Raw genomic sequence first — 57,671 nt, forward strand, 5'->3', positions numbered from 1 at the left:
AAACGCCTCTTTCATCAGTAGGACGCTTGCCATATGAGAAAATTTCTGATGTATTAAGAACAAAATTGGCTTGAATTGGATTGCCATTGCAAACGGTACGGCCCACCACGAATACCGGACATGGAACTTTAAACGTCCGTTTTTCGGGTTTTTGCCCCAAAGTAAATGGACCAATATCCGCTACTTTTCGAATCAAACCAGGGCCCTGATATAGTAGTACAGGCAATACCCGGTTATCTGGCACACGGCGTATTACTACTCCATTTTCGTCTGAACTAGCCCATGCCTGCCCAATGGTCATGAATACTTTTCTTACCGGATAACCTGTACAAGGAATTCCCCCAGTAGTAATTGGTTCTCCCGGATTTTCAGGGTCTATAGGAGTCCGTTCTACTTTACCTTCACCACTACCAGTTCCATCAGTTTCTATGACAAACTCAACTTCTACTCCAGTTCCAGGTACATCACAGTTCCAATCAGTGAAGTGTTTCACTTTGCCAATGTAGCGGCTACCTTCTCGTGCTGCTTCACCTTCTTCCATCCATAACCCTTTCTGTTCATCAAAGTACCACAATGGTATGGTAGATGGCGCATCTGATGTCTGTTTAGATGAGATAGCCACTGTAAGGGTAGCTTCTTTCCCGTTTGCAAGTTGCAGGTCATTGCCATTACTGTCGCGTAGGAGTACACGCAGTATACCATATGAATATAGCATACTACCACTTTCATCTGTGCGTTGGGCTGCTAAATCGCCTCCTGGTACAATGGCTGGAAATGCCTCATCTGTTGGATCTAAATGGCGTAGTGTGACATTTACTTGCCCGGAGTATAAGCTACCATCTGCTTTTACAATACCATTTGCCGGAATTTGCACGGAAGATCCGTTAGGTAAATTAGCGGTACCACCTGTATTAGCATCTAACTGATGAGTAGCTGTGGCACCCATTAATACCATTTGCACAAAAGCTTCGCCATTCGCTTTGGGTATAAGGGCTGTAGAACCAGTAAAATAGCCTTGTTTGGTACATTTTAAATAACACCGGTTAGCCGGTACTTGTATGTTAGATAATGTAAACTCTCCTGCAGCATCTGTGGTGATAGTTTTACCATACACCTCCACTTGCGCACCAGACACTGGCCGCTGATTTTCATCAAGAACTAAACCCGATAAAGTGGTACTGATTTTAGGACCATCATCAGAAATATACTGGCTATCTGTTGATGAATTAAAAGACGGCACATGTGTATCGTCTTTTTTACAATGTGAAAGGAATAATCCAGTAGAAATCAATGAGGCGATTACAAATGGACGGGAGAAAGAAAAGTACTTTTGAAACATACAATACAGGTAAATCAATAATATTAATGAGTTAGAGTAACTTTCTGTAGAAAAAATAGTCACAGAGAGGTACTCGGAAGCTTAGTAAAAAGAATAGCTAGAAAGTAACCTACTAACTCAAAATAATACTACGATTTAGTGCATCTACGAACGTTGATAAATGGATAATAACAAAAAAATTAAACTACTAATTTGATTGCCTACTAGTTATAAATTTCTATTCTCCTCTTCATCCGGAAGAATATCAATATCCTGAATCAATACTTTTTTTGAAATTGCTTGTCCGGTAAGTGTGGCGGCAAGGCCTCCCAGTGCTGTTTCCTTGTATCGGCTTTCCATACTTTGTCCAATTTCTCCCAAAGCCATTACACATTCATCAACCGGGATTACCGGATTAACACCTGCCAACGCAATTTGAGCCGATGAATAGGCAATAGCTGCCCCACTGGCATTCCGCACAATACAGGGAACTTCCACCAAGCCAGCTACCGGATCGCATACCAACCCCAGCATGCATTGAATAGTAATAGCTACGGCTGCAAAAACCTCCTCAATACTTCCACCCAGACAATATACTACAGCCCCGGAACCCATCGCCGCCGCACTGCCAGTTTCGGCCTGGCAACCACCCACTGCACCGGCAAGTGAAGCATTCTGCTCTATTATTAGCGCTATTCCGGCTGCTACCAGCAAACCCTCTAAAATAGTTTGATCTGGTAATTCATGTATTTCCTGAATGGTTGTAAGAATGCCCGGAAGTATCCCGGAGGCACCAGCTGTAGGCGCTGCTACAATTCTACCCATGCAGGAATTTACCTCTTTGGCAGCCAATGCCCGGGCAACGAGTTTCTGGAATTCAGGAGAAAGCACAGTTTTGGCCTTATAAACTTTTTTTGCTCCATTATTTACCATGCCGGAACGCGAAATCATATCTTCTTCCAGGCCTGTACGCACGGCATCTTTCATCACTTGATAGGCCTTTTGCATACCTTCCCATATCTGCTCTCTGTTACGGCCTTTTTGCTCTATTTCATAGGTTAGTACCGGCTCAAAAAGAGGTTGCTTCTGCTCTTCACAGTACTGATGCCATTCTTTAAAACTATCAAATAATAGTGCCATAGGTTGGGGTATATAAGCTAACAGAACAAGGTTACAGATAAGCCATGGGCTTTGAAAATAAGTTGCTTCTGCTTATTCCTAAAGTTACGTATAATCCCACAGTTACCGTAGAAAACAAAACAGCTTATGCCAAATGCATAAGCTGTTTTGTTTTGATTAAAAAAGTAATTAATTAAACTAGGCCCTACGTTTTCTTGGATTCCTGGGCCGGTCATTATTTCTTGGATTGGTATCATCATCCTGGTCAGGGGTATTAGGTACCCGGTTAGGATGCATTATTTTCACATTGGCGGCAGGTGTATCCGGACCTTCGGTGTACTTATCGGCAATTTCATAATGTTCATCCAGATTTTCCAGATCGTTTACTGATTTTAAGCCTGCTTTGCTAGTACCTTCCCCGGATGGTTTACCTTTAGGTGGTACATATGTACCATTCGCATTCTTACCTATTACCACTTTGCTATCTTTATTATCTTTTCTCATAATTACCTCCTTAAAATTTAAATAACCTATTTAATAAGCCAGATAAAATATTTGGCTATATGCATTAATAAACTAATTGTCAGTTATATAGTTGAAAGTTGTTTTTTAATCAGCGTTTCCGGTGGCTCCTTCATTGGTAAATCCGCTACCTCCTTTACTACCGCCACTATTATTTAAACTATTATTTGCTGGGTTGTTTGCTGGATTTTCATCCATCTTTTTCTCCCATCCAGATGAAGCATTGCTGGGGGCCGCAGATTTATTTTCCTGTCCGGACTGACCAGATGAACTTGCAACATCTTCATCTACGTGGCCAAATTCTTCTTCATTCGACCGGCCTTTCCGGGTGAGATTCCAGACCATACCGGCCACAGCCAAGCCTGCCGATAATCCCACTAATGCTTTTGAAACACTATTTTTCAACTGGCCGCCATTAGCATGCAAAGCTTCCGTAATAGCATTGCTGTTGTTTTCACTAGATGGCGTATATCCATAAGTATTAGCGAACCGGTTCTTAGCAGTATCGCCTTCCATAGAATGCTTCAGGTTAAGTTCACCTGCAGGTTCTGATTTCATAGAATCGTCAGCCATAGACCCAGTTGCACCTTTATTAATTGTTACCCCTCCATCTACCGAGTAAAGTGAACCGGTAACATACGAAGCTTCATCGGATGCCAGAAACAAGTATACATTGGCTACTTCTTCAGGCGTACCTCTTCTGCCCATAGGAGTTGCTTCTACTACCATTTTTTCCGTTTTTGTAGACATGGGCCCTGTTTCTTTATGAGTCCAGGCAGTGTCTATAGCACCTGGGCAAACTACATTAGCGCGTACGCCATATTGTGCTTGCTCTACAGCTACCCCTTTTATAAAAGCGTGAATAAATCCTTTGGTTCCTCCATACGGAGCATTTTCAGCAATGCCCAAGAGGCCTGATTCAGAACCGGCAGAAACAATGTTGCCTTTTGTTTTTTGCAGGTGTGGAATGGCAAACTTTGTCATCATGAAGGTGCTCTGGATATTGTTTTTTACCAGATATTGGAATGCTTCTGTTGGGTAACTATCAATGGTTTCCATAACCGGAAATACACCAGCATTATTAATAAGAATATCCAGTTTACCCCAGGTTTCTATAGCTGTTTCTACACACATTCTGGCATGTTCGGCCATCGAAATATCGCCTTTATAGGCAATAGCTGTTCCACCTTTAGCAGCTATTTCCTGAGCTACTGCCTCAACTGGGTCATCTGGAAAGCCACATACTACTACTTTTGCTCCATTTAAAGCAAATTTTTTGCAGATGGCTTCTCCTATTCCGGCACCGCCACCTGTAACAATGGCTACTTTGTTTTTTAATCGTTGTTCCATGGGTTTTAAGGTGTTTGTACTATCAATTATAAATATTTATATATGAACTTGTTTAACAAGTAGAAAAACTAATACAAGTCCATACTATTTTCTCAAAAGCAGTATTATCCTGCCTGCTACCTAATAAAGGGCATATAGTATTGTCTTTGCAAAGCAAAATTTCATTTATGGTAACGTAATTACAAAGCATAGGTTAGACATTAGTTTGTAAAAAATTTAAATACTGCCAACTCCTGCTATTATTCATTTTCATTATTTTCAAAACAAATCAGTAAAATATACTTATTAAGTACTTGTTTAGTAGATAGTCTGTTTTATAATCCTTACGTGATATTTTACGTACTAAGAACATTGCCAAATTGGATCTATGAACAACCTGTATGATGTGATAATTGCCGGTGGCGGCCCTGCCGGATTAAGTGCGGCTCTGGTGCTGGGAAGGTGTTTACGAAAAGTACTTATCTGTGATGTTGGAGAATACCGCAATGCCAGTTCAAATGCTTCCTGGGGATTTTTTACCAGAGATGGCACACCTCCTCACGAACTCATCCGCCTTGGCCGGGAACAATTAAAGCCCTATGATGTGGATTTCCTTCCGGTAAGGATAACAACCGCCCGAAAAACAACTACCTATTTTGAAATAGAAACGGAAGATGGCAACCGCTACACAAGCCGCCGTTTTCTGATCGCCACTGGTGTCAAAGATTTTTTACCAGAAGTACGGGACATTGAAAAATATTATGGAAAAAGTGTACATCATTGCCCTTACTGTGATGGCTGGCAGGTACGGCATCAGCCACTAGTAGCGTATGGCAAAGGCCGGGTAGCGGTAGGATTAGCTCTATCGCTGAAAACCTGGAGTGCTGATGTAACTTTAGTAACAGATGGAAAAAATAAGCTTCAGCTAGAAGATATGGATCGGCTGGAGCGGAATGAAGTAAAGATAAAATGTGAAAGAATAGCCAGGCTGGAAGGCACAGTACCCAAACTGGAAGCCATTCACTTTAGTGATGGAATCTCTATACCATGCAAAGCTATTTTCTTCAACTTAAGTTTTATTCAACAATCCGACCTATCTAAACAATTAGGATGCAGCTTTTCTGGCAAAGGCATGGTTAAAACGGATGGACAACAGCAAACCTCAGTTAAAGGAGTGTATGCGGCTGGTGACGTAGACCATGATTTGCAACAAGTAGTAGTAGCCGCAGCGGAAGGAACCAAAGCTGCTATCAATATCAACAAAAGTTTGCAGGAAGAAGACAGAAAGTAGCCGTATTGATATGGATCACTGTTTTCTATTATAAATATCATCCTTTGTAGCTATCTGGCGGCCTACCTTTGCAACTGTTCACCCATTGTTGCCATTAAACGCATATGTTGCTACAGGAAGAATTAATTCAAAAATACAATGTACCTGCTCCACGGTATACCAGCTACCCTACGGTACCTTATTGGAATGATCAAAAGCCTACTGAACGGGACTGGTTCAAGGCGGTAAAACGTACTTTCGATGCTACGAACACAACCAAAGGAATTAGTTTATATGTTCATCTGCCTTTCTGCGAAAGCTTATGTACCTATTGTGGATGCAATACGCGTATTACCAGAAACCATCAGGTAGAGCCCAAATACATAAAAGCTATCCTGGCAGAATGGCAATTATATGTTGACCAGCTGGGCAGCTGGCCTATTATCCGGGAGTTGCATCTGGGGGGTGGTACGCCTACTTTCTTTAGTCCTGAAAACCTGGCATTTTTGCTAAATGGCTTATTTGATAAGGCCGACATTCATCCGGAACATGAGTTTAGTTTTGAAGGACATCCCAATAACACCACCGCTGCTCATTTACAAACCTTATATGACCTGGGTTTTCGCAGAGTAAGTTATGGTATTCAGGATTTTGATGAGAAAGTACAAAAAGCCATCAACCGGATACAACCTTATGCAAATGTGGAAAGAGCTACCCAGGAAGCACGTAAAATTGGTTATGAATCTGTTAACTTCGACCTGGTATATGGCCTGCCTTTCCAGACCCAGGAAAGCATAGCCCGTACGCTGGAATATGTAGCTCAGCTAAAACCAGACCGGATTGCTTTTTATAGTTATGCTCATGTGCCCTGGCTTAAGCCCGGCCAGAGAGGGTATGATGAAAAAGATTTACCAGTAGATGCAGAAAAAAGAGCTTTATATGAATTAGGTTTAGAAAAATTTACCCAGCTAGGGTATACTGATATTGGCATGGACCATTTTGCTCTACCAACGGATGCTCTGTATAAAGCCATGCAGCACAAAACTCTACACCGCAACTTTATGGGGTATACTACCTGTGCTACAGACCTACTTATCGGCTTGGGTACTTCTGCGATTAGTGATGCCGGGAATGCCTATTTACAGAATGTTAAAAAAGTAGAAGAATACCAGCAAGCAGTATTTTCCGGAGAGTTACCCATATTAAAAGGGCATTTACTTACCAAACAAGATTCCGTAATCAAGCAACTAATATTACAGATTATTTGCAAAGGCGAAGTAAACTGGACACCCGGCTTCTGGTATTCGCTGGAGCCTGAAGCCCGGGCAGAACTAGCCGCAATGAAGAAAGAAGGGTTACTTAGGCTTACAGAAGAAGGGTTGTGGGTGACGCCACTCGGTAAAACGTTTGTCCGGAATATCTGTATGGTGTTTGATGTACTGCACCGAAAAAAGGCAAATCAAACCAAGCAGCTATTCAGCAAGGCAATTTAAGTATATTCATTTTCGTAAACAGACCCATAACTTGTGCAGTAGGGCTCAAGTCATGGGTCTGTTTGCTTTTTATAAGTCTTCAAAACTGACCAATATCATTTTTTTGTCTGATGGCAGTCATGAGAAAAAAAGCTAGTAAAGCCCATTTTTACAGCTGAAATACAAAAGTTCCTATGTCTATATCAACCAGTAAACCTACTTTTCTTCAACGCCTGAAAATGAAATGGGGTGTTGAATCTGCCCTACAGGTATTATTAATTTTTATTGTATTCAGCTTGGCCGGAAGCACAGCTGTTCTGTTGCGCAAATCCTTTTTTTCGCTCATCGGGTTTGATGGCTATACAGCCTTCTGGCTAAAAACAGTTGTATACATTCTCTTTTTATTTCCTACTTACCAGCTGTTGCTACTTGTTTACGGTACGTTATTCGGGCAGTTTAAATTTTTCTGGGCCAAAGAACGCAAGATGCTGCTGGCTGTACGGAAAGCATTTGCAAGCCGGGAAACAGACGGAAGAAATTAACCAATTTGAAAATTTGGGATGAGGAAGTTTCAAACCAACAGTTAATCCTTTTCCCATTTTTCAAATCATCACATTTCAAATTATTCACCATGGAAGCACTGATTGCCGAAGATATAAAATGCCAGCACTGTGGAGATACCTGTCCGGATACCCATATTCATCAGGATACTGATAAATTTTTCTGCTGCGAGGGATGTAAAACGGTGTACGAGATATTGTCGCAAAACGGCATGTGTTCATACTATGATCTGGACAAAAATCCAGGCATTAGCCTGAAGGGAAAGAGTTTTGGTACCCGTTATGCCTTCTTAAACAATCAGGAAATAGCAAAGCCGCTGTTGGACTATGCCAGTGAAAATCTTTGCAAAATAACATTACATATTCCGGCTATTCATTGTAGTTCCTGCATATGGCTGCTGGAAAATCTATACAAACTACGGGAAGGAATTACCATGTCGCGAGTGAATTTTATGAAGAAAGAACTCGCCCTTGGTTTCGACCCAACAATCATCAGCTTGCAGCAACTGGTAGAATTGCTGGCAACTCTGGGCTATGCACCTCAGATAAGCCTGGAGGAATATAGCCATAAAGCACAACGAAAAGCGAATAATGGCATTTTCTTAAAAATTGGCATAGTTGGCTTTTGTACCGGCAATGTTATGCTGCTGAGTTTCCCAGAATACTTCGGCCTGGATTATGTAATGGAGGGGGAGCTAAAACACTATTTTACCTGGCTCAATGTCCTGCTTACATTGCCTGTGATTTTTTATGGTGCTTCCGGTTATTTTATATCTGCTTATAAATCGCTTAAAGAAAAAGTAATTAACCTGGATGTACCGATTTCTATAGGTGTTTCAGCACTGTTTATCAGAAGTGCCTATGAAACTTTTACAGCTACCGGACCTGGCTATTGGGATAGCCTTTGTGGACTGGTATTTTTTCTGTTGATCGGTAAATGGTTGCAGCATAAAACCTACGAAAATCTATCCTTTGAACGGAACTACAAATCATATTTTCCACTGGCAGCAGCCGTAGTAAAAGATGGCAAAGAAGAAAGTATGCCAGTATCCCAATTGCAACCCGGCGACAAAATCTTAATCCGCAACCAGGAGCTGATTCCAGCAGATAGTTTATTGCTGAGTGGCCAGGCATGGATAGATTATAGTTTTGTTACTGGCGAGTCGCAACCAGTAGAAAAAAAAGCAGGAGAATATATTTACGCCGGTGGCAGGCAAATAGGAACACAGATAGAACTTACTGTACAAAAGCCTGTCTCGCAGAGTTATCTTACCCAGTTATGGAACAACGAGACTTTTGCCAAGGAAAAGATTACACCTGTTACAAAACTAGCCTCTAACTTTAGTAAGTATTTCACTTATATAACTATATCCATAGCTCTGCTGGCAGCAACCTTCTGGTATTTTACTGACCAGTCGGTTATATGGAATGCGTTTACGGCGGTATTGATTGTGGCTTGCCCTTGTGCCTTAACACTATCTATGCCTTTTACTATGGAGAATACCATGCGTATTTTTGGCAAAAATGGAGTTTATGTAAAAAATCCCGGGGTTATTCAGCATCTGGCTACTATCACGCATGTGGTATTCGACAAAACCGGCACCCTTACTCATGATAATAAAGCCAGCATTACGTTTATTGGCAACCCGCTGACTGCAGAAGAAAAACAGTTGATTAAAGCTGTTGCAAGTCAATCTACTCATCCGCTAAGCCGCAAAATCAATAGGTATTTAGGAAAGACACCCTCTGTCCCTGTAAGAAATTATTATGAAACCACTGGCGCAGGCATAGAAGGGATAGTACAGGATACGTATGTACGTATAGGTTCCGGAAACTATGTTGGCATAGAAGAGACCCCTGATACTGTTAAAGCAACCTCCAGAGTGTATGTGTCTATAAACTATGCCTATAAAGGATATTTCGAATTACAAAACCAGTACCGCACTGGCTTTGCTGATGTATTGAATAAACTTAAATCAAGGCTTAAGCTCTCGTTGCTTTCTGGCGACCATGTGGTGGATTTGCCTGTACTGCTGCCTGTGTTTGAACAAAGAAAGAATTTGCATTTTGAGCAAAGCCCGGCTGACAAGTTGCAATACATCCAGAAACTGCAAACTCAGGGCGACCATGTACTTATGATAGGCGATGGTTTAAATGATGCAGGAGCACTAAAGCAAAGTGATGTGGGCATGGTGCTTACCGAAGATGTACATGCTTTCTTCCCGGCTTGCGATGTACTGGTGGATGCCCGCAATTTCAACCGGCTGGATAATTTTATCCGGTTCAGCCGGACCAGTGTAAATATTGTAAAAGCAAGTTTTCTGCTTTCCCTGGTCTATAATTTCATTGGTGTAGGGTTGGCTGCAGCCGGTCAGTTGTCGCCGGTGTTTGCTGCCTTGTTTATGCCGCTTAGTTCTATGTCCGTAGTAGCATTTGCGGTAGGTATGAGTAGTTTATTTGCCCAGTGGAGAAAGTTGTAAGAAAGGTATTATCCTGTTAACATGCAGATACAACCACTACTTGAAAAACTATTTCAAAATTCATTTGTCATTCATTAGTAACTATTATTCCCATGTCTGTTATTTTAGTTTTAGTCACATTAAGCATGCTTGTAGCTGGAAGTTTTCTGGGAGCTTTTATTTGGGCTATGAAAAGCGGACAGTATGAAGATACGTTTTCCCCTTCTGTACGCATGTTGTTTGAAGAAAAGACGGAAGAAGATACAGCGCCTAAAAAAGGGCTCAAAAAATAAATCTTTAGGCAGCTTAAGAACACAGGCTACAGAGGAATCAGTGTGGTGGGGAAATTAGCAATTTGTATACCTCGTCTGCCATTTATTAAGCATCCATTTTCACCTGATAATTTATTCTTTTCTTAATCTACAAACCTTTATGATTATACTTGCCTTTTTCCTGGCTCATTGGTACCTGTCGTTGTTTGCGCAAACTTTCTTTCTACACCGCTATGCAGCACATCAAATGTTTACCATGAATAAAACCTGGGAAAAAATATTCTACATTCTTACGTTCATCTTCCAGGGTTCTTCCTTTTTAAGTCCGCGGGCGTATGGCATTATGCACCGCCTGCACCATGCCTATGCTGATACGGAAAATGATCCCCACTCTCCGCGTTACTCCGACAACCTGTTCGATATGATGTGGAAGACCAAAAGTATTTACAATGATATCTTAAAAGACAAAGCTAAATTTGATAAGAAGTTTTATAAGAATATACCCAACTGGCAATTTATGGAACGCCTGGGTGATACTTGGGCAGTTCGGGTAGGCTGGGGCGTTTTGTAATCTCTTTTCTATATTCAGTTTGCTACCGAGTGGTGGATGTTTTTATTACTGCCTATACATTTCTTTATGGGGCCTGTGCATGGGGCCATTATTAATTGGTTTGCTCATAAGTTTGGCTATGTAAATTACAAAGTTGGCGATACAGCCAAAAACCTGTTGCCATTCGACTTTTTAATGATGGGCGAAAGCTACCATAACAACCATCATAAATTTGGAGGCAGGGCAAATTTTGGCATTAAGTGGCATGAATTTGATCCAACGTATCCGGTCATCCTGCTGCTCAATAGCCTGAAAGTAATTAAACTCAAAAAGAATAATGACTTAATATATATGTAATAAGCAAAAGGCAGAAGTTATACTACGGCTTTTTGCTTTCTTGTTCAACTCAAAACGACGGCATCATGCAGAAGCATAGCTTAGTATATTTTACACTGTTGGCCTACCTCCTTTCCTGGCTGGTATGGTTACTATTGTATTTGCCTTACTTTGGTATATCTGTTCTCCCTGTGCTTCCTTACCATCATGCATTAGGAGCCATAGGTCCCATTGCAGCGGCGTTTATTGTAACCTACCACTTCCATGGAAAGGAAGCAACTAAAGAGTTAGCTTCCAGAGTAGTTAAGTGGAATGTGCCCGTAAAATGGCATATACTTGTATGAGTTAGTCCATTTGTTATGCTGTTAGGCGCAGCTTGCCTTGTATACATGCAGGAAGGAGAGTTCATCCAGTGGAGAGATCTGTTTACCTCCCGTGAGTTTCCTTATATGTCTTTTGGCGTATTTGTGCTTTATAACCTGTTTACTTTCGGATTCGGAGAAGAGACTGGCTGGTGTGGATTTGCCTTGCCTCGGCTACAAGCCAACTATAATTCATGGTGGGCCACTGTTATTCTGACGGGTATATGGGCGGGGTGGCACATTCCTTTGTTTCTTTACCGGCCAGGCTATGTTAGCATGGATATAGCCGGCATTTTTGGCTGGGGACTTAGCTTACTGACAGGAAGTTTTTTATTATCCTGGTTTTATAATTCGTCCGGTGGTAGTATTCTTATTGTAAGTATTTTTCATGCTACCATTGATCTTGCCTTCACATCCAAAGCTTCGGATGGCAATGTTACCATGTATATGGGAATGTTTATCACTATGTGGGCTATTAGTGTTATCGGGATACAAAGGTTTTACTCTGTTAAAGTAAAAAGCAGTTCTCTGCCCCCAACCACCACGCGTAAGGATGCTAAGGATACTACTCAGCACTATGAATATCAGTAGCAAATCCTTTCAATAAAGATAGATCTCTTTTTGATTGTTGGTGTTCTACAATAAATTCATCAAAGGAAAGAATATCTGATTGTATTTTACTGATTTGTTCTTTCAAGAGTAAATTCGTACTGGCAATTGCTTCTAAAAAATGACCAATGGTGTATTGATTTTCCATAAAACGTATTATAATTTTTGTTGATTAGGCAATACTACTTCTAAGCGGGTGCCTTCACCTAAGGCACTGTATAAGCGTACGGTACCACCTATTTTATCGATTGCTTTTTTTACTAAATATAATCCAAGTCCTGACCCTTTAGAACGCTCGTCTCCTCTGCAGAACATGTCAAATACTTTTTCTTGTAACTGTTCAGGAATGCCTACCCCATTATCCTCAAAAACAATTACCAGATCTTTCTGCTGACTCTCAGCAAACCAGATATTTATGTAAGGGTTTGAAATATTGTTCTTTTTATACTGCAAGGCATTTTCCAGAATGTGCTTACAGATAATTTTTAGTGAAAAATGATCAGCGTACACATGAATATCTTGCTCACATTCCAATCGTATATCTACGGCTTTATCAGTTTCTTGCAGAAAATCTAATTCTGAAGCTGTTTCTTTCAGGAGCGTATTCAGGTTAATAGAAGTCTTTTCCGGGTAGTTACTTTTGATGTTACTTACTTCCATAAGATTAGTCAAGACCCGGTTTGCCTGGGCTGCCTTTGCTGAAATCATCTGGAAGTATGTTCGCACTTTATCATCAGTAAATTCCATTAAGGCGATGTCGCACAAACCTAAAAAAGAAGCCAGAGGCCCTCTTAGATCATGGGAGGCGCGGTAGATAAATGTATCTAACTCTTGATTAATTTCGAGCAGATTTCTGTTAGATTGCTCCAGCTGAGCCGTTCTCTCTTTTACCCTGTTTTCTAACTCTTGCTTTGCTTTTAGTAAGAATTGTTTTGCCTGATGCCGCTCTGTAATGTCCATTGCCGAACCTATAATATACGGTTCACATCCTTCCTCCTCGAACCGGAAAGTCCGGTATTCCCAGAAATATTCTTCCCCATCTTTTCCCAACAAGTGCATAATACCTGAACTTGCCTCAACCTGGCTTACTTTGTTGATATATTCATCATAGCAACCTACCGCTTTGGGAGCAAGCAAATCGCGTACATTCTTCCCTACAAGTTCTTCGTCAGAATATTTTAATAGTTTACAGACAGCCGGGTTCACAGATAATATGCGGCCTTGCAGATCATGCGTACATATAAACCCCTGGTTATTTTCTACCAGATCACGGTATTTCTTTTCACTGTTTAGGGCATGTTTTTTCTCTTCTTCTAAGCGCTTTTTCTGCCGCTGAAGCTCAAAGAATGTGGTAGCATTTTTGCCCAGAGTCTCCAAAGCTAGTTTCTGTTGGATGGTAAGTTCTTTAGGCTTAAAATCAATTACGCATAAACAGCCAATCGGATATCCTTCAGGAGCAAGTAAGGGTACGCCACAATAAAAACGAATGGCAGAATGATGGGCAAATTTGTCATCAAGCCAGGTATCCTTTACTTCATAACTACTACGCTGCTCAATGGTATACTGGCAAAAGGAAATACTTTTCTCGGTTTGAGGAATACGTAACCCGTATTTAGGCTTAAGCCACTGCCCGGTGTCATCAAGCAAATTGATAAGCGCGGCAGGTGTATCGCAAATAAGGGCAGCCAGTTTGGTGATATCATTTAATTGCTGTTCCTCTGGTGCATCAAAAATAGGATAACTTTCGATAGCCGTCATTCTCGCCTGCTTATGGAAACCAGGTGTGTGCGCTGCAGCTATCGTTTCATCGAATAGTGGGTAAAAGTTCTCCATTAAAAAATACTTTTCGTGATCCTGGTATTTCTGAATTACAGGTAAGATTTAATTGGATTACTTCTTTCCTTACTTGTAATTTCTGCTTCAAATTTTGAATAGTGAAAGATAAAACAACAGTTAAACACCTTTATCTACTGAAAATTCAACTATTAATAAGGTTCAGCTAGCGAGAAGTAAGCCAGTTTGGAAAAGTTTTTAGTGGATTGCTGCTTTTGATACATACGTAAGGTCAGTTGCTAAAATTAGTAAGCACACAAGAACAGGATATTCGCTTTAAATTAAGCCTTGCTTACTTTTTTAATTCAGGTACTTTTTATAGTAAACCGGCTTTCATAACCAAAATCAAGCCTACCAGCATACGCTTTATTAGTCACCCGAATAGAGCGCTCAGCCAGCCACAGGTAAAAACTGACATATATCATCCTTTGCTCTAATGCCTGTCATTCCCAGCCTAAACCCTGTCATCTACCTTTACAGACGAAAATAATATAATTCAACAGGGTAATATGGAATTACAAAAGTTTAGTTACGACAATAAGATAGTAAAGTATTTTGCTATCGCTACGGTTGTCTGGGGGGTAGTAGGTATGAGTGTGGGATTAATTGTTGCACTGCAAATGGTTTTTCCGGCACTTAATTTCGACTTACAGTACACCACCTTCGGACGCATCAGGCCATTACATACCAATGCGGTAATATTCGCTTTTGTAGGGAATGGTATTTTTGCAGGAGTATACTACTCTTTGCAGCGCCTGCTCAAAGCACGCATGTTCAGCGACACCTTAAGCTGGATTAACTTCTGGGGATGGCAATTAATAATTCTGTCAGCAGCTATTACCCTGCCTTTGGGTATTACTACCTCTAAAGAATATGCAGAACTTGAGTGGCCAATAGACATAGCCATTACCTTAATCTGGGTAGTATTTGGCTGGAACCTGATTGGCACTATTGTTAAACGTCGCGAAAAGCATATGTATGTAGCCATCTGGTTTTACATTGCTACATTCGTAACAGTGGCTGTGCTGCACGTAGTTAATTCATTTGAACTTCCCCTGCATGCCTTTAAAAGCTACTCCTTATATGCCGGTGTACAAGATGCCCTGGTACAATGGTGGTACGGACATAATGCAGTGGCATTCTTCCTGACTACCCCTTACTTAGGCTTAATGTACTACTTTTTGCCTAAGGCTGCTAATCGTCCGGTATATTCTTATAAGTTATCTATCGTACACTTTTGGGCACTAATTTTTATCTACATCTGGGCAGGCCCTCACCACTTATTATATACTTCCTTACCAGACTGGGCACAGGCCATGGGTACTGCGTTCTCTATCATGCTAATTGCTCCTTCCTGGGGTGGGATGATGAATGGTTTGCTTACCCTGCGTGGTGCCTGGGATAGAGTTCGCGAGGAGCCAGTATTAAAATTTATGGTGGTAGCTATTACTGCTTATGGTATGGCAGTATTCGAAGGCCCAATGCTTTCACTGAAAAATGTAAATGCTATTGGCCACTTTACCGATTGGATTGTAGCACACGTACACGTAGGCGCCCTGGGATGGAACGGTTTCTTAACCTTTGGCATGCTCTACTGGCTGATCCCACAGATGTGGAAAACGTCTTTATACTCTAAAAAATTAGCGAACGTACACTTCTGGTTAGGTACCCTGGGTATATTATTCTATGCATTACCCCTGTACTGGGCCGGTATTACTCAAAGCTTAATGTGGAAAGAATTTACACAGGAAGGCTTTCTAAAGTATCCGAACTTCCTGGAAACGGTACAGCAGATTCTACCTATGTATATGACACGTGCGGCTGGTGGAGCTTTATACTTATCAGGTGTGTTTGTGATGGTATATAATTTATTCAAAACGGCTGCCCAGGGTACTTTCGTAGCCAATGAAGCGGCTGAAGCTCCTGCCTTAACACAGGAAGTAAGTGAGCATAAAGAATATTGGCACCGCGTACTGGAGAAAAAACCCATCGTATTCACGGTATTAGCTACCGTAGCTATCCTGATCGGTGGAGTATTTGAGCTGATCCCTACTTTCTTAATCAAGTCTAACGTACCTACGATTACAGCCGTGAAACCTTATACGCCACTTGAGCTGCATGGACGCGACTTATATATCAAAGAAGGTTGCGTAAACTGCCACTCTCAGATGGTACGGCCGTTCCGCTCTGAAACAGAACGGTATGGGGAATACTCTAAAGCCGGTGAATTTGTGTACGACCATCCATTCTTGTGGGGTTCTAAACGTACCGGTCCGGATCTGCAGCGTCTGGGTCAGAAATATCCGGATAGCTGGCATTATCACCACATGGTAGATCCTACCTCTATGTCGCCAGGCTCTATTATGCCGCCCTATCCTTGGTTAGTAGAACAGACCTACGATAAATCGCTGACTCCGGATATGATCAATGTGATGCGTACGTTAGGTGTTCCTTATGAAGAAGGATATGAGAATCAGGCCAATGCCGATGTAGAAAAGCAAGCCGATCAGATTGTGAAAAACTTGAAAGATGCCGGCATAGATGTAAAATCTGACAGAGAAATTGTAGCCTTAATTGCTTATCTGCAACGCCTGGGTACCGACATTAAAGTAAAACCCAATGTAATTGTAACCAATGAGTAATCACCGGTTACGGTCCACAGTACTAATCTTGATTATCTGGTAACTGACATTTAGCAAACAAGATTGTTCTGTGGACTAATACAGCGGGTCATTCATCAATCACTACTAATCATTATTCCTATGTTTAAATATTATTTCGAGCGGGTACAGGATGTGGAAATTTTCCCGGTAATCTCGCTGCTCATCTTTGTCATATTCTTCATTACCCTGTTGATATGGGTAGTAAAAGCCGATAAAAAATACATAAAGTCTATGGAGCATCTGCCTTTAAGTGAGGAAACTCCCGGAGACGAAAAACTGATTCGCTAAGCAACACAAGTATACACCCATGACAACAAAATGCTTGAAATCCAATTGGAAGGCAGTAGGCCTGGCAGCTCTCGCCACTTGCCTGCATGGAAACCTGTTTGCCCAGGGCTCTGCATCCTCTACACAAACAGGTGTATCTGAGCAAGAAATCCTGTTCTTGGTAGTGTCCGGTATGCTGATATTTGTAAGTATAGCTGTATTGGTAGTAGCCCTGTATATTCTGCAAGTGATGCGGATTATTATGCAGAAAGATACCGTGACTGCTCCTGTAGAAGTAATAGCCACAGAAAGTTTCTGGCTTACTTTTAAGAAGAAATTTATCACCGGCGATGTATTGCCAGTAGAACAAGAGGGCGCAGTAGCCATGGACCACATATACGATGGCATCCAGGAGCTGGATAACCACATGCCGCCTTGGTTAAAATACACCTTCTATGGCACCATTGCTTTTGCTATTATCTATTGCATTAACTTCTTCTCTCTCGGATTGGTGCAAACCAGTGAACAAGAGTACGTGGCAGAAATGGCACAGGCAGAAAAAGAAGTAGGTGAGTTCCGCAAACTAGCGGCTGCCAGTATTGATGAGAACAGCGCAAAACAAGTAACAGACGAAGCTGCTCTGACCAGTGCGAAAGCTATCTACTCACAAAACTGTAGTGCCTGCCATGGCGCTGCCGGTGAAGGGGGCGTAGGACCCAACTTAACTGATGAATACTGGATACATGGCGGCTCCGTAAAAGATGTATTCAAAACTATTAAATACGGTATTCCACAAAAAGGGATGATTGCCTGGCAGCAGAAGCTGAAGCCAGACGAAATTCAGAATGTATCCAGCTACATTTTATCGCTGCAAGGCACTAAACCTGCAAATGGAAAAGAGCCTCAGGGAGATAGAGTAGTAAGCGCTGAAACAACGCCAGAAAGCAAAACAATGTCAAGTTTATAATACTACTGAACCTGGATTCATAGAGATTTTAAGTGATTTTAAGATCCTATGAATTCAGGTTTCAGACCAAACTATACCAGCCATGGCAACCATCACCGATAACAAAGAGACGTTCCGCGATCATATATCTACAGTAAATGAGAAGGGAGAACGTGTCTGGGTATATCCTAAGAAACCCAAAGGCAGATTGCATCAGTTGCGGGTGGTGGTTGCCATTGTGCTGTTAGGCTTATTATTCGGAGCTCCTTTTATAAAAGTAAATGGACTACCCTTGTTTCTGTTCAATATATTCGAGCGGAAGTTTGTCATCTTGGGGTTTCCTTTCTTCCCGCAAGATTTTTACCTGTTTGGCCTAGCCATGCTTACGTTTTTTGTATTCGTAATCTTGTTTACGGTCGTGTATGGGAGAGTTTGGTGTGGATGGGCTTGTCCGCAAACCATTTTTATGGAAATGGTTTTCCGGAAAATTGAATACTTTATTGAAGGGGATGCCAACCAGCAGAAAGTATTAGACAAAGCTCCCTGGACAGCAGATAAGCTACTAAAGAAATCTGCCAAACACCTCATTTTCTTATTTATTTCATTAATAATAGCCCATACCTTAATGGCTTACCTGATTGGTGTGGATGAGGTATATGCTATTATTACCCAATCTCCGGCACAGCATCTGGCAGGGTTTATCGGACTGGTAGGTTTTACCGGAATTTTTTATCTGGTATTTGCCAAACTACGGGAGCAGGCTTGCACTGTTATTTGTCCGTATGGCCGTTTGCAGGGAGTATTACTAACCAGGGAAACCATTGTTGTAGCCTATGACTTTATCAGAGGTGAACCCAGAGGAAGGTTAAAGAAACCGGCAAAGAAAGTTGAAAAAACAGAAGACCCATCCTGCTCCGGCGGTTGTTCAGGCTGTGTGCATCAGGCAAGCCACGAAAAACCAGGCACCGTAGCCGATGCAAAAGCTGTAGAAACAAGACCCTTAAAACTGGAAGATCTGCTAACGCAAGGCGACTGTATTGATTGTAAACTGTGTGTTCAGGTATGCCCTACTGGTATAGATATCCGGAATGGCGTGCAGCTGGAATGTGTGAATTGTACCGCCTGTATAGATGCCTGCGACGAAGTAATGACCAAAATCGGCAAACCTACCGGGCTAATCCGGTTCGACTCTCACAAAGGTATTACCGAAAAAGTAAAACTGACATTTAGCTCCCGTATGGCGGCTTATACGGCTGTGCTGCTTTTACTGCTTTCATTGCAAGGTTTTTTACTGCTTAACCGCAGCCAGGTAGAAGCAACGGTACTGCGTGTACCCGGCATGTTATACCAGGAACAACCCGGTAACCGGATCAGCAACTTGTATAATGTACAACTGGTAAACAAAACAACCGAGCCTATGCATATTACCCTGCAACTGGAAGATCAGCCGGAAGGGACATTAAAAGTAGTTGGCGATAAAATCTATATTCCGGAGAGTGGTTCAGCGGAAGTAGTATTATTTGTAGAGTTGCCCAGAAGTAGTATCCGCGCTGTAAAAACACCCATCAAAATTGGGGTGTATGCAAATGGCAAGCGACTGGAACAAAGTAAAACCAACTTTCTGGGTCCTGCTAAGTAACAACATAATGCAAAGTGTATATTTCAACTTTATGGAGGCTATTGCTGCTAGTGTTAGCCTCCATCTTTCAAAAAGAATACTGTTAAATTAAACGAATAAAGACATGACCATGAACTGGGGCACAAAAATAGCATTGATATACGGCGGATTTGTAGCATTTATTATAGGTATGGTAGTGCTATGTATCAGGCAAAACGACATACATCTGGTAAGCAAAGAATATTACAAAGAAGAAATTGCCTACCAGGATCAGATAGATAAGCTGACCAATGCACAACAATTACACGGCCAGATGGGCTTTCAATACATTGGTGAAAAACAAGTGGTAGAGTTTTTCTTTCCAAAATCATTAGCAAATGCCACAGGTGAGATATTGTTTTTCCGCCCATCGGATGCCCGCAAAGATGTAAAGATATCCGTAGACATGGACGCAACAGGCCGCCAGGTTGTTCCTGTATCTTCCCTGGATAAAGGGTTATGGAAAGTAAAAGTAAGATGGAATGCAAACAACAAAGACTATTTCAGTGAACAAGTATTAGTTATTAACTAGTCCACAGTTTATAGCCCCATTACTCATCCATTAATACTTATCACTCCTTACTCATGCTTTACTCTGCTTTTATTGTTGGTTTGCTAGGAAGTTTCCATTGCCTGGGGATGTGCGGCCCCTTGGTGCTGGCATTGCCGGTGCATGCCCAGGACAAAGTAAAAGCAGTATCTGGAAGGCTCATTTATAATACCGGCAGGATTGCCACCTACTCACTCGTAGGATTACTTATGGGAATGTTCGGGCAAAGTTTATCTTTTGTCAGTTCCCAGCAAGCGCTCTCAGTAGCAGTGGGTGTTCTTATGTTGATGCTGATAGTATCCCCCAACCAACTCTCTCAAAAATTTAGTTTTGTTAGTCCTTTAGCCAGGTTTACTTCCAAAGTAAAACAACAGTTTGCCTTGGAGTTCAAGAAAAAAACCTACCGCGCCTATTTTTTCAGTGGCATGCTCAATGGGTTATTGCCCTGTGGCCTGGTATATATCGCTTTAGCAGGAGCCATTGCAACCGGCAACAGTGTAAGTGGGATGGCCTATATGGCATTATTCGGCTTGGGTACCTTACCTATGATGCTGGTCGTATCTTTTGCTGGTCAATATATTACTTTACAGTGGCGAACCCGGTTAACCAAAGTAGTGCCTGTATTTACCATAACTATTGCTTGTTTGTTTATTCTGCGTGGGTTAAATCTGGGTATTCCTATGCTCAGCCCTTCAGCGGTGGCAGATACCAAAGCCACCATCCAGGTAAACTGCTGCCATAAAAAATAGGTACATTTTATCATTCTTGCATCTGGTTCCGTATCATTTAAAACCCAAACGGATCCTGTACCGGTACAGGATCCGTTTGGATTAACTAGTTATTCAGGAGCCTGCATAGTTTTCCATAGTCCCGAAAAAAATAAACCCACCGGGCAAGTAGTCCGGTGGGTCTGATAAAAAATAGCAAAAAATCAATCTCCTATTTGGTAACTACTTGCTGTAAGGAGAAGAATAATTAACTACTAAACCGCCTGGTTGCCAGTTGGCAGGTGTAGCTATGTTCCGTAAATCAGAAATTTGCAGGGCTTGCACCAACCGCAGAATTTCTTCTGTATTGCGTCCGGTTGGAACCGGATAACACGAAAAAGCACGTATTTTCCGCGCAGGATCTATAATAAATACACTTCTGTTAACTTCCTGCCCGTATTCCTCCGGCATGATCATACCATACCTGGAAGCAATTTTTTTGTCTTCATCAGCAATAATGGGGAAGCCTATTTTCTCGCCCGTAAATTCTTCTATGGTTTGTATCCAGATAATATGCGAACGGCTGGAATCCGTACTTAAGCCCATAAGCACACAATTATTTTCTGCCAGTTTAGGATGTAAGGCGGCAAAAGCCAGTATTTCGCTGGTACAAATAGGCGTAAAATCTTCCGGATGCGAAAACAGCACTACCCATTTGCCTGCAAAATCTGAAAGACTGATTAAACCACGCGTAGAATCTGCCTTAAAATCCGGTGCTAGCTCACCTATTCGCGGAAAACTGTAGAGGTTTTCCACAACAGAGGGAGTAGGTTGAATTGACTTCATAAATCAGAACTTTAATAATAATCAAAGTTCACTTTTTCCGGGCCGGAAATGAATGACTAAAGTCATACCTGTTTATGATTTACCTGCAAATTTCCGGATAAGCACAAAAGTGTAAGCAAATTTTCCTTTTGCAAGGCAATGCAAAATCTGAAAAGAAGCTATTGTTGTAAGAAGACAATTTTTAGAATGGTTTGCTGCATCTGGTAAAAAGCTTTCATTTTTCAGCTCAAATTTGTATCTTTAATAAAACCCAATGCAGTTTATTTTTCTTCAACATAAATACTGTTTCTGGAAGAAATCGCCTTTGTATCCGGAACTTACTTAAATACAATCTGATTAGCTCTTTTTACATCCGTTAGTAAGTTCTTTTAGTATCTGTATTTCTGGATAAACTTTCCTATAAACTAAGCCGTATATGCTCATTATATGGCTTTAATCATATTTTTTATCCTTAAAGTCAAACAAACTATTGTATGTTATGCAAACGATTTTATGCCCGATAGATTTTTCAGAAAACTCAACCAAAGTGCTGTTGTATGCCTATGATATAGCATTGGCTACAGGAGCTGAGTTATTTTTATTGCATACGTACCACATTCCCAGAGTTGTTCCTTTGATGGAGCAGTACCAGCATCCGGAAGTGGAAGCCCATATAACTTACGAAAGAGAAGCCAGAGAGAAGTTGGAAAACCTGATGAACTGGCTTAATAAAATTCATGCACCGGCAACCGTAAAAGCAGTCTATAAAATTGGGTCTGCCTTTGCTGTGGATGAAATTGTTAAAACAACCTATGAGCAGGGTGTAGACCTGATTGTGTTAGGAACCAGATATATAAAAGATCTCAAAAGTATATTTTTCGGAAGCACTATTGTACGCGTAATTGAAGAAACCCACCGCCCCGTATTGGTAATACCAGCCGCGGCACCTTATGCTAAAATAAACCATTTGCTATTTACTTCTCATCAATTTCCGCAGCAAGAAATGCTGTTGATCAAAGAACTGGCAAAAGCTTTTGAGGCGCAGGTTACACTAATGCTTATGCGGGAAAAGAGTATGGCTGCTTCCCATGGAGCCCAAGCGATCTCCGGGAACGACGACACATCCGAAAACACCCAGTTTCAGCATACCCAGGTACTCCATACCGGACATGATATACAGCGGTCGATCAGTAGTTTTATGGAAGAGCACCCCTCTACTCTACTCGCTATTTCTGCTAGCAGAAGGCATTTGCTCGACGAAGTGAATGCAGGCCAGGCATCGTATCCGCTATATACCCCTGTGCTTATTTTACGGTAATCCTTCTCACCCTTTCAGGCTTTTCTCTTTTTTTACTCTCAGCTTATTGATTCATATCTTTATTTTTTTCAATATTATAGCCTGATAACCAGCCAGGCCTATGAAAACCCTTTTTTTCAATACAAAACCATACGATAAACAATACTTCAGCACATTTAATGAAGAGCACCATCATGAACTGCACTTTACGGATGTGCCTTTGCATAAAGATACCGCTGTACTGGCCAAAAGCTTTGACTGTGTGTGTATATTTGTAAACGATACAGCGGATGCAAAAGTAATAGAAATACTAGCTCAGCAGGGAGTAAAGCTTCTGGCATTGCGTTGCGCCGGTTATAACAATGTAGATATACCAGCAGCAAAAAAACAAGGAATAACGGTTGTCAGAGTACCTGCCTACTCTCCTTACTCCGTAGCCGAACACACCCTTGCCTTAATTCTGGGTCTTAACCGCAAAACACACCGGGCATACAACCGGGTAAAAGAAGGCAATTTCGCTCTGAGCGGATTGATGGGATTTGATTTGCATGGCAGGTCAGCCGGCATTATTGGACTGGGTAAAATTGGTTTGGTAACCGGCCAGATTCTGAAGGGATTTGGTTGCCGGGTGTTGGGATATGATATTGCTAAAAATCCGGAATGCGATGCCCTGGGTATAGAATTTACCAGCCTGGATCAGATTTATGAGCAATGCGATATAATTTCGCTGCATTGCCCGTTAACGCCTCAAACCTATCACCTCATAAATGCAGATTCTATTGCAAAAATGAAAAAAGGAGTAATGCTGATCAACACCAGCAGAGGTGGCCTGATAGATACCAAAGCCGTAATACAAGCCTTGAAGAAGGAACAGATTGGATACCTGGGGCTGGATGTATATGAAGAAGAAGCCGATTTGTTTTTTGAAGACCTGTCCGGAAAAGTAATTCAGGATGACCTATTTATGCGATTGCTGTCTTTCCCCAATGTACTGATTACTGGCCACCAGGCTTTCTTTACAGAAAATGCCCTGCAGAAAATAGCTCAGGTAACCTTACAAAACATTACGGACTATGAAACCCATAAACCACTACTTAATGTAGTAAATTAAGTAGGCTGGTTGCTTGGCTTTGTTTGATTTCTTGTGTAAATACCTGCCGGTTTTAATTGGCTGGTGTACATTTGATGAAGAAAATTCTTAGCTATCTGCGGGACCATATCCGCACCGATTTTCATCTGGCTACTTATATATTGGTAGCCATTTTTCTTGTCACTACTATTGTTATTAATTACTGGCTCGATTTTGAGGATAGCATTATAGATTCTTATTACGGGCAGCCAGTTTATTTTCTTTGGTATTTTCTGTTTTATAGTTTCGCCTACTTTGGTACCGTGCTATTAATGGCGGTTGATCCTGCTAATCGAGCTTTTTTAAAAAATAAACTATTCTGGGTGATTAGCCTGGCAGGAATGGGCATACTTGCCCTGGATGGGGGCTTTTATTTTCAGCAGCCAATCGCAGAAAGTGTACCGTATGTTTTGCAAAATTATACGCTGAAAATTTTGAATAATGTATATAGCCTCTTTACCATTCTGCTTCCTCTGCTAATTATTTATTTAACAATAAGTGACCGTTCTACCGGCTTTTATGGCATAACCAACCTTAAAACAGACTGGCGGCCCTATGTATACATGCTTTTGATTATGGCTCCCTTGATAGCAGCCGCCTCCTTTGGCCCGGATTTCCAGGAAGATTACCCCTCCTACCCCGATACGTTAGCTCATAAGTATATAGGTGTACCAAAGTGGATAACCGTACTGCTGTTTGAACTGGTGTATGGGTGGGATTTTGTAGCCACGGAATGGATATTCCGGGGTTTCCTTGTGATAGGCATGGCTTCTGTAATGGGCCACCGGGCTGTGTTGCCTATGGTAGTTACCTATGCTTTTTTGCATTACGGCAAACCCCTAGGCGAAACTATCGGCTCTGTGTTTGGTGGTTATATTCTGGGAGTAATTGCTTTGCGGACAGGAAGTATATGGGGTGGTATTGCTATACATTTAGGAGTAGCCTGGCTCATGGAAATAGCCGCTTTCCTGCAGAAAATAGCTAAGTAAAATAGGTTAAGTGGTTATTGTTATTATATAGATAAATCATAGAGGCTATTATAACTATATCAAGGCTTGTTCCTACTATAACAAGCCATAAATTGTATTACCAAGGAATAGAGCAACAAAGTAGATTAATCTGAAACAATGTTTAACGCTATAAGCTAGCTTTTATACAGCTTTTCCTTAGTTTGCTAATTTTTCTTTTACCCATGTCATGGCTTGTTCACGTTCAGCAGGTTCAAAAAACTTAACTTCTGCGGTGGTAAAGTGCTGGGCTACATTGGTAACTACTTCTTCCCATTTCCTATCTCCGACAATAGCTGCCCGGTTAATATCATTCAAATGCTTTAAGTCAAAAGTTAGTTCGTGCAAAATTCCTTGTAAATCCCACCCATCAACATCGACCATTTCCCAGTAAATATCTATTTTCCCATACCGGTTGATTTTGTTTTCCACTTCAAGAAGCAAACGAGTGTAATCGGCTTTTTCTAACAAGCCACTTACTATCACAGCCACCAGGTTGTCAGCATGTTCATCTACGTATTGAAACATAGTAATGTATTTAAGTAATTCTTTCTTTACCTACGGGCGTTTACCTGCTCGGGTTAGGCATGGCAAAACAAAAGCCCGCATTGAGCGGGCTTTTGTGGGTGTTAATTAGTTAACAACCATTAATCTAATGGTATTTTCAAAATTTGTCCTGGACGGATTTTATCAGGATCGCTGATCTGGTCGCGGTTGGCCTGGAAAATCCGGTCCCATTTGTGTACATCTCCATAATAACGGCCTGCTATTTTAGATAACCAGTCGCCTTCTTTCACGGTATACATTTCAAACTTAGCTGCGCTACCAGTCTGCTGATTAGGCGTAGGTGCGGAATTGGCTGTACTAGCCGGCTGCGCCTGTGCCTGTACAGTTGGCTTTGCTTGAGGTTGAACATTCGGTTTTATATTAGGCTGAGTTTTATTAGCCTGGGGGCTTGGTTTTTCATCGCCCTTCTTTAAGAAATCAAATAGTCCCATAGCTGTAAAATATTTAATATTATCTATTAATCTTCCTGATAAGCCTGATATAGGCTCATGTATGAAAGCATTATACGGCAAACAAGCTAATTAGTTTATTTTTTCTAACATTCAGTACTAGTGGCTTGCTACTAGATTAAAAAGAAACAGGACTTGAATTCAACCTCGAAGAGTAACACTTATTCAACTGATTTTGAGCCATTGAGATAAACTATAGTATATTAAAAAAACTATTTAACAAGCTTTAAAGTATACTATCAAAAAAATCAACTATAAACTTTTTTAATCTACAAAATATATGCGTTGGCAAGGAAGACAAGGCAGCGGTAATGTAGAAGATCGCAGAGGCAGGGGTGGGTTAGCAATAGGGGGCGGTATTGGCGGTGTTGTTCTACTTATTTTAGGACTGCTATTTGGAGGCAATCCCTCCGAATTAATTAACGTAGGCAGCCAGAGTGGCGGCCAAGTAAACGATGTGGAATCGGATCAAAAAGCCCAGTTTGTATCGGTAGTGCTACAGGATACAGAAGATGTATGGAATAAGTTATTTGCAGAACAATTAAACCAGGACTACCAGGAACCCACATTGGTACTTTTTTCTGGTACTGACCAATCCGGATGCGGTACTGCTACATCAGCTACCGGGCCATTTTATTGCCCCTTAGACCAGAAAGTATACATAGACCTCAGTTTTTACGATCAGTTGCAATCCCGCTTCAGCGCACCGGGAGATTTTGCTATGGCCTATGTAGTGGCTCATGAAGTAGGCCACCATGTACAGCAATTATTAGGCATTACAGACCAGGTACGGCAAAATCAGCGAGGTATGAGTAAAGCACAGGCCAATGAATTATCCGTACGTCTGGAATTACAAGCAGATTTTCTTGCCGGTGTGTGGGCACATCATGCCGATGCCATGAAAAACATACTCGAAGGTGGCGATATAGAAGAAGCCCTGAATGCCGCCAATGCCATCGGCGACGACCGCCTGCAAATGGAATCGCAAGGCTATGTGGTGCCAGATGCTTTTACACATGGAACATCTAAGCAGCGGATGTACTGGTTTAAAAAAGGCTACCAAACCGGCGACCTTAACCAAGGCGATACTTTTAAAAATGCAGAGTAATTCTCAGAAGAACCTATATAAAATAACTAGAGGATTGAGGAGAATATTTTACTCTCTTCAATCCTCTATAAAAATAAGTTTGCCTATTATTATGCTTCCAGTGCTTTTACACCAGGAAGTTCTTTGCCCTCCATATATTCCAGTAGTGCTCCACCACCAGTAGAAACATAGGATACTCTTTCGCCAAAGCCCAGATTATTTACGGCAGCGGCTGAGTCTCCCCCTCCTATCAGAGAAAATCCGCCTTTTTCTGTAGCTTTTACAACGGCTTCAGCAATGGCAATCGTGCCTTTAGCAAAAGTAGGCATTTCAAATACGCCCATCGGTCCGTTCCATAAAATGGTTTTAGAAGCTTCAATTACCTTTGAAAATTCTTCCCGTGCTTTCTGACCAATATCCAGGCCCATCCATCCATCAGGAATATTCATATTATCCGTCACTTTGTTCTGGGCATCGTTTTTAAACCCGTCGGCTATTACAGAGTCAGCAGGTAAGAGAAGATTTACTCCTTTTTGCTTGGCTTTTTCTATAAGTTCACGGGCCAGGTCTACTTTATCGGCTTCCAAGAGGGAGCTACCAATATTGCCTCCTTTTGCTTTGAAAAAGGTATAAGCCATACCACCGCCAATAATTAAGTTGTCTACCCGGTCGAGCAGCCGTTCAATAATCAGGATTTTATCGGAAATCTTTGCTCCTCCCATAATGGCTGTAAACGGTTTCTCAGCTTTCTCCAGCACCCGCTTAGCATTTTCTACTTCGGCCAGCATAACATAGCCATATACTTTATCCTGGAAGAACTGGGCAATGACAGCCGTAGAAGCATGAGCCCGGTGGGCCGTACCAAAAGCATCGTTTACATATACATCGCCTAAGGCAGCTAGTTTTTTGGCAAACTCCGTGTCACCTTTCTCTTCCTCTTTGTAGAAACGAAGATTTTCTAGTAAGAGAATTTCACCTGGTTTCAGGTCTTTCGCTTTTTGCCTGGCTTGCTCACCTATACAATCATCGGCAAATTTTACTTGCGTCTGGAAAGTTTCAGATAAGTATTTTACCAGATGTTTCAGCGAAAACTCTTGAGTAGGTCCACTTTTTGGCCTGCCCAGATGCGACATCAAAATTACCGAACCGCCATCTTTCAGTATTTTGCTGATCGTAGGCACGGTTGCCCGCAACCTAGTGTCGTCGGTGATCATAAAATTATTGTCGAGCGGCACGTTAAAGTCTACACGGATAAGCGCTTTTTTGCCCAAAAAATTATAATTATCCACTGTTTTCATAATGTATGATTTAAGTTGGTTGTTTTATTGAATTCTTTTTATAATTAGTATCGTTTCAACTTGATAGCAAATTTTAATGCATTCTTTTGTTTCGTTGCAATACAAGGATTGACCCTAACAAAAATAGTTGCTTAAACTCTGTATGCGTTGTTACAAATTCATCAACTGCCCGCTTTACTCCATCCTGCTGATATAAATAATCGTGCATAGCCAGGTATCCGCCTTCTTCCAAAATAAATGCATAGTTGACTAAATCCCGTTTTACTGCCTCATACGAATGATCGGCATCAACAAAAATCAACTGGATATTAGGAATTTTGCTCAACGATTCTGCATACTGATCGGTGGTACCTTTGAGGACTTCGATCTTATCAGCTACCTTATTTTCGGAAATAAGCTTGTTACACAAATCATACTGGCTGATATTTTTAAATAAATGCTTTTCTCTGGATGACTCATCTCCTATTTCCCTGGTAAATGTGTCGATCGTATATACTTTTCTGGGGCTATTAGCCGGAAAGGCACTTGCCATAACAATTGCTGTTTTACCAATATACGTACCTAGCTCCAGTACATTACCGCTGGTGATCGCAGCCAATGTAAAAAGAGCTGTGTGTTCATATACATTAGTGGTATTAGTATCTACATCAAAAAAAAACCTGAATGCACTGTTTGGGCTCGCAAACTGTTTAAACCCTTCTTTCTGATTATCTTGTATACGCAGAAAGCGTTTTTTAAAAGGATGAGAAAATAAATTTATAAGTATTTTTTTCATTCATGCAATGTCTTTACAGCTATCTAGTAAGCTGCTTTTTAGCCTTGCCATTATATGGCGGCGTAAATTAATCAATAAAAGAACCAATAAACAAAAAAATTACTTGGCTGCTGCCCGCCTGATCCGGTCGTTGATTGCCCGGCCCAGCTCTTTTTCCGGCATCAGTTCAGCAAAAATCACTTTTACCGGCAGCGCATCCAGCTTGCGTAAGCCAGCAAACAAACACCTGGCTGCTTCGGCCAGACTGCCTTCTTCTGAAAGTACTACATGATTTTTAGCCGGTATGCCAGGATACACCCGCTGGAAAGACAGTATGCCAATATCTTCTGCTTTGTACTGCTGCTGCAAACTTTCCAGCCCCTGCAGGAATACAGGTTTTCTGGGAGCATAATGACTCTTAAGCATACCCGGAGCCGCCGGATTGGAGGTAGAATGGGCCATTACTTCTACGCGTGTTCCCACGGCTTTTTCTATGGCCTCAATACTGATCCCTCCCAGGCGGTAGATAATTACCCCTTCCTCAAAACCTACTATGGTGGATTCTATACCTACGTTGCAGGTACCACCATCCAGAATATAGGGAATCTGGGTTCCTAATTGCGCCTGCACATGTGCAGCAGCAGTAGGGCTAATATAGCCAAAAGGATTGGCAGAAGGAGCTGCCAGGGGAAAATCCAGTATATCCAGTAACTGCAAGGTGAGGGGATGGTTGGGAATACGTACAGCTACATTTTCCAGACCGGAGGTGACTAAGTCAGGTATGTTATCTTTTCTGGGGAGCAGTAATGTAAGGGGGCCGGGCCAGAATTGCCTGGCTAGTTTCTGCGCCGTTTCCGGGAAATCACGAACGAAGTGTTGTATCTTCTCTAAGCTGTTGCTATGCACAATCAACGGATCGAATGCCGGCCGGTTTTTTACTTCAAATATGGTGGTTACCACTTTTTCATTCAGCGCATTTCCGGCCAGTCCATATACAGTTTCTGTTGGGATAGCCACTACTTGGCCCTCTGTTAGTAATTTTTTTGCCTCATAAATATCTTTGCCTATAGTTGCCATATACAATTAATGTGCTAATATGCTGCTTCTGTTTTGTAGTTCAATTGGCCCGTAAGTTACTAATTTGCTGCACGGTGGGAAAACAAAAGTATTTTTCGTATTTTACCTGAAAAAAGATTTGCTACATTTAAACAAAGGACCGTGTTTTTTTGTAGAAGATACTATCTACCAATAAAAATTTTCTTATGGCTGATCCAGATGAATATACGACCAATGAGCTTCCTCCCTTTATTAAAACCTGGAGAGAGATGTATATACTGGTAATTGCAACGTTGTTTGTACAAATCTTGCTTTTTTACTGGATTACTCAGCTGTTTTCCTGAATACTTCTTTTTACGTAACCAAAGCCTGTTAGATTTATATACCGATTCTATAATGCTTGCCGTTATCTGAACAGGAAAGATTAAATCTGACGTACATTATTTCCTGTGATCATATAATCTATTATCCATTCATATAAATAATTGTATATTTTCACGGAATTTTTATCAATTTCCGGTTTTGAAAATAAATTAATCTATTCATGCTTGTATTAGACTGGATTGTCCTGGTTGCTACCTTGGTATTTATTGTTATATATGGTATCTGGAAAGGGAGAGGCAACAAGGATATGAAAGGTTATTTGCTTGCCAACAAGACGATGCCCTGGTACGCGGTAGGTTTATCTATCATTGCTACACAAGCCAGCGCTATTACCTTTCTGTCGGCCCCGGGACAAGCATTTTCTGATGGAATGCGCTTTGTCCAGTTTTATTTTGGACTTCCCCTGGCTATGGTGGTTCTTTCAGTTACCGCCGTACCCATTTACCATAAGCTGAATGTATATACGGCTTACGAATACCTGGAAAACCGCTTCGATTTAAAGACCAGAGCCTTAGCTGCTTTTCTATTCCTGATTCAACGGGGAGTTTCTACCGGACTTACCATTTATGCGCCTGCTATTATTTTATCATCGCTGCTCGGCTGGAACACCAACCTAACGAGTGTTATTATTGGTGTATTGGTATTACTCTATACCGTGTTTGGTGGTACAAAAGCAGTGAGTTATACACAGCTGGGCCAGGTAACTATTATTCTCTGTGGCATGCTTACGGCTTTTTTCATGATTGTGTATTTGCTACCAAAGGATATCTCCTTTTTGGAGGCTGTGAAAGTAGCTGGTAAAACCGGCAAAATGAATGTAATAGACCTAAAATTTAACCCCAATAGCCAGTACAACATCTGGTCGGGGCTGATTGGTGGTTTTTTCCTGCAAATGTCGTATTTCGGTACCGACCAATCGCAGGTAGGCCGGTATCTGGCCGGCAGTTCTATCGGGCAGAGTCGGTTAGGGTTGCTGTTTAATGGAATCATTAAAGTCCCTATGCAATTCTGCATTTTATTTATCGGCATTGTGCTGTTTGTGTTTTACCAGTTTGTAATGCCGCCTATTATCTTTAACCGGGTTGAAACCAATAAAATCCTTAGCAGCCCCTATGCCGGAGAATACAAAGCATTGGAAGAAAGGCAAAAGGCAGTTTTTGACCAAAAGCAGCTACACGTCCGGCAATTGGTAGATGCCATGCGGCAAGAAGATGAAGGGCAAATTTCGGTAGCCCAGCAACAACTTCAGCAATCGCTGGCACAGGATACCGCTATCCGCAGTGCAGCCATCCGCATTATGAAACAGAATGATGAGAAGGCTGAAGTAAATGATACAAATTATGTATTTCTTAACTTTGTAACTACCTATTTGCCAGCAGGTGTCGTAGGCTTGCTGATTGCCGTGGTTTTCTCGGCTTCTATGGCTTCCTCGGCTTCTGCGTTTAACTCACTTACGTCCACCACCATAGTAGATGTCTATAAACGGCTCTTCCGTTCAAAAGAAAATGAGGCACATTACCTGCTTATGTCTAAATTAATAACCATTGGCTGGGGTATATTCTGCATCGTGGTAGCCTTGTATGCCGGCAAAATGGGCAATTTGCTGGAAGCTGTAAATCGCCTAGGTTCTCTGTTTTATGGAGCCATTTTAGGGATATTTGTTTGTGCTTTTTACTTTAAAAACATTAAAGGAGCCGCTACTTTTTATGCCGCTTTGCTCACAGAAGCCATTATATTTGCCTTGTTTTACTTTACAGAGATCGCCTTTTTATGGTATAATGTAATAGGCTGTTTGCTGGTTATTGTGTTAGGCTTATTTTTTACAATGGTTTTACCCCGCCAGACACCTGCCCAGGCAATAGCTGGCAGTAAAAAATAATATTACCTGTTTACTATCGCCGCTCTTCCCGGATAGACTCTATACGATCTACCCCAAATTATATATATCTATGAATTCACGTACTGAAGAGCTGTACCTGGAAGGTGAAAATGCCATAAAAAACGGCAACATACTGGAAGCTAAGCAGAATTATGAAACTATTCTGCTAGACGATCCGCAATGTTATTATGCCCATAACTCTCTGGGCTGGATCTATAAAACACAATTTGACGATTACAAGAAGGCTGAAAATCACTTCAAGGCAGCAATTAAATTTGGTTCTGCGTATCCGCATGCTTATTACAACCTGATTTATTTACTTACCGAGCTGGAACGTTTTGAAGAGCTAAACCATTTCCTGAAAGGCTGCTTACAAATTCCGGTTTTGGATAAATCATTAATTTATAACAGGTTAGGCCTTCTGGAAGAAATGAAAGAAAACTTTACACAAGCCATTACCTATTACAAGCGGTCTATTAAACTCTGCCTGATAGATGATAAAATAGAAGACTTAAAGAAGCATATTACCCGTTGTGAATATAAAAATGAACTAGAGTAGAGTACACACTCATTTCAATAAATCATTTTTGATACATCCCTGGCCGCTCCAGGGATGTATTCGTTTATATACCCCTCATCTTTCGTCTATACCCCCTTACCGACTACAGAGCATTCACTAAACCTTCCTCCTCTTTTTTCAGTACACAGGCTAGCAACCCCACAGCTTATGCCTGATAAAGAGATACCCATGGCCCTTTTCGATCTGAATGGCACCTTGTACAACAAAAAATCTAAAGATGAATTTTTCAAATTTATCTGCTCAAAAAAATTAAGCAAAATAGGCTATATTTTTCAGATGGCGTACTATCAGGTGCGGATGAAACTGCATACCATCAATCAGACAGAATTTAAGGAGAACTTTTTTAATTACCTCGACAATATTCCGCCCAACCAGGTAGAGGCCTATGCCAGAGAATACTGGCAGAAAGAGTATCCAGCTGAGTTTAATAAAGAAATTATGCAACGGCTCGACAATCTGCGAAAAAAAGGAGTACACATCTACTGCGCTACTGGCGGGCTGGAAATCTATGTAAAGCCCTTATTTGACCTGTACAAAGTAGAGGGTATGGTAGGTACACTGGTTGAATATGTGGATAATACCTACAAGGTGAAAGGAGAAGCCTGTAAAGAGGAAGAAAAGATAAAGCGGCTGGAGAAATGCCTGCAGGGCAAACCTTATAAGATCGTAGAAGCCTACTCAGACAGCAAAGAATATATACTTGATGTAGCTGAAAAAGCCTTTTTAGTAGAAGAAGGAAAAATCCTTCCATACAATAAGCAAAAGAAATAGCCTTAAATTAATTTCTTCGGACACACAGGTAAGCTTTATTCCAGGCTGTATTCCATCAATTCAAGCATAGCCAGGCTATGTATTGCTTATTTTTTGGATGTTAATAATTTACTTACCGCTTCATCTCCTTTTACTGCGTAGGTAGGTCTGGGATGCTGTGTATTGAACACCCGTAGGGTAGATTCATCTTCTACTTTTACAAAACTCTCATCCATTTCTCCCTGTGCATTTTGTATGGCTGGTAAAGATAAGTTTAGGTGCTTAGCCAGAAACTGATAGGCTCCTTTTCTTTTACTTATTCCATAATCGTGGCCTTCCAGCGGCAAATGTAGATTTTCCACTAAGTTTTCTTTGCCATACAATTTATAGATGTTTCGGATATACAGATATTCTACATCCGGGGTGTTCTTTGTCCAGTCTTTACCGTCTGAGATTAGCAACATGGGTTTAGGAGCCGCCAGAGCCGCTATTTCTACATTACTCGTCTGGTGATTCTGGCTTTTATGAATGGGCATGCCACTTTCGCAGGAGCAACCGCCAAAGAAATGGGCAGAAACCATTACCACTGGTACAGATACTTTTACTCTGTCATCCAGGGCAGCCAATATAAATGTCTGGGTGCCTCCGCCCGATTCACCAGTTACCCCTACCCGGTTGGGATCTACCTTGGGAAGAGAAAGCAGGAAATCCAGTGCCCGCATGCTGTTGTGCGTTTGTAAGGTTAAGGCCTGTGGTATTTTGTGGTCACACTGGTCAGACTCCCCATAACCGATCATATCATAGCTGAGTACCACGGCTCCCATCTTGGCTAGTGCAGCACAGCGTTTTTGCAAATTCTCTCCGAACCGGGGATTATTTCCATGCCCATGTGGCGATAAAATAGCAGCATACGAAGCTTGTTCCTTTAACGGCCTGTATAAATTTCCTGTCACAAAAAATCCTGGTAAACTTTCAAAGGCTACGTTCTCTACGGTATATCCGTCGTAAGTTCTTTTGCTATGAATAATAGGCTTCAGTGGTGTATTCTTAGGAACAGCCGCCAGTTGCGAACCATCCAATATCCCTTGTTTAATGCGTTGTGCTCTTTTTTCCCAACCTTGCAGGTCTTTGTAGGTAGATGCAAACTGGGCAAGAGCGGCCTTCCCTTCTGCTTCTGTATAATAAGCTCCCCGGCAAAGCATAGTAGTATCTATCGTCTGTGCCTGCAAATCAGTGCTTACTGTAGTTATTACCATATAATAAATACATGCGATAAGTAAAAATGCAGGTGAGTTAGCTCCTTCTACTAGCTTTCTAAAATGTGCAGCATACCGCTGTTTGTTTGTAAGATTGAATAACTTCTTTTGATTAAACACAGCTATTAGTTTCATCGGATAGGTAGTTTGTAAAGCTAATATAGCTATACAGATGACAGGCTGCTATGCCGGAAGCAGTTTTTTTCAACAGCTTTTGTAGGTAAGCAAAGTTTTTCTTCGAAGGCGTACTTCATCAAACTTTTGGATCTATTTTTTGCGTGTTCGTACACATTTTTTTAATATACGGTTGCTTTAGTATTATTTTTAGCTTATTTTTAACAAACCATTGATCACAAAGAACATTCCAGGCACACTACACAACTTGATTATACCCTTTTGTGATCTTGTATAAAACATATGACACCTGTCAATTATTCAGCAGCGCATATTCAATCTATCGTTTCACAGTTTATTATAGAAGGCAACGTAGCATCTGTGAAAGCACACGGTACCGGACATATTCATGATACATTCCATGTAGTCAATAGCACCCCTCAGCAGCCGGATTACTTATTGCAGCGGATCAATCATCATGTTTTTAAGAATATTGCCGGCCTCACGGAAAATATACAACTGGTAACTACCCATCTGCGGAAAAAGCTGGAAAAGATACCTGGTGCAGCCCCCAGCCAGGAGGTATTAACCTTAATTCCGACGAAAACCGGGCAAGGGTATTACCAGGATGAAAGCGGCCATTACTGGCGAATATTTCTCTTTTTACCCGGTACCCGAAGCTACGATGTAGTAGAAAATGCTCAGCAAGCATATGAAGGCGGCAGAGGGTTTGGCAAATTTCTGGCCCTGCTTTCCGACCTGGATGCTACTCTGGTACACGAAACTATTCCTCACTTTCATGATGTAGAAAGCAGGCTTTCGTTATTTAACAAAGCCATTAGCCGCAACCCCAAGGACCGGGTAAAAGAAGTGGCTGCTGAAATAAGCTTTGTTCAGGAGCGGATTCAGAAAATGTGCACTATTCTGCATATGGGCCAGCGGGGTGTACTTCCGCTACGCATCACTCATAATGATACCAAATTTAATAATGTGCTGCTGAATGCGAATGATCAGGCTCAGTGTGTAATTGACCTGGATACCGTAATGCCAGGCTATGCAGCGTACGACTTTGGCGACGCCATCCGTACAATTGTAAACACGGCCCCAGAAGACGAAGAAGACTTGAGCAAAATAGCCGTGAATATGTCTCTGTTTGAAGGCTTTACCAGAGGTTTTTTAAGTGAAACACGACCTATTTTAACGGCCAATGAAGTAGATTCCCTGGCAATGGGTGCTTTACTTTTGCCTTTTATTATGGGGTTACGCTTTCTCACAGATTACATTGACGGAGATACGTATTACAAAATTCACTATCCCGAACATAATATTATCCGGGCAAGAGCTCAGTTCTCTCTGGTAGCAAAGCTGGAAGAGCAGTATCCGCTGATGCAGCAGCTCATACAAACTATTGCTTCTACAGAAACGCAACTCACCGCCGGTAAGTAATGCCCAGATAGTAGTTGTTCATACGCATCCATAACAGGCAAATATCTATAACCCAGTAATTTTTTAACAGATAAACCCATGAGTACCAAACGCAGAGACTTTCTAAAACTGACCGGACTGGCTGGTATCAGCATGGCCGGCGCGGGTGTAATAACCAGCTGCTCCAATGCACAAACACAGCCGGAGAAAACCGAACAAGCAAAAGCAAGCGGAAAAAACCATACGCAGCAGTTTAATATGTGCGGCTATGCAGCTCCGAAACTGGAAACGGTACGCATTGGTTTTATTGGACTGGGAAACAGAGGGCCAGGAGCCGTACAACGCATAAGCCATATTCAGGGGGTAGAAATAAAAGCCCTGTGCGACCTGAGAACTGAAAAGGCGGAAGCGGCCAAAAAGCTGCTGGAAAATTCCTCCCATCAACCCACTCTATATTCTGGTAAAGCAGAAGCCTGGAAAGAGCTATGCGACAGAAAAGACATAGATTTAGTTTACATAGCTACGCCCTGGCACTTGCATACACCCATGGCCGTATATGCCATGGAACAAGGCAAGCACGTGGCCACAGAAGTGCCTGCCGCCAAAACACTGGACGAATGCTGGCAATTAGTAGAAACTTCTGAACGTACCCGCAAGCATTGCATGATGCTGGAGAACTGCTGTTACGATTTTTTTGAAATGCTTACCCTGAATATGGCCAGACAGGGCCTGTTTGGAGAAATTATTCATGGAGAAGGCGCTTATATTCACGACCTGCTGGATATGAATTTCAATAAAGAAACATACCACGATATGTGGCGGCTGAAAGAGAACTTCAGAAACGGAAGTTTGTATCCTACGCATGGCCTGGGCCCTATCTGCCAGGTGATGAATATTAACCGCGGCGATCAGATGGATTACTTGGTTTCTGTATCCAGTAATGATTTTATGATGAAAGAGAAAGCGGTGCAACTGGCGGCAACCGATCCTTTTTACAAAGACTATACTAACAAAAATTACCGGGGGAACATAAATACGACTACCATTCGCACCAAAAAAGGTAAAACAATCATGGTTCAGCACGATGTCACCTCCCCAAGACCTTACTCGCGAATCCATCTGGTAAGCGGAACCAAAGGAGTTGCCAGTAAATGGCCAAGCCCCGAAAGAATTGCTACCGGACACGAGAAATGGCTAACTGACGAAGAACTAGCCCCCCTGAGAGAACAATATGAACCCGAACTAATTAAAAAACTTGGCGAAATGGCCAAGAAAATTGGCGGCCATGGAGGTATGGATTTTCTAATGGATTGGCGTTTGATAGACTGCCTGCGGAATGGCCTGCCACTGGATCAGGATGTGTACGATGCAGCTCTGTGGAGTGCAGTTGCCCCACTCAGCGAATGGTCCGTAGCTAACCGGTCTAACTCCATAGATGTACCTGATTTTACAGCAGGTGCCTGGCAGAAGAACGCCCCAGTAGATATTACTCTGCGGGGTGGCGGCACTACCACAGTAAAAGTGTAAGCTGTAATTTTACAGAGAGAAATGAATAGTAACTACCAGCTTACCCATAGTAATATTGCAGGTTTTCTTTGGTGATAATATCCAGGGGAAGATATTTTATGGCTTCAACTTTCTTCTTGAAAATCAGATGATCAGCCAGGCCATACATACTATGGTAGCCCTGCCCTTTTGGATTCTGATTAATCAGGAAATTGATAATACCTGCATTCAAAAAATGCAGGTTTTTTTCTACTAAATCATATCCTACTAAGTTAATTTTTCGATGATTTCTGGCCTGCAGGTATTCAGCTACCATGTACGACTTAGAATTGGTTACAAAAATACCTGTAATTGAAGGATTATCTGCTAACAGATTGTCTAGCTGGGCAGTAAAGCCTTCTTTATCTGTACCTCGGCTTACCTGGGTATGTAGAATCTGGTAAGCATCCGCTGAAGTATTTTGCTGGAAATAATCCACAAACCCTTGTTCTTTTTTTATCAGATGGGAAGAATCCTGCATATTTTCATCGATATGCGCCACCAGAAAGGTGCCTGACTCCTGATGTCCGAAGTGAAAAATTTTTCCTGCCAGGTAGCCGCTTAAATAGGAATCCTGCCCGATGTACATCAGCGGTTCATAATCGGGAATGTGAGTATTGAACAAGACAAAAGGCACACCGCTTCTTTTCCATATGTTAAAATAGGTAATAGACTCCCGGTAAAAAATAGGCGCTACGAGTATGCCATCAAATTTAGTTTTAGTCAACCTATCGGCATTTTCACGGAAAGAACTTGCCTGAAAAGGGTTAAAAATAAACTGTTTTACCACCACCCCATATTGTTTCAGTTCTGCTTCTGCCTTCTCTATGCCTGTTTTAGGGGCCTGCCAGTAACTATCAGCTGCCGGATCTGGTAGTAAGGCTGCAATGGTATAGGTACGGTTGGTAACCAGGGCTCTGGCCAGTAGGTTAGGTTCATAATTTAGCTCCTTGGCAATTTTCAGCACCCGCTGCTGTACGTCTTCAGAGACCCGGCCCCGGTTATGCAGCACCCTATCTACAGTACCTGTTGAAACGCCAGCTTTTTGGGCAATATCTTTTATACGGGTTATCGTTTTTTCCACAAGAAGTTTGAAAATTATAGCTACTAAACTTATCTATTTCTTTGGCAAGCTTACTCCATCATTTATAATTGCTGCGTGTACGTACACAACATTCGCTATAAAAAAGTTGCCATCACAAAATAGTATTTTTTACTTAGGTATTAAACAACTTATGGAATCTGCTTCATCTTTCTTAAACAATTACCAGGCAGCGAATTCTTTGAACCGCTAGATTATGGGGTACTGTTTATTTGCTATATAGGAAGGCGTATCAGGTCAACTTAAAAATGTACGGATCGAACAGCACAATTTTGCTTTGGAAAGTATGTAAAAAAAACGCAGGGGAAACAATCTGTATAATTAACTAATCAAAGCAATTCAACTAGTACAAAATAATTCTATTCGATAATTCGCAGCAGTATAGGTCAGTACTCATACAATACCGGCCCTCTATATATGAACAGTATAGAAGGCCGGTATCTTCTCTGGTATAGCTGAGATTTTTTATTTTTGAGCCACGGGTAAAGGAGGCAATACAAAAGGTTTGGGCTGAGGATTAACTGGTGTTAGCTTCCGGTTTGCGAAAGCCGGATGATCTGACCCAATAAAAGTAGACCGGAACTGGAAATAGGTCATGGGTAATACAGGAGTAGGGTCTCCGTTGGGTTTGCGGACATCGCCCCGGTAAGGATTTAAATATTCCCAGACAATTTTTCCTTCTTTTGTCACTTCAAAAAATCGTCCTCTGGCACCTTCATTAATAAAGGTATTGCCATTTTTCATGCGGTGTGCCCCAGAAATAAAACTGCTGTAAAAGGAAACAGTATCCGGAGCTACATACGTCCATACTGGATTTTCCGGCCCATAAGGCTTTCCTTTTTCTGCTACGTAATTTCCTTTTTGATCTTTTGGTGGGGTTATCTCATAGATGGCTGAATAATTTAGGTCTTTGCCTTTATTGTTATGGATATCATTGTTAAAGATCAGCAGGTTCCCTTCGCCGGGCATGCCTTTTTCTATCCAGCGGACATCATGCTGATGATATAGCTGGCGGGCAGTAGAATCTGCCTGGCGGTAGTTCTGCGGATTGCCCCAGCGGTAAAGAAAATCGCCTCCTTTTCCCCATCTGCCTCCTTTGTGGCTGGCCGCTTCTTTGGTGGTAGTACTGTGGTCGATAATAAAGATCTCATTCAACTCAGGCGAGCTAAAAGCAATCTGATCGAGTTCTGCATTATACTTGATGGCGTTTACATGGTATACATCTGATCCTCTGTTATCAAGTGTTACGTTGCGTCTGGCCCGTCCTTGTGCTTTTAGTATATTGAGGCTATCCTGGGAAATCAGCGGTGGTAAAGAATCGCCTACATTGATATCCAGTAATTCCGGATGTTCTGCCGGCTTGCCAAAGTTGGCTTTCTTGCGGTCATAATCCTGAATCAAGTGGTCCCACATATGCCATTCCCAAACGATGTTGCCTCCATATTCACCTTTGGGTTGAATCTCTACAATTTTATCTGGCCATAAGCCGGCTTTAGGGGTTAATACTGGTTTACGGCCTGCGGCCAGCACTTCCTCAGCCGTTTTTGCTTCCCAGGCGATGGCCAGAATATTGCCATTCGGCATAAGCGTGAAATCATGATGGGCATGATACTTCTCATTGGCATACTCAAAATCCCATAGCAGTTTACTATCCCAGGAGATCTTCTGTATCCTTCCGGTTTCGCCGCCGCCGGCAAACACAGGAAAATCCGGATCTACTACGTTTTGTATGAGCGACCCATCCTCTGTTAAATAGGCTCCCATTACCGGATAATTGCTTTTCCATTCATGCACGACTTCCCCCTTGCGGTTTATCAGATAAACGGAAGCAGAGTTAGGAACAACAAACATAATATAGCCATCTGTTAGCCCATCGGAGTAAATGGTTAGCCCGCGGGGAATTCTATGCCCGAACATATTCCTGTCTTTTGCAGGAGCTGCTTTTACTACATTTGCCGTGTCTTTTGAAGCTGTTTGATTGGCTGCAACCTGACATAAAGCCATGGGTAGTATACCCACTAAGAAAACAAGAAGGAAGGGTAGCTTTTTCATTGGGAATGAATGGTTTGGTGGGAATATTCTTGACTAAAAATAGCTGGTGAAGCAACTAGTGGAGTAATAATAAATGTAGCATTTTGTTTTCAAAATTGAAAATAAAATGCTACATTAAAATACTATAAATTTTTCAATAATTTACTACGCCAGCGCCTGTCATTTAAGTAGTTACATTCTTTTTTGCTTAAATAAAATTCTCCTCTTTAACACTCTTCAAAATGGCAATTAAAATTATTGGAGCAGGTTTACCTCGAACCGGCACAAACACCCTCAAAGAGTCTTTGGAAAGACTTGGTTATCGGAAAACCTACCATATGAAGGAACTTCTGGTACGTCCGGAAAATCTTCATTATTGGTTAACACTGAAAGAAACTGGAAAAACTAACTGGGATGAGCTTTATAAGGGCTATGAAGCAACCGTAGATTTTCCAGGATATCCCTGGTATAAAGAACATCTGGAACAATACCCGGATGCAAAAGTTATTCTTACGGTAAGGCCTTTTGAGAAATGGTACATCAGCATGCACAGCACAATTTGGCAGGCAGGCCCTCAAACAGTTCCTCAAAAATTAGCGATGATGGCCAAATTGCTTGTTAATCCACGTCTACGGAAGGTGATTAAATGCGTAAAATTTGCTAAAGGCACCATCTTTGGAGAGCATCTGCAAGGCAGATTTGGAGATAAAGCCTTCGCCGAGGAAGTTTTTAATCAGCACATTGAAAACGTGAAAGCCCATGTACCGGCCGATAAGTTACTTATTTACGATGTTACCGAAGGTTGGGAACCACTGTGTAAATTTTTGAATGCACCAGTACCCAATGAGCCTTTACCACACTTAAATAAGAAAGAGAATTTTAAAGGAATGCTAACAGAGCTGATGAAGGGGAATATGGTATAACATACGTATACAGCCCCGATAAAGCCAATTCTCCTTACACTTGTTGTTCGTTTTACTGTCCAAGAAGTTCTCTTATCATCTCTTTATGTATTATTATTTGCTTACTGTAAGCCGTTAACAGTTGCTAAAATCAGCGGGGTGGAGGGGCAAGCTATTTTTACAAAAAAGAAATAACCTATCAAGCCTGAAACTAACTAAATAGCTGGCTGCTTTCAAACGTGATAGGACATCTGTTAGTTTAGCTGTTTTCTACTCTCATCTTAGGCCCCCTATCCTTCCATATGAAAGTTAAATCTATTGAAAGCAACAAATGGGAGTTGAAGCTTACCCTTCTCCTGGTTAGTAGCCTGACAATTATGTCAGTAATTACCATTTCTCCGGCACTGCCCCAGATGGCCCAAGTGTTTTCATCCGTAGAGAACGCAGAGTTTCTGGTTAAGTTAGTATTAACCCTGCCTGCGCTACTAATTGCCCTGTTCTCCCCTATTACTGGCCGTTTGATCGACCGGCATGGCAGGCTACGTATTTTGTGGATGGCCCTTGTACTCTATGCCCTATCAGGATCAGCCGGATACTTCCTGAATAATCTGTATCATATTCTTATCTCCAGAGCTTTGCTTGGTATGTCGGTAGGGATGTCTATGACGATTGTTATTACCCTGATAGCCGATTATTTTGAGGGAATAGAGCGGCAGCAGTTTGTAGGCCTCCAGATAGCATTTATGTCATTAGGAGGCATCCTGTTTATTGGCTTGGGTGGTATACTGGCAGACGCCGGATGGCAGTATCCTTTCCTCATCTATTTATTCTCTCTGGTAGTACTACCGCTTAGCATCAGGTATTTGTACGAACCATCAACCACCCAGAACAGTGCTTCGGGAAATGCGCAGGCAAAGGCTCCCTCCATTATCTGGCTGTTATTTTTCAATACCATGCTTATGTGGGTCATTTTCTTTTTAATCCCTGTTCAGATACCCTTTCACCTCAAAGCCATAGGCATTGAAAAGAATTCGTTGATAGGTGCCGCTATTGCCATGAGTACGGCTTTTTCTGCCTTATCCTCTTTTTCCTATGCTAAACTAAAAAGCCGCTTTAGTTTTCTAGCTGTCTTTTCTATAGGATATCTGCTGATGGCCGCAGGATACATTTGCGTTGCCCTCTCTAACACGTATATGGTAGTTCTTGTGGGGATGATGTTATCCGGACTAGGCATGGGGATGATGATCCCTAATACAAATATGTGGGTAATGACAATTGTTCCGCCCCAGATCAGAGGAAAAGAAATGGGTAAGCTTACCACCTTCTGGTTTCTGGGCCAGTTCTTGTCGCCGGTTATTATCTTTCCAGTTCTACAAATAGTATCTATTTCCTCTACCTTTATGCTGGCTTCTGGATTTCTCTTCCTGATTTCGGTTGGCTTCTTTGTTTTAAGTATAAGCAAAACTGGAAAAGCGCTTACTCCCTGACGAATCTATTCTTGCTCATCCATAACCTATCCGGATACTTGCCTGAAAAATTAATCTTACTGATTTTTTCTGCGATCGATAGATACTATCCTATTAAATTTCCAGCTGTTCTTTCCGGCATCCAGTCACTACCATACTAATGGCAAAAAGTGTTTTAGCTGTTTACTATACCTTTTACAGTAGAGGATTACCCAAGTAGAAACCTGTTAGATTTTGAAAACTTAACAGGGTTGAGCATAAATCCTCAGAAATTATTTGCTAAAAGAACTATAGCTGAAAAAATAGCCATTCCAGCCTTACCAACAGCGGCGCATCTACGTAAAGCGCCGCTGTTGGTAGATCAAAATAACTACTTAAATGTACATAGTGCATAGCTATTCTCAATCTGGAAGATTATTCTTATATTTCTTTTTTGTAATATAGATGTTGCATAACATGCACAAAACCGGAAGCAGCGGATAACGATATTAATGGCAAGTGATTTTTCAGAAAAACACCTATACTATATGCAAACGCTTACAGCCTCTCCTGATTCAGCACCTATCATCAGCTCGGCTCCTCTTGTCCGTAGAATCACTTCTGTAGACGTATATAGGGGATTTGTCATGTTGCTGATGATGGCAGAAGTATTGAATTTCCGCCGGGTATCGGAAGCCTTGCCCGAAAGTAGCTTCTGGCGGTTTTTGTACTTCCATCAGGACCATGTGCCCTGGGTTGGTTGTTCGTTGCACGATCTTATTCAGCCCTCCTTCTCTTTTCTGGTGGGCGTAGCCTTGCCTTTTTCCATTGCCAGCCGGGTAGCTAAAGGAGCCACCTTTGCAAACCTGCTCAAGCATGCCGTTATCCGTTCTCTCATTTTAATTTTGCTGGGTATATTCCTGCGCTCGATGCACAGCACCCAAACCTATTTTACCTTTGAAGACACCTTAACCCAGATTGGCTTAGGATATACCTTTCTTTTTATACTGGGCTTTGCTTCGCAGCGGGTTCAACTGGCGGCATTGCTGGTAATTCTTACCGGTTATTGGCTGGCTTTTGCTTTATATCCCTTACCCGGGCCTGCGTTCGATTATGTGGCAGCTGGCGTAACACCTGACTGGGAACATAACCTAAAAGGCTTTGCAGCTCATTGGAATAAAAACACCAACCTGGCCTGGGCTTTCGACCAATGGTTTCTGAATCTGTTTCCCAGAGAAAATCCTTTTACTAACAATGGTGGCGGCTATGCGACGCTGAGTTTTATCCCTACGCTTGGCACCATGATTCTGGGTTTATTTGCCGGCAAAGCTCTAAAAGATACTACAGAAGCGAAAGCAAAAATCAGGTTCTTCCTCATTACCGGTGTTGCTTTACTTGTACTAGGTGTTATTCTGCATGTTAGCGGCGTAAATCCTATTGTAAAACGCATCTGGACACCTGCCTGGACGATATTTAGCGGAGGTTGGTGCTTTTTGCTACTGGCTTTTTTCTATGGAATAATTGATGTCGCCAATTATAAGAAATGGTCATTTCCATTAATGGTAATCGGCATGAATTCAATTGCCGCCTATGTAATAGCTGATGGCTTAGGTGGATTTATTTCCAGTTCCTTGTACATTCACCTGGGCCAGAATTTTGATAAAGTGTTTGGAATACCGTATGCGACCCTGGTTAAAGGCAGCTTAGTTCTGCTAATAGAATTCTGGATTCTTTACTGGATGTATAAACGCAAGCTATTTATTAAGATTTAAAAATCCGGTTACGTAAGCAGGATACCATTATTTTAACCATTTAATCCATCTATGAACCTTCAAGTGAATACATCCGATACAGCAAACCCTTTAGAGATTAGTTACCTGCCAAATAAAAATGCAGCGCTACAAGAAATTAACGACATGCTAAATGAACTTCCCCGGTACAAGATTGGAATAGCTTCCTGGCCGGAGTTTTCCTATCAACCAGAGGTACATTTCAGCGCTGCACACGACAACAAACATATTTTGCTAAAGTATTATGTACAGGAACAGTACCTGCAGGCTTTTTATAGGCAGACAAATGAATCGGTGTATAAAGATAGCTGTGTGGAATGTTTTATCAGCTGGGATGATACAGGCTATTACAATTTTGAATTTAATTGCCTGGGTACCTGTCTGGCCGCCTTTGGCCCCAATCGGGGTAACCGTAAAAGCCTGGATGCGGCTACAATAGCCAAAATACAAAGGCTTTCAGCCATCCATTCGGTTTTTACCGGCAACCCGGCTGAGCCTGTCCACTGGACAATGACTATCAAAATTCCTCTGGAGGTATTCTCATCACATGATTTGCAAACACTTTCGCAAAAGAAAGCTACGGCTAATTTCTACAAATGTGGCGATGCGCATCCACAGCCTCATTATCTCTCCTGGCAAAAAATTAATACACCTGCACCTGACTTTCACCGCCCAGAATTTTTCGGAGAGATCCGTTTTGTATAAAAATTAATAGATTGTGTTTTAGCAACCTGTTAAAGTCCGTATATACTATTTTTCACCTGAGAAACAAATAGCTTTCAGGTAAATAATTCTTTTCTCATCTACAAAAATCCGTTTTGCATATCTCTTATCCGGCATTCTTATTCTTATCTTGCAGCTATCAATCAGTTGTTACTTTTAAATTACTAGTACTCAACTAATAGTTTATTTTTTAATTCGAAGTAAATTAATAGTAGGAATATTAAGAAAATGCCTGACTTATAAGATAAGCTAAAACAACGAAGAATTTTTTCTTAGCCAGGTGTCTTATGCTTGATAAGGACTTCAGATTTCTATTTGTTTTTTCATCAGCCTATTTAGAACAACCTATGAAAAAATTATTTACCTTTTTATCCTTGTGCCTGTGTTGTTTAGGTGGGTATGCTCAACAAGAAGAAGACTCAATACAGACCAAAGAGCTACAAGAAGTAATGGTAAAAGGCTACCGGCAGAAACTACAAAATATTAGCCAGCTGCCATCCGTGCATCAAACCTATATTATGGCTGGTAAGAAACATGAAGTCATCAGCCTGCAGGATTTGCCGGGTAATATTGCTGAAAAAACCGGAAGGCAGATTTTTGCCAAGATTCCCGGTGCTTTTGTCTATGATATGGATGGTTCGGGCAATCAACTGAATATTGCTACCCGGGGCCTGGACCCACACCGCAGCTGGGAGTATAATGTGCGGCAAAATGGCGTAATGACCAACTCAGATATTTATGGTTATCCTGCGAGCCATTATAGCCCACCTATGGAAGCAGTGGAAAGCATAGAACTGGTGCGGGGAACGGCTTCCTTGCAATATGGTTCCCAGTTTGGTGGCATGATTAATTACGTACTAAAGAAGCCAGATACAACAGGGGCCATCAGTTTTGAAAGTTTAAACTCAGTGGGTTCCTATGGCTTATTCAGTTCTTATAATGCCATCGGCGGAAAGGTGGGTAAATGGAGGTATTACACCTATTACCAAAAGCGGGTATCGGATGGTTACCGCCGGAATGCCAGCTCTGATAGTGATGCCCAATTCATAAATCTTACCTATCAGGCAAATAAGAACCTGAGTATACGTGCTGAGGTAGGCCGGTCCACCTATTTGCACCGTATTGCCGGAGCCTTAACTGATAGCATGTTTTATGCCGATCCCAGGCAATCTACTCGTAGCCGCAATTATTTTAAACCCGAAATTTATGTTCCTTCCCTTTCCCTCAACTGGCACATAAAGCCTGCTACCCAGCTGCAATGGACCACTTCTGCGGTATTGGGTACTAGAAGTAGCGTGCAATACATCGGTTTTGCCACTCAGCCAGATATAATTGATCCGGTTACCAATGCTTACAAAAACAGGCAGGTAGATATTGACCAGTTTAATAGTTATACCTCTGAGTTGCGGATTAGTCATCAATATCGCCTGGGGAGTTTAACTAATGTACTTGCCACTGGTGTACGCTATATCAACAATCACCTGCACCGGCAACAAGTGGGTAAAGGTACAACTGGAACAGATTTTGACCTTAGCCTGGTAGAAGCAGGCTTTGGCCGGGATTTACATTTTAAAACTGGCAACATTGCTTTGTTTGCAGAGAATTTATTTTTTCTGACAAGTAAATTTACGCTTTCTGCTGGCTTGCGGTATGAATATGGCAACAGCCGCATGAGTGGAGTTATTAGGTATTTAACACCCGATAACATACCCAATCAGATTAAGCATCAGTTCCCCCTGGCAGGTGGAAGTTTTGGCTATCAGCTTTCACCCGCTGCTAAACTATATGGCGGGTTTTCTCAGGCCTTCCGTCCGGTTATTTTTGCAGATATTATTCCCCCAACAGCTTTGGATAGAATTGATCCTGATTTGGAAGATGCACGAGGGCATAATGCAGAAGTAGGTTTACAAGGAAACTGGGCAGGTAAAATCCAGTATGATATCAGTTTATTCCAGATAAACTACCGGAACCGGATTGGTACCCTGATAGAAAACGATGAGAACGGCAATCTGTATGTGTATAAAACCAATGTCGGCAATACACTTACGAATGGTATGGAGGTATTTGTACAAGGTAATCTCTATACGACACGTACTATACAACTTGCTTTGTTTACAGCCAGCTCCTATTTTAATGCCTTCTACACACAGGGCAATGTAGTAGTGAACAATGAAAACCGTAGTGTAAAAAACAACAAACTGGAAGGAATACCGGAATGGATCAGCCGCAATGGAGTACAATTTGCCTATAAAACCTTATCTGCCAGTATACAATATAGCTATGTTTCAAAAAATTATGCCGATGCCTTGAACATAGCAGCCCCAAATGCAAGTGGTACGGTTGGCCTGGTGCCTGCCAATGGTGTATGGGATGTAAATGTAGCTTACCGCTTCAAGGGAAACTACCTGTTGAAAGCAGGTATGAACAACTTTACCAATAAGCAATACTTTACTAAAAGACCATCTATGTATCCCGGCCCGGGTATATGGAGTTCAGATGGCAGAAGCCTGGTAGTTACTTTTGGTATCTCTATTTAGCCTATTATGTTAAATGAAGTGATATGCAGCATTATCCATTACAATTCATCCAAATTAGGTTATATTTTCTTTTAGCTTTTTTCCTGTAGTAACTGTTTTAAAAGTAGCCTCATTCCGCATAATAAGACGTTGAAATAATAGCCCGTAAATCTCCTGATGTCCTGTCTGTTAGTATTTATTACAGGAAGAAATCCGAACAAATACTTATCACCGTATAAATAATGCTGGGCAACTTTGAGGATGATACAGATAAGGGCATGAAAACAACTACAAATTTTTACGGATTAGCTAATACAAGCCTGTTGCACGAATTAGAACAGAAACTGGATCAGCAAGCAATTCTGAGAATGACAAAATTGCACCAACGGCTCAAATACAAAAAGAGAAGTGAACTTGTCCGCATTAAAAAACAAATCCTCAGAAAATACAAACAATACAGCTATGCCGATTACTTATACGAAGCAGTATTGCTGGAAATAGAAATTTGTTTACATAAACTCAGCTGCCGGTAGTAAGTAATTCCTCTTATTTAGTACTTATACATAATTGAAAAATTGCGTATATCTTCAGTATGCCTCTCTACGTGTATAAGGATATATTCCAGTTTGTCAGGCTACTGACAGGCTAGTTTCAATAAATAGTACCCGCAACGCATAGGTTTAGGTTTGGTGTTGGCGGGTATTATTTTTTATCGACAAAAAGGAAGCACACAAGCAGGTGTTTTACTTATATTCCAAAAAGCCTTTCTTAATGGAGTTGATCTTCCGGTTTAGTTCTACTACCCCAATGCCATTTCTGGAGCCGCTGGTGTTAGAATTACCTTCTATCGTATGAATAGTACCTCCGTTTACGCTGGTTACAATTCCGGTATGTCCCAACCCTCCGCCGTGATCCATGATAAAAACATGGCCAGGTTTTATTAAAAAAGGGTTATTTACAGCATCGGCTCCTTTAATTCTTTTAGCATTTGCTTCATTCCACTGCTTAATACAGCCGCCTGTCCGCACCATCGGATTCGGCCTATCTAATTGTTTGCTGGCTTCATTAAAGCACCAGTAAACAAACGCCATACACCAGAAGAACCCTGGCCCCAATCCGACACTTTGCAGATACCGATCTACCTGTGGGCCACGGTTACTGCCCAGGGGATCTTCCATAATACCGATCTGGCCTTTGGCTACTTCCAGCGTTCTGCTCAGCAGGGTATTTGGCGTTTCATGCACATGTGGGATAGTCTCTTCCCCAAACAATACTTGCCAGCTAATAGCACCCAGTTTGCCATCTACCACCAGCGGATTGCCTTGCTGATCGCGGTTGAGGGACTGGAATAATTTAATACATTGAACCGTTTTGGGGCCGAATACACCAGTGCCTTGTAAGGGGCCAAAGTTCCGTTCATTTAATTTCTGCTGAATAGCTTTTACAATTTGAGTATCGGCCTCGCCTTGTTTAATAACTCTTCCGGGGTATTTCATGTGGATAGGTAGTTTAGTTTATTGGTAGATACAATGGAGGACTGGCTACGGCACTAAATTTTCAGCGGCTTATTTTGTAGGTTTTAGTTTGCTTTAGCACGCTACCATATATGGCAGCAAACGCACAAAGTAAACATCCTTTGAAATGTAATCTGGTATGAGAAGTGTATATGCAGGATTCCGCTAGCTGGTGAAATAGGTAGCAAATAAGAAGGAAAGATAGAAGATTTTACCAGAAAAGAAACAGGTAGCTAAAGTATTTTTACCTGCCTATGCAACGTAAATTTCAGAAATACTGCCCTGTAAAAGTAGCTTGAATAAGTGCAGGATTGTGCCCGTTGCATCACCTGCCAACCTGTTGAAAAATCAGACAGTATAAAGAGTTTAGCCGACACCGTTTGCTCTATTATTCGACAGGTGGCAAAGTAAAATCAGCTTTAAAATACACCCGGAAAGTAGTACCCTCGCCTTCTTTACTTTCTACTTCAATTTTACCGCCGCTATTTTCTACAATCCGTTTAACAATATACAGCCCAATGCCAGTACCTTCTACATGTGTATGAAAGCGCTTGAACATACCAAAAAGCTTTTCTTTGCCCTTTTCAGAAATACCAAGCCCATTGTCTGCGACAGAAAGTATAATATATTCCTCCTGTTCATAGGTCCGTATGTGTATCTGGCAAGGCCGGCCGGGCGATTGGTATTTAATGGCATTCGACAACAGGTTATAGAGTATACTTTTCAGGTTTTTCCGGATGAATGGGACAGCAGGTACTGCAAAAGCCGTTTGCAAGTCTACATCTTTGCTGCTAAGCAGAAAAGATAAATCCTGCCCGACATCTTCCAGAATTTCAGCAAATACAATCTGTTCAGAGCCACCATCCATATCTTTCTGCACCTTTACTATTTCTGCCAGATCTTTAATGGTTTGATTAAGTTTGGTTACTGATTTGCCGACCAAATCCATCAGTTCTGCTTCGGATTGTGTTAGCTTGTCGCTTAATTTTTTAGATAACACCGCATGTAAGCCCTGCAAATTGGCAATTGGCGAACGCAGGTCGTGTGAAGCGGTATAAACAAAATTATCCAGATCGGTATTTACCTGCTGAAGGGCTGCATTTTTCTGGTTCGTCTGGGCAACAGCCCTTTCCAGGGCCAGCTGTGCCTCTTTGTGCGCCGATATATCGGTAACCAATGCATAATAGCCTTGTACCTGCTGCGCTACTATATGCGGAATATAATTGACAGACACATACCTGGTACCTGCTCCCTTATACGGAAGTTGTGCCTCAAAATAGAATTTCTCGCCATTTAATACCCGGCGGATAGATTCTTTTACTTTGTCATAGGCTTGCCACCCAATGATTTCCGGTACAGACTTTCCATATACGTCATGGCGGCTAATGCCAAACCAGTCTTCATAGGCTTTGTTGTTAAAGCGGTAGCGCAGGTCTTTATCTACATAGGTAATTAACACCGGAAGGGCATCTGTTATGAGGCGTAACTGTTCTTCACTCGCTTTTAGCGCCTCAGCTGCTTTATGCTGCAGCGTGACGTCTTCATATTGAATAACCGCATGGGTTACTTCTCCATCCGGATCTTTCACCGGAAAAATAGTCACGATGAGGTGAATACGCTCTTCCGCCGGAATATTCTTTTGCCTGTTGCCAGATAGGGTATAGGCTGTTTCTATTCTGCAGGTTTTGCCCTCTGTAAAAACGGCTTGTATCTGAGGAAAGTAAGGCTCGCTCATCAGTTGCGGATCTGTCAACAAGTTATATAATCCATCATCCTGCTTTTCATGCGCTAAACCAACTAATTCCATATAGGCCTTATTTGCCCGGATACGCGTACCCTGCCTATCGGCAATCCAGGTGCTGAAAGGAGTTTGCTCAATAATACTCGACAGAAAATTTTCTCTGGACGCTAGTTCCTGGTTTAGCTCTACTGTGTTTTCCAGCATCCCTTTTAACTCTTCTTCACTGGCAGCAATTTCCTGATTTTTTCTGCTGAGCTCTTCGTTCATTTGTTTGAGCTGGTTGCGCGAGGCTACATGCTCGGTTACATCTACGCCATAAATAATTACTCCATCTATGTGTCCATTCAGGTCCAGGTAAGGCGCATAGGTGAAGCTTACATATACTAGTTCGAGTGTACTGTTGTTTTGGCGATTAATATAGAGGGGAGATTCCGATTGTACTACGATCTCACCCGTATGCATTACCTCTTCTATCAGCTCAAAATAGCTTTGTCCGGCAAGTTCAGGCCAGGCCTCCCGCATAGGTTTCCCTACAATCTCTCTTCCTCCCCACCATTTACTGAATGTAGGATTAAACAGTTCTACCCGGCCCTCCTTCCCCCTAAGAATACCAATAAGGGCGGGCACCTGCATAAACAAATTATGCAAAGCCGCCTTTTGCTCTTCCAGCAAGGCTGTACGTAAGGCTACCCGTTTTTCTAACTCTGCATTTGTTTCATGTAGTTCTTCATTGGTCTGGGTAAGTTCTTCTTGCGTAGCAGCTAATTCATGGTAAGCCTCAGACAGATTTTTGTGGGCCAGTTGCAATTCGTCTTCTGTCTTCTTCTTCTCGGTAATATCCTGCCAGATACCAATGGCTTCCAAAGGCTTACCTGCTGCATCACGTTTAAAAACGGTGTATTTACACCAGATCCAGTGCCACTGACCTTGGGCATCTTTTACCCGGTAGGTAATATCCCGGACCTCCTGGTTGCGTATGGTAGCAAATGCTTGAAAGAACTGAATCCGCATCTGGGTATCATCCGGATGAATGATATTCAGGCGGTCTTCGTCGGTCATCTGGTAGACTTGTTCCGGGGTGTACCCCAGAATGGTTTCCATCTGCTGATTGGCATACATTACTTTGAATTGTAGCAGGTCCAGTACGATAATCACATCAGGGGTGGCCTCGGCTATCTGCTGAATAAACCGTTTATTTTCCAGAATTTCCTCTTCCGCTTTTTTCCGGTCGGTAATGTCTCTGGAGATGCCGATGATCTGAAGGACTTTCCCTTCTTCCGACTGCTTAAACACATTGTACCGGGCCAGCATCCAGCGGTATTTGCCTGCGGCATCCTTAACGCGGTATTCTATTTCTTTTACCGTATTTTCATTGGAAGCCCTATAGTCTTGCAAAAATGAAAATGCTTTGGAAAGATCGTCCGGATGTATGAGGTCTGCCAGGCTTTTGCTCCCTGCATTACGTTGCTGGTGTACTTCCTGTTGCGTGTAGCCCAGCAGTTCAGCATAACTTTTATTTATATAAACATTTTTTCTTTCCTGCAGGTCGTATACCGAAATGATGTCTGGGGATGTATCAGTCAACGTTTTTATAAAATGCTGCTCTTCCAGAATTTTTTGTTCGGCTTCTTTCTGGTCGGTAATATCAAAGCTGGCACCCAGGTAGCCGGCAAATTCGCCTTCCAGATTGTAGATAGGCTTTCCAAATTCCATTAGCCACCGGTAAACTCCATCGTGCCTTTGCAAGCGGTATTCTAGCCTAAAAGGGATTCTGTTCTCAAAGGCTTCTGTATATGTACGAAAATAGTACTCTTTATCTTGTGGATGAATACCATTTAGCCATCCGTTGTTGCGTTCCTGCTCCTGCGTTTTTCCGGTAAAATCTAGCCAGGTTTGGTTAAAATAATCGCGAGTAGCTTCCGCATCAGATCGCCAGATAAAAGCCGGAAAGTCTTCCAGGATTTTCAGGTGATACGTATAAGCTGCCTGCAATTTTTCTTCCCGCAATTTTTTTTCTGTTACATCTTTGGAGATAGACACACTGCCAATTACCGCTCCTTCGGCATTTTTCAGCGGCACCACATCCACATCGTAATATCCCTGGCGGGCTTTTATAGGAATGTTTTCCAGGTGTACTTTCTGGCCTTGCAAGGCCTGTGTTACCGCTTCATACTCTACGCCTTTTGCGTTTAAAGGAAACAGGTCCCATACATTTTTTCCCAGAACGAATTCTTTACTAATTCCGGTGCGGGTGGCTATTGCTTTGTTCCATACGGTTATCCGCATTTGCTGGTCCACCACGGAAATGCCTTCTTCCGTGGAATCTAAGACGGTTTCTATAAAGGTCTTTTCCTGCCTAAGGGCTTTCTGCTCCAGGCTGATGTAGCTTTCAAATAATTTTTCCTGGTAAAAATCATAATACTCGTTCAGCTCTAAGATTATGGCAGCAAAGGTATGTACATCGGTGGTATAAGAAGGCAGGAGTTTAATAAAGCTATATTTGCGGATGTTGATAACCTCTATGAGGTCGTGCAGCCCAGGCATGTCGCAGGTAATAAAGGGAAATTTGTTATCTGCCCACAGGGCAATTGCTTGCAGCGCATGTTCGTGTGCGGTTCCGTCTACCATACTTTGCAACAGTTCTTTAAAATTGCCTCTCAGGTAGGTTAGTATCTGCTCGTCGGACAAATGACTGAATGCTTGTAACAACCGCTGTTGCACTTCCCGGGCTCTGCCCAGATAAACAGCCGTAATGTCATCTAATGTATGCACCAGTACATATTCAGCAAATCTGGCTAATTCTTTCATGGAAGATGCAACTTGTAAAGTTGTCATAAAGCAAAGGGCATATAGTCAATAACTGTTTGTGGCTTATATAGTTTTGCTGCACATACCAGCTAGTGGATGTACGCAACTTATTGGTATAACCGGTAATATAAGCTAGTAGCCAGGTAAGCAGATTCGATACAGGCACCTGCCTTCATTTGAACCCTGCTTAAGGCAGGTGGCAGGCTAAGTTAATTATACGAGTCAACAAGTATAGCTTGTAAATATTAAATTATTCTGGCTGGAATGCAAGCAGGTGTTTGTTAAATTGCTTTTTACAGGCGAACAGGCAGCGTTCTACTCAGCTACCTCACCATATAATTCAGGAAGGTAGTCTTTCCATTAAACTATCTCTTCTAGCTATATACACTTACTTTTGCGAAGGGATATTTTTACAGCCGGTAGGTTCTATGGTATAGGCCAGTGAGGCAATTTTCCAGCCCTGGTTTGTTTTTAGTAAGGTGAATACATCTACCCCACAATGAGAATATTTTTTATTAACCCATAAATCATAGGGAGCCCATACCATGGCTAGTTGCTGATGTATCTGCACCTGTACTTCCTTTTCCCGCATACGCTCTTCAATTACCCGCTCTTTATTAGCCAGGCTCCGGACAAACTGCTGATGCGTACGGCGGCCTATATACGTAGAGTCTGCTCTGGTTTGCACCGCGTAAAATTGTCCATCCAGCGTAAGTGTACGGTTGGCAGCCACAGTATCTTGTGCTGCCATGGCGTCAAACAGTTGCTGCACTACCTGAAGTACCGCTTTCTTTTCGCTTGCTGATTGTGCATATCCTGTAGCCGCCAGACAATACAGGCTTAAGAAACTAAACAAAATTCTCATACGCATAGAGGAAGGAATCGCCTTTGATTATGAAACTATTTCAAATTCTATCATCCATTGATTTAGTTTATCCTAAACCGGATAGCTTGAACCGTATCTTCTTACTTTTTTGTCATTGCCACAAAAAAGTAACAAAAAAAGTATAGGAAAAACAATGCTTCTGCGCACAAGGCTTACGCTTGCCCCGCTGTTTTTCCGGGCTTACGCACTTTTTAACTTCATTTATCAAAACTTTAAACAGTTTCTAATAATGTTATTCTGCGGTTTCTTGCTGCAAGTGTTTTTTCCGGTTCCGGTCGTACACAATATAAACAATTAATGCAAGCAGGCTACCTGCTGACACCCAGATTAACCCATTAATTAACCGGTCGTTGCTTTCACCGAGGTATGCAATAAGCAAAGCCAGGGGAAGTATTCCGATCAGGGTTGCTCCGATAAACTTCAGGTAGCCCATCCGCAGCAAGCCCCCTACAAAACTAATGGCATCATTGGACAAGAAAGGGGAAATTCTGGTAACAATTACTGCCCAGAATCCATATTGTTCTACATACGTTTCTATCTTTTTCTCCGTTTTGTCGCCGATCAGTTTATTTACGGTAACTGTTCCTAAATATGTTCCCAGCATATATCCCACGGAAGAAGCAGATACTATCCCTATCAGGGTAATGAGTGTTCCTCCTACGGGGCCATAGGCTATTACAGAAATCACCATCAATAAAATTGTTGGAATTACCAGTAAGAACATCTGGGCAATCATGGCAACCACAATAATAACTGGCCCTATCCACCCAAACTGGTTTACCCATTCAGAAATTCGTTGTTTATCGTCACTGGTAAGAACCTGATAGGCTTCCTTGATGAATTGCTGGAAAGAAGGCACCACAAAATAAGCCACTACCAGAGATAGCACCAGGGCTACAGAAATATATAACGGCCATCTGCTTTGTTTAACAGGCTGTGCAGCCGCATCCGATTGATTTTTCATTCGTTATTCGATTGTTTTATACTCACTCGAGTCTACTTACTGATTTTACCTGGCAGAAGGATACAAAAAGCAGCAGTTTTTTTGTGTGTAAGCTAGTAAGACCAGTATTATATCTTTGGTAACCATACTATATATAGCTTAGAAGCGAATAGAGACAAGTACATTTGTTGCCATAGCTAATAAAAAAGCCCTGTACGTGTACAAGGCTTTTTTCAATGAACTGATAATCAATTCTAGCGGCATGCTTCCATTAAAAATTGTTAGGCTTAGCCTTTGTAGGCAGCAGCAAACTCGTTGGCAAATTCTTCTAATTTTATTGGGCTCAGGGTGGGTTTGTGTTTTCGGAAATCTGCCTGCATAAAGTCGTTGCGCAAGGCATTGCCCATATTTGTATATTCCTTGGCAATGGCTTCTGGCAATCCGGCTCCTGTTAATCCCTGGTGTTGCTGCTCATCGGTAAACTCTACCCAGTTCAGGTCTTTGCCAATGGCTTTTCCCAGGGTGCTGGCTATTTCCTGTCCTTTTTTTTCATCTCCGGCAATATACCGTACCGACGACCCGGTGAAGTTCAGATTCAGCAATTCTTCCAGGGCGGCTGCAGCAATATCTTTCGGATGAACCAAAAAAACAGTGCCGTTGCCACCAAAATTTCCCCCCATTATGCCGGCACCTTTAATCATGGGTATTTGCGCCAGTAAATTATGATAAAAATAACTTGGCCGCAGGTGTTTTATCTGGATACCCTGAAGCTTGTTCAGTTTCTGCTCAAAATCGTACAGGCCATCTACCGGGCCGCAGCCCTGGCCTACATCCGCGCCTACACTGCTCAGGTTTACTACATATTTTACCTGGCTGCCCTGCAAAGCCCCAATATAATTGTCGGCAATCCGGTCCATATCTTTCCGCCAGTCATTAGTTTGCCAGATGGGTGGAATCATGGTGTATACGACTTCTGCATCTTTAAATGCCTCTTTTACAAAAGCAGCGTCATTTACATCGCCTACCAGCGCTTTGGCACCTAATTTTTCGATCTCCTGTGTTTTATT

General features: G+C 41.8%; 48 protein-coding genes and 1 pseudogene (2 of these 49 running past the window's edge). 29 read left to right on the forward strand and 20 right to left on the reverse strand.

Annotated features, from left to right (window positions below):
• From Q0590_RS03980 to Q0590_RS03995, 4 genes are all read right to left on the reverse strand, one after another.
• On the reverse strand, positions 1-1,339 hold the 5' portion of the coding sequence (locus Q0590_RS03980) for a carboxypeptidase-like regulatory domain-containing protein (protein ID WP_302036182.1). 626 nt of this gene lie to the left of the window's left edge; 1,339 of the gene's 1,965 nt are visible here — the first part of the coding sequence; the start codon lies at positions 1,337-1,339; the stop codon falls past the left edge of the window.
• 207 nt (positions 1,340-1,546) lie between these two features.
• A complete protein-coding gene (sdaAA, locus tag Q0590_RS03985) occupies positions 1,547-2,458 on the reverse strand; it encodes an L-serine ammonia-lyase, iron-sulfur-dependent, subunit alpha (RefSeq protein WP_302036183.1) in 912 nt (303 codons plus the stop codon).
• A gap of 177 nt (positions 2,459-2,635) precedes the next feature.
• Positions 2,636-2,941 (reverse strand): hypothetical protein, encoded by a 306-nt coding sequence (locus tag Q0590_RS03990; protein ID WP_302036184.1) that lies wholly within the window; start codon positions 2,939-2,941, stop codon positions 2,636-2,638.
• 105 nt (positions 2,942-3,046) lie between these two features.
• Positions 3,047-4,309, reverse strand: a complete 1,263-nt coding sequence (locus Q0590_RS03995; RefSeq protein ID WP_302036185.1) for an SDR family NAD(P)-dependent oxidoreductase — start codon at positions 4,307-4,309, stop codon at positions 3,047-3,049.
• Between the two features lie 367 nt (positions 4,310-4,676).
• Between Q0590_RS03995 and Q0590_RS04000 the strand changes: the two genes are divergently transcribed.
• The 8 genes and pseudogenes from Q0590_RS04000 (at position 4,677) to Q0590_RS04035 (ending at position 12,160) form a co-directional block, all read left to right on the forward strand.
• A complete protein-coding gene (locus tag Q0590_RS04000) occupies positions 4,677-5,579 on the forward strand; it encodes an NAD(P)/FAD-dependent oxidoreductase (RefSeq protein WP_302036186.1) in 903 nt (300 codons plus the stop codon).
• Positions 5,580-5,683: 104 nt separating this feature from the next.
• The gene (gene hemN, locus Q0590_RS04005) at positions 5,684-7,051 is read left to right on the forward strand and encodes an oxygen-independent coproporphyrinogen III oxidase (RefSeq protein WP_302036187.1); all 1,368 of its coding nucleotides are present in this window, start codon (positions 5,684-5,686) and stop codon (positions 7,049-7,051) included.
• A 173-nt stretch (positions 7,052-7,224) separates the two neighbouring features.
• A complete protein-coding gene (locus tag Q0590_RS04010; protein ID WP_302036188.1) occupies positions 7,225-7,572 on the forward strand; it encodes a DUF6787 family protein in 348 nt (115 codons plus the stop codon).
• Positions 7,573-7,661: 89 nt separating this feature from the next.
• The gene (locus Q0590_RS04015) at positions 7,662-10,070 is read left to right on the forward strand and encodes a heavy metal translocating P-type ATPase (RefSeq protein ID WP_302036189.1); all 2,409 of its coding nucleotides are present in this window, start codon (positions 7,662-7,664) and stop codon (positions 10,068-10,070) included.
• 92 nt (positions 10,071-10,162) lie between these two features.
• Positions 10,163-10,342 (forward strand): cbb3-type cytochrome oxidase assembly protein CcoS, encoded by a 180-nt coding sequence (ccoS, locus tag Q0590_RS04020; RefSeq protein WP_302036190.1) that lies wholly within the window; start codon positions 10,163-10,165, stop codon positions 10,340-10,342.
• 139 nt (positions 10,343-10,481) lie between these two features.
• Positions 10,482-11,228, forward strand: a pseudogene (locus tag Q0590_RS04025) (acyl-CoA desaturase).
• Between the two features lie 65 nt (positions 11,229-11,293).
• Complete coding sequence (locus Q0590_RS04030; protein WP_302036191.1) at positions 11,294-11,551, forward strand: hypothetical protein; 258 nt, start codon at positions 11,294-11,296, stop codon at positions 11,549-11,551.
• Positions 11,552-11,566: 15 nt separating this feature from the next.
• Positions 11,567-12,160 (forward strand): CPBP family intramembrane glutamic endopeptidase, encoded by a 594-nt coding sequence (locus tag Q0590_RS04035; protein WP_302036192.1) that lies wholly within the window; start codon positions 11,567-11,569, stop codon positions 12,158-12,160.
• On the opposite strand, the gene Q0590_RS04040 is transcribed toward Q0590_RS04035, so the two are convergent.
• Together Q0590_RS04040 and Q0590_RS04045 are read right to left on the reverse strand one after the other, a co-directional pair.
• Positions 12,135-12,326, reverse strand: coding sequence for a hypothetical protein (locus Q0590_RS04040; protein ID WP_302036193.1), 192 nt, complete (start codon positions 12,324-12,326; stop codon positions 12,135-12,137). The genes Q0590_RS04035 and Q0590_RS04040 overlap by 26 nt on opposite strands.
• 8 nt (positions 12,327-12,334) lie before the next feature.
• Positions 12,335-14,011, reverse strand: a complete 1,677-nt coding sequence (locus tag Q0590_RS04045; protein WP_302036194.1) for a sensor histidine kinase — start codon at positions 14,009-14,011, stop codon at positions 12,335-12,337.
• A gap of 509 nt (positions 14,012-14,520) precedes the next feature.
• Between Q0590_RS04045 and ccoN the strand changes: the two genes are divergently transcribed.
• From ccoN to Q0590_RS04075, 6 genes are all read left to right on the forward strand, one after another.
• Entirely contained in the window at positions 14,521-16,653 is a 2,133-nt protein-coding gene (ccoN, locus tag Q0590_RS04050) for a cytochrome-c oxidase, cbb3-type subunit I (RefSeq protein WP_302036195.1), read from the forward strand.
• Positions 16,654-16,773: 120 nt separating this feature from the next.
• Positions 16,774-16,962 carry a cytochrome C oxidase Cbb3 gene (locus tag Q0590_RS04055; RefSeq protein WP_302036196.1) on the forward strand — a complete coding sequence of 63 codons (189 nt, stop codon included), beginning with the start codon at positions 16,774-16,776 and terminating at the stop codon, positions 16,960-16,962.
• A 19-nt stretch (positions 16,963-16,981) separates the two neighbouring features.
• Positions 16,982-17,908, forward strand: a complete 927-nt coding sequence (locus Q0590_RS04060) for a cbb3-type cytochrome c oxidase N-terminal domain-containing protein (protein WP_302036197.1) — start codon at positions 16,982-16,984, stop codon at positions 17,906-17,908.
• An 82-nt stretch (positions 17,909-17,990) separates the two neighbouring features.
• Entirely contained in the window at positions 17,991-19,526 is a 1,536-nt protein-coding gene (locus Q0590_RS04065; RefSeq protein WP_302036198.1) for a 4Fe-4S dicluster domain-containing protein, read from the forward strand.
• 103 nt (positions 19,527-19,629) lie between these two features.
• Positions 19,630-20,076, forward strand: coding sequence for a FixH family protein (locus Q0590_RS04070; RefSeq protein WP_302036199.1), 447 nt, complete (start codon positions 19,630-19,632; stop codon positions 20,074-20,076).
• Between the two features lie 53 nt (positions 20,077-20,129).
• Positions 20,130-20,843 (forward strand): sulfite exporter TauE/SafE family protein, encoded by a 714-nt coding sequence (locus tag Q0590_RS04075; RefSeq protein ID WP_302036200.1) that lies wholly within the window; start codon positions 20,130-20,132, stop codon positions 20,841-20,843.
• A gap of 201 nt (positions 20,844-21,044) precedes the next feature.
• Here Q0590_RS04075 and Q0590_RS04080 read toward each other — a convergent pair whose 3' ends face one another.
• Positions 21,045-21,647: a peroxiredoxin gene (locus Q0590_RS04080; protein WP_302036201.1), complete on the reverse strand. Its 603-nt coding sequence runs from the start codon at positions 21,645-21,647 to the stop codon at positions 21,045-21,047.
• A 478-nt stretch (positions 21,648-22,125) separates the two neighbouring features.
• Here Q0590_RS04080 and Q0590_RS04085 point away from each other — a divergent pair, with 478 nt between their 5' ends.
• The 3 genes from Q0590_RS04085 to Q0590_RS04095 all read left to right on the forward strand — a co-directional run bounded on the left by Q0590_RS04085 (position 22,126) and on the right by Q0590_RS04095 (position 25,041).
• Positions 22,126-22,944, forward strand: a complete 819-nt coding sequence (locus Q0590_RS04085; RefSeq protein ID WP_302036202.1) for a universal stress protein — start codon at positions 22,126-22,128, stop codon at positions 22,942-22,944.
• A 100-nt stretch (positions 22,945-23,044) separates the two neighbouring features.
• Positions 23,045-24,034, forward strand: coding sequence for a 2-hydroxyacid dehydrogenase (locus Q0590_RS04090; protein WP_302036203.1), 990 nt, complete (start codon positions 23,045-23,047; stop codon positions 24,032-24,034).
• A gap of 74 nt (positions 24,035-24,108) precedes the next feature.
• Positions 24,109-25,041 (forward strand): CPBP family intramembrane glutamic endopeptidase, encoded by a 933-nt coding sequence (locus Q0590_RS04095; RefSeq protein WP_302036204.1) that lies wholly within the window; start codon positions 24,109-24,111, stop codon positions 25,039-25,041.
• A 177-nt stretch (positions 25,042-25,218) separates the two neighbouring features.
• Here Q0590_RS04095 and Q0590_RS04100 read toward each other — a convergent pair whose 3' ends face one another.
• Together Q0590_RS04100 and Q0590_RS04105 are read right to left on the reverse strand one after the other, a co-directional pair.
• Complete coding sequence (locus Q0590_RS04100; protein ID WP_302036205.1) at positions 25,219-25,587, reverse strand: SpoIIAA family protein; 369 nt, start codon at positions 25,585-25,587, stop codon at positions 25,219-25,221.
• A 119-nt stretch (positions 25,588-25,706) separates the two neighbouring features.
• A complete protein-coding gene (locus Q0590_RS04105; RefSeq protein ID WP_302036206.1) occupies positions 25,707-26,057 on the reverse strand; it encodes a LysM peptidoglycan-binding domain-containing protein in 351 nt (116 codons plus the stop codon).
• A gap of 298 nt (positions 26,058-26,355) precedes the next feature.
• Between Q0590_RS04105 and ypfJ the strand changes: the two genes are divergently transcribed.
• Complete coding sequence (ypfJ, locus tag Q0590_RS04110; protein ID WP_302036207.1) at positions 26,356-27,183, forward strand: KPN_02809 family neutral zinc metallopeptidase; 828 nt, start codon at positions 26,356-26,358, stop codon at positions 27,181-27,183.
• A gap of 89 nt (positions 27,184-27,272) precedes the next feature.
• Here the strand turns inward: ypfJ and Q0590_RS04115 are convergent, their stop codons facing one another.
• The 3 genes from Q0590_RS04115 to Q0590_RS04125 form a co-directional block, all read right to left on the reverse strand.
• Positions 27,273-28,460: a phosphoglycerate kinase gene (locus tag Q0590_RS04115; RefSeq protein WP_302036208.1), complete on the reverse strand. Its 1,188-nt coding sequence runs from the start codon at positions 28,458-28,460 to the stop codon at positions 27,273-27,275.
• A gap of 73 nt (positions 28,461-28,533) precedes the next feature.
• Complete coding sequence (locus Q0590_RS04120) at positions 28,534-29,235, reverse strand: class I SAM-dependent methyltransferase (RefSeq protein ID WP_302036209.1); 702 nt, start codon at positions 29,233-29,235, stop codon at positions 28,534-28,536.
• A gap of 99 nt (positions 29,236-29,334) precedes the next feature.
• Positions 29,335-30,291: an L-threonylcarbamoyladenylate synthase gene (locus Q0590_RS04125; RefSeq protein WP_302036210.1), complete on the reverse strand. Its 957-nt coding sequence runs from the start codon at positions 30,289-30,291 to the stop codon at positions 29,335-29,337.
• Positions 30,292-30,814: 523 nt separating this feature from the next.
• Between Q0590_RS04125 and Q0590_RS04130 the strand changes: the two genes are divergently transcribed.
• From Q0590_RS04130 to Q0590_RS04140, 3 genes are all read left to right on the forward strand, one after another.
• Positions 30,815-32,533, forward strand: coding sequence for a sodium:solute symporter family protein (locus Q0590_RS04130; protein ID WP_302036211.1), 1,719 nt, complete (start codon positions 30,815-30,817; stop codon positions 32,531-32,533).
• A gap of 70 nt (positions 32,534-32,603) precedes the next feature.
• Positions 32,604-33,092 (forward strand): tetratricopeptide repeat protein, encoded by a 489-nt coding sequence (locus Q0590_RS04135; protein WP_302036212.1) that lies wholly within the window; start codon positions 32,604-32,606, stop codon positions 33,090-33,092.
• Between the two features lie 168 nt (positions 33,093-33,260).
• Positions 33,261-33,884: a haloacid dehalogenase-like hydrolase gene (locus Q0590_RS04140; RefSeq protein WP_302036213.1), complete on the forward strand. Its 624-nt coding sequence runs from the start codon at positions 33,261-33,263 to the stop codon at positions 33,882-33,884.
• A gap of 86 nt (positions 33,885-33,970) precedes the next feature.
• Here Q0590_RS04140 and Q0590_RS04145 read toward each other — a convergent pair whose 3' ends face one another.
• Positions 33,971-35,119: an alpha/beta hydrolase family protein gene (locus tag Q0590_RS04145; RefSeq protein WP_302036288.1), complete on the reverse strand. Its 1,149-nt coding sequence runs from the start codon at positions 35,117-35,119 to the stop codon at positions 33,971-33,973.
• A gap of 417 nt (positions 35,120-35,536) precedes the next feature.
• Between Q0590_RS04145 and Q0590_RS04150 the strand changes: the two genes are divergently transcribed.
• Together Q0590_RS04150 and Q0590_RS04155 are read left to right on the forward strand one after the other, a co-directional pair.
• Entirely contained in the window at positions 35,537-36,679 is a 1,143-nt protein-coding gene (locus tag Q0590_RS04150; RefSeq protein ID WP_302036214.1) for a phosphotransferase enzyme family protein, read from the forward strand.
• A 78-nt stretch (positions 36,680-36,757) separates the two neighbouring features.
• Positions 36,758-38,185: a Gfo/Idh/MocA family protein gene (locus Q0590_RS04155; RefSeq protein WP_302036215.1), complete on the forward strand. Its 1,428-nt coding sequence runs from the start codon at positions 36,758-36,760 to the stop codon at positions 38,183-38,185.
• Between the two features lie 40 nt (positions 38,186-38,225).
• On the opposite strand, the gene Q0590_RS04160 is transcribed toward Q0590_RS04155, so the two are convergent.
• Positions 38,226-39,287 carry a LacI family DNA-binding transcriptional regulator gene (locus tag Q0590_RS04160; RefSeq protein ID WP_302036216.1) on the reverse strand — a complete coding sequence of 354 codons (1,062 nt, stop codon included), beginning with the start codon at positions 39,285-39,287 and terminating at the stop codon, positions 38,226-38,228.
• Positions 39,288-39,770: 483 nt separating this feature from the next.
• A complete protein-coding gene (locus Q0590_RS04165) occupies positions 39,771-41,357 on the reverse strand; it encodes an aryl-sulfate sulfotransferase (protein WP_302036217.1) in 1,587 nt (528 codons plus the stop codon).
• Positions 41,358-41,578: 221 nt separating this feature from the next.
• Between Q0590_RS04165 and Q0590_RS04170 the strand changes: the two genes are divergently transcribed.
• From Q0590_RS04170 to Q0590_RS04195, 6 genes are all read left to right on the forward strand, one after another.
• Positions 41,579-42,259 (forward strand): sulfotransferase family protein, encoded by a 681-nt coding sequence (locus Q0590_RS04170; RefSeq protein ID WP_302036218.1) that lies wholly within the window; start codon positions 41,579-41,581, stop codon positions 42,257-42,259.
• Positions 42,260-42,540: 281 nt separating this feature from the next.
• Complete coding sequence (locus tag Q0590_RS04175) at positions 42,541-43,725, forward strand: MFS transporter (RefSeq protein ID WP_302036219.1); 1,185 nt, start codon at positions 42,541-42,543, stop codon at positions 43,723-43,725.
• A gap of 506 nt (positions 43,726-44,231) precedes the next feature.
• Positions 44,232-45,455 (forward strand): acyltransferase family protein, encoded by a 1,224-nt coding sequence (locus tag Q0590_RS04180; RefSeq protein WP_366970303.1) that lies wholly within the window; start codon positions 44,232-44,234, stop codon positions 45,453-45,455.
• A gap of 51 nt (positions 45,456-45,506) precedes the next feature.
• Positions 45,507-46,178 carry a carbohydrate-binding family 9-like protein gene (locus tag Q0590_RS04185; RefSeq protein ID WP_302036220.1) on the forward strand — a complete coding sequence of 224 codons (672 nt, stop codon included), beginning with the start codon at positions 45,507-45,509 and terminating at the stop codon, positions 46,176-46,178.
• A 365-nt stretch (positions 46,179-46,543) separates the two neighbouring features.
• Complete coding sequence (locus tag Q0590_RS04190; protein WP_302036221.1) at positions 46,544-48,733, forward strand: TonB-dependent receptor family protein; 2,190 nt, start codon at positions 46,544-46,546, stop codon at positions 48,731-48,733.
• Between the two features lie 257 nt (positions 48,734-48,990).
• Positions 48,991-49,245 (forward strand): hypothetical protein, encoded by a 255-nt coding sequence (locus Q0590_RS04195; RefSeq protein ID WP_302036222.1) that lies wholly within the window; start codon positions 48,991-48,993, stop codon positions 49,243-49,245.
• A 210-nt stretch (positions 49,246-49,455) separates the two neighbouring features.
• Here Q0590_RS04195 and Q0590_RS04200 read toward each other — a convergent pair whose 3' ends face one another.
• The 5 genes from Q0590_RS04200 to Q0590_RS04220 form a co-directional block, all read right to left on the reverse strand.
• A complete protein-coding gene (locus Q0590_RS04200) occupies positions 49,456-50,208 on the reverse strand; it encodes a CHAP domain-containing protein (RefSeq protein ID WP_302036223.1) in 753 nt (250 codons plus the stop codon).
• 406 nt (positions 50,209-50,614) lie between these two features.
• On the reverse strand, positions 50,615-54,802 hold the full coding sequence (locus Q0590_RS04205) for a PAS domain S-box protein (RefSeq protein WP_302036224.1): 4,188 nt from the start codon (positions 54,800-54,802) through the stop codon (positions 50,615-50,617).
• A 361-nt stretch (positions 54,803-55,163) separates the two neighbouring features.
• Positions 55,164-55,640 (reverse strand): nuclear transport factor 2 family protein, encoded by a 477-nt coding sequence (locus Q0590_RS04210; protein ID WP_302036225.1) that lies wholly within the window; start codon positions 55,638-55,640, stop codon positions 55,164-55,166.
• Positions 55,641-55,893: 253 nt separating this feature from the next.
• Positions 55,894-56,625, reverse strand: a complete 732-nt coding sequence (locus Q0590_RS04215; RefSeq protein WP_302036226.1) for a TVP38/TMEM64 family protein — start codon at positions 56,623-56,625, stop codon at positions 55,894-55,896.
• A gap of 266 nt (positions 56,626-56,891) precedes the next feature.
• On the reverse strand, positions 56,892-57,671 hold the 3' portion of the coding sequence (locus Q0590_RS04220) for an NAD(P)H-binding protein (RefSeq protein ID WP_302036227.1). It continues 105 nt past the right edge of the window; 780 of the gene's 885 nt are visible here — the last part of the coding sequence; the start codon falls outside the window, past its right edge; it ends in the stop codon at positions 56,892-56,894.

The sequence above is a fragment of the Rhodocytophaga aerolata genome, assembly GCF_030503435.1.
GTDB lineage: Bacteria > Bacteroidota > Bacteroidia > Cytophagales > 172606-1 > Rhodocytophaga > Rhodocytophaga aerolata.

What these genes read in the sequence shown, in the direction of transcription:
- Q0590_RS04190 (WP_302036221.1), top strand. Translation starts at nt 46,544, where the DNA reads ATGAAAAAATTATTTACCTTTTTATCCTTGTGCCTGTGTTGTTTAGGT.
- Q0590_RS04085 (WP_302036202.1), top strand. Translation starts at nt 22,126, where the DNA reads ATGCAAACGATTTTATGCCCGATAGATTTTTCAGAAAACTCAACCAAA.
- Q0590_RS04135 (WP_302036212.1), top strand. Translation starts at nt 32,604, where the DNA reads ATGAATTCACGTACTGAAGAGCTGTACCTGGAAGGTGAAAATGCCATA.
- Q0590_RS04105 (WP_302036206.1), bottom strand. Translation starts at nt 26,057, where the DNA reads ATGGGACTATTTGATTTCTTAAAGAAGGGCGATGAAAAACCAAGCCCC.
- Q0590_RS04045 (WP_302036194.1), bottom strand. Translation starts at nt 14,011, where the DNA reads ATGGAGAACTTTTACCCACTATTCGATGAAACGATAGCTGCAGCGCAC.
- ypfJ (WP_302036207.1), top strand. Translation starts at nt 26,356, where the DNA reads ATGCGTTGGCAAGGAAGACAAGGCAGCGGTAATGTAGAAGATCGCAGA.
- Q0590_RS04210 (WP_302036225.1), bottom strand. Translation starts at nt 55,640, where the DNA reads ATGAGAATTTTGTTTAGTTTCTTAAGCCTGTATTGTCTGGCGGCTACA.
- Q0590_RS04130 (WP_302036211.1), top strand. Translation starts at nt 30,815, where the DNA reads ATGCTTGTATTAGACTGGATTGTCCTGGTTGCTACCTTGGTATTTATT.
- Q0590_RS04030 (WP_302036191.1), top strand. Translation starts at nt 11,294, where the DNA reads ATGCAGAAGCATAGCTTAGTATATTTTACACTGTTGGCCTACCTCCTT.
- Q0590_RS04090 (WP_302036203.1), top strand. Translation starts at nt 23,045, where the DNA reads ATGAAAACCCTTTTTTTCAATACAAAACCATACGATAAACAATACTTC.
- Q0590_RS04170 (WP_302036218.1), top strand. Translation starts at nt 41,579, where the DNA reads ATGGCAATTAAAATTATTGGAGCAGGTTTACCTCGAACCGGCACAAAC.
- Q0590_RS03995 (WP_302036185.1), bottom strand. Translation starts at nt 4,309, where the DNA reads ATGGAACAACGATTAAAAAACAAAGTAGCCATTGTTACAGGTGGCGGT.
- ccoN (WP_302036195.1), top strand. Translation starts at nt 14,521, where the DNA reads ATGGAATTACAAAAGTTTAGTTACGACAATAAGATAGTAAAGTATTTT.
- Q0590_RS04040 (WP_302036193.1), bottom strand. Translation starts at nt 12,326, where the DNA reads ATGGAAAATCAATACACCATTGGTCATTTTTTAGAAGCAATTGCCAGT.
- Q0590_RS04120 (WP_302036209.1), bottom strand. Translation starts at nt 29,235, where the DNA reads ATGAAAAAAATACTTATAAATTTATTTTCTCATCCTTTTAAAAAACGC.
- Q0590_RS04180 (WP_366970303.1), top strand. Translation starts at nt 44,232, where the DNA reads ATGCAAACGCTTACAGCCTCTCCTGATTCAGCACCTATCATCAGCTCG.
- Q0590_RS04095 (WP_302036204.1), top strand. Translation starts at nt 24,109, where the DNA reads ATGAAGAAAATTCTTAGCTATCTGCGGGACCATATCCGCACCGATTTT.
- Q0590_RS04195 (WP_302036222.1), top strand. Translation starts at nt 48,991, where the DNA reads ATGAAAACAACTACAAATTTTTACGGATTAGCTAATACAAGCCTGTTG.
- sdaAA (WP_302036183.1), bottom strand. Translation starts at nt 2,458, where the DNA reads ATGGCACTATTATTTGATAGTTTTAAAGAATGGCATCAGTACTGTGAA.
- Q0590_RS04055 (WP_302036196.1), top strand. Translation starts at nt 16,774, where the DNA reads ATGTTTAAATATTATTTCGAGCGGGTACAGGATGTGGAAATTTTCCCG.
- Q0590_RS04015 (WP_302036189.1), top strand. Translation starts at nt 7,662, where the DNA reads ATGGAAGCACTGATTGCCGAAGATATAAAATGCCAGCACTGTGGAGAT.
- Q0590_RS04125 (WP_302036210.1), bottom strand. Translation starts at nt 30,291, where the DNA reads ATGGCAACTATAGGCAAAGATATTTATGAGGCAAAAAAATTACTAACA.
- Q0590_RS04165 (WP_302036217.1), bottom strand. Translation starts at nt 41,357, where the DNA reads ATGAAAAAGCTACCCTTCCTTCTTGTTTTCTTAGTGGGTATACTACCC.
- Q0590_RS04035 (WP_302036192.1), top strand. Translation starts at nt 11,567, where the DNA reads ATGCTGTTAGGCGCAGCTTGCCTTGTATACATGCAGGAAGGAGAGTTC.
- Q0590_RS04200 (WP_302036223.1), bottom strand. Translation starts at nt 50,208, where the DNA reads ATGAAATACCCCGGAAGAGTTATTAAACAAGGCGAGGCCGATACTCAA.
- Q0590_RS04150 (WP_302036214.1), top strand. Translation starts at nt 35,537, where the DNA reads ATGACACCTGTCAATTATTCAGCAGCGCATATTCAATCTATCGTTTCA.
- hemN (WP_302036187.1), top strand. Translation starts at nt 5,684, where the DNA reads ATGTTGCTACAGGAAGAATTAATTCAAAAATACAATGTACCTGCTCCA.
- Q0590_RS04140 (WP_302036213.1), top strand. Translation starts at nt 33,261, where the DNA reads ATGCCTGATAAAGAGATACCCATGGCCCTTTTCGATCTGAATGGCACC.
- ccoS (WP_302036190.1), top strand. Translation starts at nt 10,163, where the DNA reads ATGTCTGTTATTTTAGTTTTAGTCACATTAAGCATGCTTGTAGCTGGA.
- Q0590_RS04205 (WP_302036224.1), bottom strand. Translation starts at nt 54,802, where the DNA reads ATGACAACTTTACAAGTTGCATCTTCCATGAAAGAATTAGCCAGATTT.
- Q0590_RS04065 (WP_302036198.1), top strand. Translation starts at nt 17,991, where the DNA reads ATGGCAACCATCACCGATAACAAAGAGACGTTCCGCGATCATATATCT.
- Q0590_RS03990 (WP_302036184.1), bottom strand. Translation starts at nt 2,941, where the DNA reads ATGAGAAAAGATAATAAAGATAGCAAAGTGGTAATAGGTAAGAATGCG.
- Q0590_RS04060 (WP_302036197.1), top strand. Translation starts at nt 16,982, where the DNA reads ATGACAACAAAATGCTTGAAATCCAATTGGAAGGCAGTAGGCCTGGCA.
- Q0590_RS04185 (WP_302036220.1), top strand. Translation starts at nt 45,507, where the DNA reads ATGAACCTTCAAGTGAATACATCCGATACAGCAAACCCTTTAGAGATT.
- Q0590_RS04145 (WP_302036288.1), bottom strand. Translation starts at nt 35,119, where the DNA reads ATGGTAATAACTACAGTAAGCACTGATTTGCAGGCACAGACGATAGAT.
- Q0590_RS04070 (WP_302036199.1), top strand. Translation starts at nt 19,630, where the DNA reads ATGACCATGAACTGGGGCACAAAAATAGCATTGATATACGGCGGATTT.
- Q0590_RS04175 (WP_302036219.1), top strand. Translation starts at nt 42,541, where the DNA reads ATGAAAGTTAAATCTATTGAAAGCAACAAATGGGAGTTGAAGCTTACC.
- Q0590_RS04080 (WP_302036201.1), bottom strand. Translation starts at nt 21,647, where the DNA reads ATGAAGTCAATTCAACCTACTCCCTCTGTTGTGGAAAACCTCTACAGT.
- Q0590_RS04215 (WP_302036226.1), bottom strand. Translation starts at nt 56,625, where the DNA reads ATGAAAAATCAATCGGATGCGGCTGCACAGCCTGTTAAACAAAGCAGA.
- Q0590_RS04155 (WP_302036215.1), top strand. Translation starts at nt 36,758, where the DNA reads ATGAGTACCAAACGCAGAGACTTTCTAAAACTGACCGGACTGGCTGGT.
- Q0590_RS04100 (WP_302036205.1), bottom strand. Translation starts at nt 25,587, where the DNA reads ATGTTTCAATACGTAGATGAACATGCTGACAACCTGGTGGCTGTGATA.
- Q0590_RS04115 (WP_302036208.1), bottom strand. Translation starts at nt 28,460, where the DNA reads ATGAAAACAGTGGATAATTATAATTTTTTGGGCAAAAAAGCGCTTATC.
- Q0590_RS04075 (WP_302036200.1), top strand. Translation starts at nt 20,130, where the DNA reads ATGCTTTACTCTGCTTTTATTGTTGGTTTGCTAGGAAGTTTCCATTGC.
- Q0590_RS04010 (WP_302036188.1), top strand. Translation starts at nt 7,225, where the DNA reads ATGTCTATATCAACCAGTAAACCTACTTTTCTTCAACGCCTGAAAATG.
- Q0590_RS04000 (WP_302036186.1), top strand. Translation starts at nt 4,677, where the DNA reads ATGAACAACCTGTATGATGTGATAATTGCCGGTGGCGGCCCTGCCGGA.